The following is a 57,671-nucleotide window of genomic DNA, read 5'->3' as shown; positions in this document are numbered from 1 at the left end:
ATCAACGCTACGGTCTTTTGCAAAGGTTCTGATAATTAAACGGGTTCCTCTGTCGTAGCTGAAATAACTCCAAACCCAATTTACAAAAACAATAATCTTGTTTCTGAAACCTACCAAAGTCATTAAGTGTACAAACATCCAGGTAAACCATGCAAAAACGCCTTGAAAGCGGATTTTTCCCATATCTACAACGGCTTTGTTTCTACCTACTGTAGCCATTGAGCCTTTATCGAAGTATTTAAATTTCTCTAAAGGTTTATTTTCTTTAATGTTGATCAGGTTTTTGGCCAGATGGTGCCCTTGTTGTATGGCGGCAGGTGCAACCCCTGGGTGACCGTTTGGTGTTTCTTCATCAATAATAGCGGCCACATCACCAATGGCATAAACATTTTGATAACCTATCACTAAATTCTGCGTATCAGTTTTCAATCGGCCGCCACGAACAATTTCTGCCTTGTCTAAACCACCTAAAACTTCGCCCTTAACACCAGCACTCCAAATTACGGTAGAACTTAAAATTGGTGCTTTATCCTGCAAGGTAAGGGTATGTCCGTCGTAACCCATTACCCTCGTTTCGTTCATGATCTGAACGCCCATATCAGTAAGGAAATCTTTCGCTTTTTTCTGCGCCTGTGGCGACATTACACCTAATAATTCAGGCGAATTTTCTATAAGGTAAATGTTTACCTTGCTAAAATCCATTTCAGGATAATCGTTCGGAATAACGTGTTTTTTAAGCTCTGCAATAGCACCAGAGGTTTCAACCCCTGTAGGACCACCACCAACTACAACAAAGTTTAATAATGCGCTCTTTTTATCTAAATCTTTTTCGATCAGCGATTTTTCGAAGTTCTGTAAAATCAAACTTCTTAAATCCAGCGCCTCTGGGATGGATTTCATTGGCATAGAGTTAGCCTCAATTTCTTTATTGCCAAAGAAGTTACTGGTAGAACCTGTAGCAATAACAAGATAATCGTAATTAATTCTGCCGATATCTGTTTGTAAACAGTTTTCAGCTGCGTTAACTTCAGTAACCTTGGTTACGCGAAAAATCAGGTTTTTTTGACCTTTAAAAATCTTTCTTAGGGGGAAAGCGATCGAATCGGCTTCTAAGCCTCCTGTAGCTACCTGGTAAAGTAAGGGTTGAAAAGTATGGTAGTTATGTTTATCTAGCATGACCACCTGAAAGGGTTTGTTTTTTAAACGTTTAGCTAACTCAATTCCTCCAAATCCACCGCCAACTATAACTACTCTAGGGTATTCGCTTTTAGGAAGTTGTAAATCCATTTTGTATCGCTTTATCTATTATTAATGTAACAAAAAGATAGCCAAAAGGTTTAGAGAATAAGGTTTTGGCCGCTATTTTGTCTTAAAAATGAATATATAACGTTGATATGACGAACGAGGGTTTTTTAAGTTTTAAGCTGCGGCCCGAGGTTAAATAAACCTGATGGAAGTGAGCATCCCGATTCTTCATCGGGATAAACGAACAGCAGGGCTGTCGGAACCGAAGAAGCAGGGTTACTGCTTTTCAAAAAAGATAGAATAAGAAATATTACTCATCTCATACCTAAGCATCACAACAGGTGAAAGATGCTTCGTACTTCAGCATGACAGCAAGCCGTAAACAAAAAAAGCGCCCCGATAAATCGGAGCGCTCATATATTTTAAGAAAAATAATCTCTTATTTTTTCTCGGCTGAACTACCCAAATCGATTACGATAGGAGTAGAGATACATAATGATGAATATGTACCGATGATACGGCCGATTAACAATGCGAAGATAAATCCGCGGATGCTATCGCCACCGAAAATAAAGATTACCAATAATACGAAGAATACGGTTAATGAGGTTAAGATGGTACGACTTAATGTACTGTTCAACGCGAAATTGATTAAGTTGTTACGCGCTTCGCCATGTAAATCTTCTTTACCAGATTCTTTTAATTTCTCGCGGATACGGTCGAATACAACAACTGTCTCTGTCATGGTGTAACCCATTACCGTTAAAATTGCCGCGATAAAATCCTGACCGATTTCTAATGAGAATGGCATAATACCATCCAAAATAGTGTAGAAAGATAATACCATTAACACATCATGGAATAATGCGATTACCGCACCTAAACCATACTGCCATTTTTTGAAACGTACTACAATATAGATAAACATGAATAAACATGAGATCAATACTGCGTAGAAAGCACCATTTACGATATCGCTGGCGATAATCGGGGTTACTTTTTGCGAGCTTACGATTTCATATTTAGAACCCGCTAAACCTTTGTTTAAAGCATCTTCTACAACTTTATCAGTTTTAATGTCCTGATCTTCAATGTGGAAAGTAGTAGTGATTTTTACCTGGCTATCTTCACCTGCAGTTTTAACCTCAGGCGTTTCGTTACCGAAAACCGGGTTTAACTTAGCTTTTAAATCTTCAGTGTTAACCGCTTTATCGAAGTGAACCAAATAAGTTCTACCACCTTTAAAATCTACACCTAAGTTTAATCCGCCATTTTTGAAATACATACCAATACCAGCAATAATAATGATGGTAGAGATTACATAATAAATTTTACGACGGCCAACGAAGTCGAAACTGATATTTTTAAATGCGTTACGGGTAATGCTGTTATCGAAACTTACATCGATTTTGCGGTTTAATAACGATTCGAAAACTACTCTTGAAATGGCTACAGCTGCAAATAATGAAGAAAGGATACCGATACATAATGTAGTTGCGAAACCTTGAACCGGGCCGCTACCGAAAACGTAAAGGATAGCACCTAAAATAAATAAGGTAACGTTTGAGTCGATAATTGATGGCATTGCATGTTTAAAACCTTCTTTAATTGCTGTAGCGGTGTTCTTGCCATGCGCAAGCTCTTCACGTACACGCTCAAAAATAAGGATGTTTGCATCTACCGATAAACCAATGGTTAATACGATACCAGCAATACCAGGTAAGGTTAATACTGCACCAAGTGATACCAGGATACCAATGATGAAGAATAAGTTGATCAACAATGCAAAGTTAGCAACCCAACCTGCACGGTGATAATACAACGCCATGAAGATTAAAATTACGATAAAGGCAATTACGAATGAGATTAAGCCATCGTGAATAGCTTGTGCGCCTAAAGTTGGACCAACTACGTAGCTACCTGCAATACGCGCGGGAGCAGGCAATTTACCAGCTTTTAAGATGTTAGATAAATCTTTAGTATCTGCTTGAGTAAAGTTACCAGTGATTGATGAAACACCACCAGCAATTTCGTTCTGTACGGTAGGAGCAGAATAAACCTGGTTATCTAATACAATGGCAATAGATTTTTTGTTGTTTGGATCAGCAGCAGCTTCAGCAGTAATTTTTTTCCATTTAGCAGAACCTTCGCTGGTCATGTACATGGTTACTTCTGGTTTACCTTTTTGATCAAAATCTGCACGCGAATCGCTGATTGCCTCACCACCTAAATCTGGTTTGCCATCAGCACTAATCACTTTAATAGCATATAGTTCGAAAATTTTCGAACCTTCTCTAGGTTTAACACTCCACATAAATTTCATCGTAGATGGAATAGATGCAGCAACTTCTGGAAGTTTTAAATAAGCATTAACCTTTGCAGTATCTTTTTGTAACGACATGCCAACAACTGCACCAGGCATTAATTGTTGTTGTCCGTTTTCGCCTTGGTAAATAGGAAGGTTAAGAACAGCATATAATGGGTTAGATTTAATCAATTCAGCTTTAACTGCGCTCGAATCTTTTTTACCTAAACCAGCAAGTTTGCCTCCTTTAGCAGTAGTGTCTTTAGCAGCAGCTTTTTCTAACCCAGCTAATTTACCACCAGCAGCCGGAGCAGTAGTTGTATCTTTAGTTGCAGGCACATCAGCTTTTAATGTTGCCGCTAAAATTTTATTGATGTTTTCTAATAATGGCGCAACTTCTTGTACCTGGTATACCTGCCAGAACTGTAATTCTGCGGAACCCTGTAAAAGTTTAGCAATACGCTCTTTGTCTTGTACACCTGGCATTTCGATTAAGATACGGTTGCTACCTTCTTGTTTTTGCATGTTCGGACTAACTACACCGAAACCATCAATACGTGAACGTAAAACTGTAAATGAACGATCGATAGCACTAGTAGCTTCTTTTTCCAAGAAAGATTCAACATCGCCATTGCTTGCGCTAGGTTTTAACTGAGATGCGTTATCCTGGTTAGAAAAATAATCTGCAAGTTTTACTCCAGGGCTTAATTTTTCGAATTCATCAACAAAAATTTTGATGTAATCTTTACCACCGGCATTTAACTGGATCTGTGCGTTCTGAACTGCTTTGTTAAAGTTAGCATCAGTAGGGTTGCCCGCTAATGATTTTACCAACTCTGCTAACGATATCTCCATCGTTACGTTCATTCCGCCTTTTAAGTCTAAACCCAAATTAATCTCTTTCGCTTTTACCTCTTGATAAGTAAATCCAACTACAGGATAAACTTTCACGGCACTCATCGAATCTAAGTAAGCCTTTTCTTTGGCCAAATCACCCTTCGCAGCGTTTTTTGCGTCTTTTTCTACCTTGGATGCTACCAAAGTAAAAGAAAGTGCGTACGCACAAACGATAGCCAATACTATCGCTATAAACTTAATAAAACCTTTTCCTTGCATTGTTTGTTTAAAATAATTTGTCTTTCGCTGTTTTTTAACAAGTCGGCAAATCTAATTAAATTTTTAAATTATAGAACCCCTTAATTGATAATTTATTAACATTAATTTTTATCAGGCAATAATCCTTCGCGATTCATCAGGCAGAATTCATTTCGGAGAACTAAATTTAGAATGAAATTGATTTGGAAAGCAATTGTAGCAGCTTTTGGGCTTGGTTCCGTCCTATTAATGTTTTATTCTTTTTTCTGTTGTCATGCTGAGGTACGAAGCATCTTTCCATATGTGGGTTCTTAGATACAAAGATGCATTGTAGCTCTATTTTATTGAAAAGGAATACCTGGGTTTCTTCGGCTCCGATAGTCCCGATGGCAGGGAAGAAGCGGAATAGCTTATAAGAAAACTTTGAGCTCTTTGCGAAGTTCTCAACGTTCTTTGCGGTTAATTGAGTTAAATTCGCTCTAAAACCTCAAAAGTATAATCGTATTTGTTCTTTTCGTTTGCTTTGTGGGCTTCAATGCTGATTACTTTCCATTCGTTGCGGTCAATTTCAGGGAAAAAAGTATCTGCATCAAAATTTTGGTGGATGGTAGTTAAATAAAGTGTGGTAGTTTTAGGCAATGCTTGTCTGTAAATTTCAGCCCCGCCGACAATAAATACGGGTTTTTCTTCTGCTTGAGTAATTTCCAAAGCTTCATCTAAGCTGTTTACTACTTCAACACCGTTTATTTTCAAACTGGGATCTCTGGTAATTACAATATTCCTGCGGTTAGGTAATGGTCTACCCACAGAATCGAAGGTTTTGCGGCCCATCACAACCGTGTGTCCCGAAGTTGTTTGTTTAAAAAACTTTAAATCGGCTGGCATATGCCATAAAAGCTGGTTGTTTTTGCCTATTGCAAAGTTTTCGCCTACAGCTACGGCAATGGATAACCCCAACCCCTGAAGGGGCTTTTCCGTTCTATCGTTTAACTCCTCCGCCCCTAAAGGAGAACTTGAATTTCCATCGTTCATTTGTAGTGCTTAATCTCTATATTATTTTATTTTTATTGCTATCTTTCCCCTCATGTCTTTAGCTCCCCCTCCAGGGGGCGGGGGGTTACACCGCCACTATCCCCTTAATATGCGGATGCGCTTCGTAATTCTCCAGGCTAAAATCCTCAAACTTAAAATCAAAAATGCTTTTCACATCTGGGTTGATTTTCATGGTTGGTAATGCTTTAGGCTCGCGGCTTAATTGTAGGTTAGCCTGTTCGATATGGTTGTTGTATAAATGTGCATCGCCAAGGGTATGGATAAAATCTCCGGCTTCTAAGCCGCACACCTGCGCTACCATCATGGTTAATAAAGCGTAAGATGCAATATTAAAAGGTACGCCCAAGAAAATATCCGCACTGCGCTGATATAACTGGCAGCTTAACTTTCCATCGGCCACATAGAATTGAAAAAATGCATGACAAGGAGGCAAAGCCATATTCTCGATTTCAGCAACGTTCCATGCAGAAACAATAATCCTGCGCGAATCGGGGTTGTTCTTTATCGTATTGATGATATTGGTAATCTGATCGATGTGCTGCCCATCTGGTGTTGGCCAGTTTCTCCATTGCGAACCATAAACCGGTCCCAGGTTGCCGTTTTCGTCGGCCCATTCGTCCCAAATACGTACACCATTATCTTTTAAATATTTAATATTGGTATCGCCGGTTAAAAACCAGATTAACTCATGTATAATAGATTTTAAATGCAGTTTCTTTGTCGTCACCATCGGAAAACCTTCCTGAAGGTTAAAACGCATCTGATAACCAAAAACACTTATTGTTCCGGTGCCGGTACGGTCGTGCTTTTGAGCGCCATGACCAAGCACATGTTGCATTAAATCTAAATATTGTTTCATACACCCCAAACCCCTTAAGGGGCTTCTAAATTGTAAATAATTAATTAACTACAAATATCTAAAATTTATCAGGTGTTCGGAATCATTTTTATGCACACTGAGCATTTACTAACATTGTACTGATAATTGTTTTTTGGAAATGAATGTGCTATGCTAATGGCAGCCACCTGTCCTGCTTTTCGTTTCAAGTCCTCGCTGTGGGCTTTCCACTGCAACCAGGTTTAAAATTTACGGTTTTGCTTTTCAACTCATTAATAGCAGTAGCAACTGGCCCCTTAGCCCCAGGTGCAGCGTTATCCTGCAGCGAGGTACGAGGAAGCGAAGCGTAAAAGTGGAACACGGGAACAAAGTAACCCATGATCACTGCAATTGCGCTCCAAAAAGCCTGAAGATATAAAATGAAAAGAAACCCAACCCAGTAAAAAACACTTTTGTATGTTTGCACAATGAGTCCCCGCTGGTTTCGGCACCATGGACTTACGACTTACGACTCAGGACTAACATGCTATCTTTTCCCAACGCAAAAATAAACCTAGGTTTAAATATCACCGAAAAACGTGCTGATGGTTACCACAACCTCGAAACCGTTTTTTATCCGATCAATATTAAAGATTCGGTCGAAATTACCGATGCAGTGGTAACTTCGTGCAAGATTCATGGGATTGATATTCCTGGCGATCCGAACGATAACCTGTGTTTTAAAGCCTACCAATTGGTAAAGAAGGATTATGATATCCCTGCACAGCGGATAAATTTATTGAAAAATATCCCTGTTGGTGCAGGTTTGGGTGGGGGATCGGCAGATTGTGCTTTTTTGATCAAATTATTAAATGAGAAATTCAGTTTGGGGATGTCTGTTGATCAGATGGAAGGTTACGCCCGTCAGCTAGGGGCAGACTGTGCTTTTTTTATCGAGAACAAACCCGTTTATGCATTTAATAAAGGTGATGAATTTGAAAAGTGTGAAATAGATTTGTCAGCCTGGTTTAAAGTTTTGGTAAAACCGCCTGTACATGTGAGTACAGCTGATGCTTACGCACATGTAAAACCTCAAAAACCTTTGCAATCATTAAAAGAAATTATACATTTGCATCCAACAACATGGAAAAATAAGGTTATCAACGATTTCGAACTATCGGTATTCGCAAAGTATCCCCAAATTCGTCAAATAAAAACCAGTTTATACGATGCAGGCGCAACATTCGCTTTAATGAGTGGTAGCGGCTCGTCGGTTTTTGCACTTTTTAACCATCCGGTTAAATTGCCTGAACTGGAAGAAAATAACTTAGTATTTTATGGTATTTAAGCTGGGCGCATGGCGTTCGAATAGCAAAAATGCTAGGGGATTAAATAATAAATTTAAATTAAGGTAGAAGGTTGGAAGGTAAGGCTTAGGGGCTTGATACCAGATACTCAATACTTGATACTATACAAAATGAACATAAATCTAATCCGCAAAAGCGGTAAATTTAATTTTGAAGCAGAAAACGAGAGCGGTTTTACTGTAGAGTTGGATGCAAAAGCTGCTATTGGTGGTGAAGGAAAAGGTTTCAGACCGATGGAGATGTTATTGATTGGATTGGGTGGCTGCAGCGGTATTGATATGGTAAATGTATTAACCAAGCAGAAGGAACCACTTGATGATATTAAAATCGCCATAAACGCCACCAGAAAAGAGGAAGAAATGCCACCGATTTTTGATGTAATCGATATTCACTTCGAGTTATTCGGCGATTTAAGCGTTCAAAAAGTTGAGCGTGCATTAGCCATGACTTTCGATAAATATTGCTCTGTATCGAATATTTTAGGCCGCTCTGCGACTATTAATTTTACTTACAAAATAAACAAAAGAGAAGTATAAAGTACCAAGTAGCAAGTATCGAGAAGCACATCTTAAAATTTATGATGACGACTTTATGCTCACACCACATCTTGATACTTGATACTTAAATCTTGATAACCATCTCTTGATACTCAAATCTTGATACTTAAAAATGAAATCCGAAAATTTTGAAACCATAGCTATACGCACTCAAACCGAACGTAGTTTACATAAAGAGCATTCATCACCAATTTACCTTACTTCGAGTTATAAATTTGAAGATGCGGAAGAAATGCGTGCTTTGTTTGCTAACGAAAAGGAAGGGAATGTATATAGCCGTTATTCAAATCCAAATACATCAGAGTTTATAGAGAAAATGTGCCTGCTAGAAGGTGCCGAAGATGGTTTTGCCACTGCAACAGGTATGGCCGCGATTTTTACCACATTTGGTGCATTTTTAAAAAATGGCGACCACTTGGTTTCGAGCAGATCGGTTTTTGGTTCTACCCATCAATTATTAACCAATGTTTTTTCTAACTGGGGCGTAACTTTCGATTATGCCGATCTGGATAAACCCCAGGATTGGGAAGCTTTGATTAAACCGAATACCAAAATGATTTTTGTAGAAACGCCATCTAATCCTGGTATCGACATTATCGATCTGGAATTTTTGGGCAATCTGGCTAAAAAACACAATGTATTACTGGTTGTTGATAATTGTTTTGCCACACCATATCTGCAACAGCCGATTAAGTATGGTGCGCACATTTCGATCCACTCGGCTACCAAATATATTGATGGACAAGGAAGAGTATTGGGTGGTGTTATTTTAGGTGCCAAAGGTTTAATTGCAGATGTGATTGCTTTTGCCCGTCACAGCGGACCGGCGTTATCGCCTTTTAACGCATGGATTTTATCTAAAAGTTTAGAAACTTTGGCCATCCGTATGGACCGCCATTGTGAAAATGCCTTGAAAGTTGCAGAATATTTAGAAAAACACCCGAAAGTTAAACTCGTAAAGTATCCGTTTTTACCATCGCACCCTCAGTACGATATTGCCAAAAAGCAAATGAAACAGGGTGGTGGCATTGTAACCATTGTGGTTGAAGGCGGTATTGATGCTGCACGTAAGTTTATGGACGGTCTGGAAATGTTCTCTATCTCAGCAAATTTGGCCGATACCCGTTCTATTGCAACACACCCTGCTACCAGTACGCACAGCAAACTTACTGAAGAACAACGTAACGAAGTTGGTATTGAGCAAGGTTCAATCCGTTTATCAATTGGTTTGGAGCATATCAACGATATTTTAGCTGATATTGAGCAGGCATTAGCTTAAGGCATGATATCGTCATTTCGACCGAAGGAGTTCCTTTGGAACACTTCGCTGCACTTCAGTCGAAATGACGAATTTTCTCACGAGATAGATTTAAAATTATGATATAGCCTCTTTTTATTTGATTAAGGTTTCTATTCGTATTTTGAAAAATCTACAGCAAATATACAACGGTTAACCTGACTGCCGTTTTGAGCTCCGGCATTGGGTTCAAATTCTGTTAAGCTCCATAAATATCCATATTGTGCTTCAAGATATAACGATTCAGCGCCGTATGGCCATCTGTATCTAACGGTATTGGTATCACCATCTGTATATCTTGCTAAGCGGGCTGTAGATCCGTACGATTCGCTAGGCGATCCGGTGCAAGAAAGCCAGGTTCTGTTTCCTTTTCTAAAAACGCCTTGTATGCCATGCGCATGATCTGAAGTAAACAGACTGTTTTTGGGAATCACTGTTTGTATACCTGAATTCTGCAGTTCTCCAGATGTGTTTATAGGAAACCCAAATATTTTAGGAACAATTGATGCATCTGCACTTCCGGCATAATATTGCCCTGTCCATAATTGATTGTTCTCGTAATTTACCTGTACGGTTGAAAAAGGACTTGCATCGTTGATTTTATAATAACCTATTTGTGGAAGTATGTATCGGTAATTAAAAGCGTAAAGATTTCCACTGGCATCTTTGCCACATTTATTTTCGGTACCGGTTCCTGAAGTTACCTCAATAATTTTGTCTAAATCGAAAGCCCTTAAGCCCAAACTTGTACTGCTTAAATAAACTTTACCATTAAAATAAGCTATCCCGCCAGCATGTACATTTAAGGGGGCATAAGTGCCATATTGCGTATAATCAAGTGTGCCAGTTGGAAGAGTTGGCTGTACCAGTAAAATGTGCCTGTAAGTTAAATAAGTGCTCGAACTTGGGCTGATGTCGATAAGGGTAATTCTCGATCCTTTGCTCTCTGCAGCATCTTTGGCATACCAACTTACCAATAAGTAACGTACACCATTTCTAGAAAAACCAGCTATTCCCTGGGGGCGCCATATCGATGTAGTTTCATCATCTTCATTCCATCTGATACCCCTTACCCTGTTTTCTTCAGGAACATTAAAGCCATATACCTCGGTGTAAGCACTGCCGCCAATAGCCTGGCGGTTTTTATCCAGCTGTGTTGGGTTTAAAAATGAAAAACCTGTACTGATATAGCTTGATGTATTTGTGTAGGTATTTACACTTGCAGCGGCACTGGTTTCTGCCGAAGTGGTCAACAGTGTGTTTTTTTTCAGATTTGCTGTGTTGAGATTCTCTTCAGATAATTTGTTCTTTTTGCAGGAAAATGCGAAGAGGCAAGACGCTAATAGCATCCAGATGATGTTTTTTTGCATAGATTTTATAAGGCTGATTGTTATGGTTAAATTGAAACAAGTTTAAAAGATAGATGTAAACTTAAGACCGAAACAGTGTTAAGGATTGGTTATGTTAAAATAATTCTAATTGTTTTGTCTAGAGACTTCGAAAGTTTTGTCTAGGCGCAGGCCTTTGAAACTTCCGAAGTCTTTCAAAAAGACTAAATTCGTATGATGAACGATATCGACTTTGTCCTTTCTGAATTAAAATCCATTAGTGAGCCTGATTACCTGAAGAAAATGGCTCATTTTGGGATCGATACTGTCAAGGCTTTCGGTACTCGGGTGCCAAATATTAGAAAACTGGCCAAACAGATCGGCAAAAATCAGGAACTGTCTTTATTGCTTTGGGAAACTGGGTTTCATGAAGCCCAGCTTTTAGCAACCATTGTTGGCGATTATAAACAGGTGTCAGAAACGCAAATAAATGCTTGGACGAATGATTTTAGCTCCTGGGATATATGTGATCAGGCTTGCGGAAATCTTTTCGTTAAAACGCCTTATTTTAAGTCGAAAGCCTTTGAGTTTGCCCAGGCCCAAGCCGAATTTGTAAAAAGAACAGGCTTTGTGCTGATGGCCGAGGCAGCCGTACACCTCAAGAAAGAACCCAACGAAACTTTTCTGGGTTTTCTTCCAATCATTGAAAGAGAAGCCTGCGATAACCGGAATTTTGTTAAAAAGGCAATCAACTGGGCATTAAGGCAAATTGGCAAGCGAAATGTTTTCCTGCATGAGCATGCCATTGAAACCGCAAACAATATCCTTGCTCAAAACAATAAAAAAGCAAATTGGGTAGCACTAGATGCACTAAGGGAGCTTAATAGTGATGCTGTACTAGCAAGGCACGATCGGTGATTGACTCAAGACTTAGGACTCTGGACTCCCGACTACTTTCTTACCCTACATCAATGTTTGGTAAACATCGCTGCTGTAAATTTGTATCATAAACAAGAAAGGAAATTTATGTCACAGTTTATTTTGCACAAAGAAAACACCCGCGGTCATGCTAATCATGGCTGGTTAGATGCACACCATTCATTCAGTTTTGCTAATTACTACAATCCAGAAAGGATGCACTTCGGAGTTTTAAGGGTTTTAAATGACGACAGTATTGATGGTGGAATGGGCTTTGGCTCTCATCCACACGATAACATGGAAATTATTACCATTCCATTGGCTGGTGCAATTGCGCACAAAGATAGTATGGGTAATTCGGCTGTAATTAAAAATGGAGAAATCCAGGTAATGAGTGCCGGAACAGGTGTTAGTCATAGCGAGTTTAATGCTAATGCAGACGAGCAATTAAATTTATTGCAGATCTGGTTGTTTCCGAACAAGAAAAACATTACGCCACGTTACGATCAGCAAACATTAGATGTTGCAGCAAGGCACAATAACTTCCAGCAGATTTTATCGCCAAACGCTGATGATGCTGGAGTTTGGATTCATCAGGATGCCTGGTTTTCGTTAGGTAAGTTTGATGAAGGTTTTGAAACAGAATATAAAATCAAAAAAGCTGGAAACGGTGTTTATGCTTTCGTAATCAATGGCGAAGTAACCATAAACGGACAAGTGTTGAGCAAAAGGGATGGATTAGGCGTTTGGGATACTGACAGCATTAGTTTTAAAGCTAATACTGCAGGTGCAGAGGTTTTATTGATGGATGTTCCGATGGAATTGAATTAAAAAATAATTTTGAATAAACCTCGCAGGTTTTCAAAACCTGCGAGGTTTATTGGTTTTGAAAATATGCAAACAACTATACTTTATATTGGCCGGGATACAGAAATTACTGCAGTAATGAACCGATTGTTGAATGCCAGGCCCGAATGGAAAGGTTTGTGTGTTTGCACAGATGAAGAAGCCATTTCCATTTGTAAAGAACAACACATTGATCTGGTTTTACTCGGCAATGGCATCGATCCGGAATCAGAAACCGAACTGAAAAATAAACTTCTCGCCGTAAGGCCATCGCTGAAAATTATCCAGCATTATGGCGGGGGTAGTGGTTTACTTTACGGAGAAATTATGTCGGCACTCAATTAGCGAAAGAAAGATTTTTATACTCTTTGCTATGGATGCTTAAATAGTAGCAATTGCCCAAGCCACCTAAACGGGATTGCAGCGGTATCCTTTTAAAATCAGCACCTACTTCCGTTTCACTGTCATGCTGAAGTACGAAGCATCTGTAAGCGATGAAAGAGATGCTTCGTGCCTCAGCATGACAGCAGTATTTTAAAAGATTTAGCGGAAAGCCCGACTAACAATTAAACGAACTGCAGGCTTTGCTTTTCTGAATATTTGTAAGAAATTATATCAAGAAAAAACTTGATGGTCTGTGAAACACAAATCATAGGATTCGGCTCTAGCTAATATAATCCCGATCCTCATCACTCAATTCTTTTTTATTCGAAACAGGTTGATTCCTTTCGATCTCATCATCATAACTGCTAATCGTTTTCCTTGGTCGGCCCACAACAAAGCCAATGATAAAACCGATGATGATGCAAATGCCGATAACCAGAAGTTTAGATACTGGAAGTGTGGTAACCAGGAAGTCGAAATCAACGGGTTCGGTATTCACCATTAAAAATATGGTAAGTAATGCAGTCAGGATAATGATGGAGATTGTTTTTGCGCTCATGATTTTAAAAGCTATAATTAAATGAAAACTCTAATATCGGATTTTGATTGTAAATCTGATTAACAAAAACCAATCTCGCTCCTAAATCTACAACAGGTTGATAGCGCAAAAGGTTTACACTGGTGTTCAATTCTACCCCGTAAGTTTTCGGATCGTTAAAGGTTGTGCCCTTGCCAATGTTCTCGTAATGGCAAAATAAACCTGCCCTAAAATTTCTCACGTAAGCGAAAGGACCCAATTCCCAATCGGGAAAAGCAAAGGGGAAACGATAGTTAAAAAGCAGACTGTTTTGCAGTTTACTTTTTGCTAAGATGTTGTTATATCCATACACGGTTGCAATCTCAGTGGCGTATTGGTTTACACCACTTGCTTTCTGGTAATTGAAGCTTGCCAAAAAGGAATGGTTTTTAGCAAAGCCAGGAAAGTAAAGGAAACTTTCGAGTGCTAAGATTTCTCCTTTTAAGTTTTTATCGAAGGGTTGGTGATTATAAGTTGCCCTAAACACTTGTGCCCACTTGGGGGCAATATCTCTTTCGGTAGTGCGCACACTGTGGTTGAAAGTAAAGTTGTATTCCATCGGAAATTTAAGCTCGCGTATAAAACCAGTTGGCATATTTTCTGGCATGTATCTTTGCGTAAAACTAGTTGCCGCATTTAAGGTAAAAGTATAGTTCTCATTGCGCGTGTTGAACGATAGCGGAACCGATGCATTAAACTTGATGTAGTTCTCTCTCCAGTCGCCTTGTTGTACTGCGTTTTTAGCTCTGTAGAACGTTCTTTTCGGGCGGTTGCGGTACAACACACTAAATACAGGATAAAGCGCCTTATAGCTAATATCTGCTGTGTACTCAAAACGTTTTAAATCGCGGTGGTATTTTGCACCCGTATAAAAGTCCATCGTGTTGAGCAGATTGTTTGATTGTAACTCCAGACCGAAAACGTATTCATTGTCGATTACTGGAATAATACTGTGAAAACTGAAAAGATTTAAGGCCTGATGATAGCGCTTGGTTTGGTAGGTACTGTCGGGAATGTTGTCGAAAACATTTCCTACGTTTTCCTGCTTTTCTGCAGCTTCCGAGAAATCCACAAAGTTATTTTCTCCAACTGGTTTTTCGGTTAATACCGTCTCTGCAATTTCGTAGCCATTGATTTTATAATTGTTAAAAATGATTTTTCCATCGGTGGTTTCGCTAGGGTTAAAGGCTCCATACTTGGAGGTGCTGAGTGCACTTATTTTTTTCGAATCAGGATCTATACTGTAGATATTATCGATCCCATTAAAGTGCGCATTGAAAACAATTTTGTCGTTGATAAAGATCGGTCGACTTAGCTGTTGTCGGCTGTTAGAAATCAATTGCGTTTTTTTTTCTCCATCAACCAACCATAAACTTTTTCCTTTTTCATTTACGCTGATATAAGCAATCTTATTTCCTAACTGATCGAAGGAAGGCGTCTGCAAGATTTCGTTTTTGAGGTTAGGATAGATCTTTAAAATTTTTCCCGAGACTGCATCTAACTCAACCAGATTGAACTGATTGTTAAGCTCTACTTTTGAAGCGATGATTTTCTTTCCATCGTTAGAAAGGCTGGGAGAGAAGAGCCTGCTTTTGCTGCTTAATTTGTTGAATTTTTTGGTTTTCAAATTATATGAACAGATTACGCTGTAACTCCGTTGTTTGTAGCGCGGATCGTAGCGTATTTCATCCCAAACTAAAAGATCATTTTTTAAGCTAAACCAAGGCTGTTCCTGATAACCAATTCCGAATAATTTTCGCTCTGATTTATCCTCGTTAATAATCACGAAATATCGCGCATCTGTCTTGCTTTCTTTTAGGGCTAAAACCTGGTTTTTATTTAGCCGAACAGGAAGGAAATAATCGGTTGCCAGATCAGCTTTTTTATTTAAGCTTTCATAGCTTTCTGTAATAGATTTTTCCTGCTGTAATTTCCATTTTTCAGCAAGCTTATTTTGGGTAGAAACAAAGTAGGTTCTGGAATTTCGTTTCGTGAATTTTTTTAAGCTCTGCGAAAAGGGGTACAGCCTTACTGGTCTTTTTCTAATGTCACTAAGTATGCTGTCTGAAATGAACTGCCCAAATTTTTCTTTCATATCCGATACCATCAGATATCCGGTTTGGTAGTAGCCGGGAGTTGCGTCTTTGTTCGAACCGAAATAGGCTTTACTGTATGAGATTTTTTTGCCTTCTAAAATTGAAGCCCGGTAAGGCATGATCCAATTGGGCTGCCGGCCTCTGCCCGAATTAGTCAAAGCAGTTTCGTTAACCACCGCGTCGCCCTCGAAAAACCAGGTGGGGATGCCCGCGCCAAAGTAAGCGAAGTAAACCAGTTCAGGAAAGGGATGTACTTGCGTTCCTGTCAATTTGTCAAACTGGGCAATGTGTCTAAGTTCGTGAACTGCTAGGTTGTTTAGCCAATCCTGACTGTCGAAAAACTGAGGTGGGGTTGCATAGAATTCAGACTTCTTGGGTGCGAGCTGAACAAAGCCGTTTGCCGCGGTTCCGCGGTTCTGAAGTAAGAGTGGGATAGCAGTTTTTTGCTGCCTCAAACCCAGACCTATTTTGGGATAGATAAAGGGTAGGGTATTGGCCATTCTTTGGGCTTCTTTCTCCAGTTCTTGCGGATAGATGATTTTAAAGCCATCTGAATAAATATAGTTCCATTTTACACTAAGTGGGTTTTGTGCAGTGCTGAAAATCTGCCCAAAAACCGATAGTGATGTGAAACTTAAAGTAATGGTGCTTAAATACTTGATAATTAGTTTCTTGTTTGGTAAGTTTAAATTCATCTAAATTCTTTGCTAAAATATTTAGTTTTTTAAAATTTGTAAGTATTGAATTTTGTAAATATTTAATTTATGTAAAATTATTTAAGTTGTTGATTTTTAAATATTAATGAATTTTATGTAAATCCTTAATTTGTTGATTTTTCCTTTGTTTTTTAATGAATTTTATTGTCGATTTAGGCTTCACTCAACATTTTTAATCGCATTAACTTTATTGATTTAATTTACACTTATTAATCGATTTTCTTCAAAAATTTTATCGCCTTTTTTAATTTTTGTATAGTTTTTAGAATTTGATTGGGCTCAGGCAATAGCTTAAAATGCAGCTGGATTTTGTAATGCTCATCGATGCTTTTTGGGCTTTAATGCTGGAAGAATTGCTAGGACTTTGATTAGGGTTTAGTTGTTCTGAAATTTACTTTCAGCGTGCGAAAACCTGCTTATAAATTGAGTTCCATCTGTAATGTTTTGAAGCAAAATGTATGGTGTGAATTGCTTATTGGAAATCCCTTTAAATATTTGAGATTAGATTTATGTGACAAAATGTCTTTGTTTTTTAGCAATTACTTGAGGAGTGTTTTGGTGATATTTCTTCCCGCTCTTCGTGTTTGTTACTCAGTTCTGATGAATATGATGCAGTTGAAATGCAGGTAATGTCACCGTAAATTGTAGGTTTACTCCAGCTTTAAGTCTGGTTTTTAACCTCGATTTCTTGCTCCGAATTTGATCTCATCGGTGAAAATTGTATGTTTTTTCGCGGTTTTGAACCCCTAATTTTGTAATAATTCGACCTTATAATGCAATTTCCTGACGATATTCGTGAATAATGGTGTTTTCGGAATGTTTTAAAGTGATTTTTGTTTTTGCGCTAAAAAGCGTGTTTATTGATGTCTAAATTAGGTTTTTTATTCTTTTAGCTCTTATCTTCTCGAAATTCAAAATTGGTGAATTTTTCTCGTTTGCATGAGAAAAAGCTTGTTTAATTTAGATTTGTAACCGTAATTTTTGCTGATATTTTGGTGTTGATTAGCTGTAAATGCTTTAGATTTTTGCACTTCTTTTGAAGGCTTTTATAGCGATTGAAAACTGTCCAGAACTGAAGCCTGATAAGTTTTAGATAAGCAATCTTACTTTCTATGTGACTTGACAACTCAGAATTGTATTGAATTTATATGGAAAATACCTCATGTTTGGTGCGGATTTAAAACGAGAATTTTGGTCTTTTATTTGTTATTTTATCTCTGTTTTCTGCCCCTTTAGATCGGCTTTTTTGGTTAGGGTTTTAGCCGCTTTAACTATCCGTTTTTGTAGGATTTTAATTGTGAATTTTTGCTAATTGGTGTCTTCGATCTCTGCACTTTTTATTGATATATTTTTTGCTAAAATAAAATAATATTAAGCCTGGATAATGTTTGCAGTTTGGCTGCTATTTCTGATTTAAAATAAAGAATATTTTGATCAATTTTATATTCAGAATCTTTGTTTTGTTAGCTCCAAATCTGGTCTTTAATTAAGGGTTTTAGTTGGCGACTGCTTAAACGTTTTCTATACGAAATTCTTTGTTCACCAAGTTTAAGGATTGAGTTTTGAACTTGTATTGAAGCATCCGATTTGAGCTGTTTATACAAGCCTTGTTCGCGTCTGTCTGATCTTATTGCTGGAAGATCGATCTTTATCATTTGCTGAAATACACAATGGATAGTGATGAAATTCCGCCTGGTAATTCGCGAATTTTGCTCCAAAATATTAATTCAGCTCAACGATTTTGAACGGTGATTCATCTTGCTTTTGGTATACTTTTGTATATGCACTTTCTATCTTCAGGGAGATGTGCATGCTTGTGGTCAATGTCTGTTTTTGATCTTTCACTTCACGATAGATTGCATTTTTTAGCTGTAATTCTCCGCATTTAGAGCTGTCGTTTTTGTTCTGATGGTTTGATTAAGCTTGGCTATCTTGCATGTGTGAAGCATTAGATTTTTGATGTCTTGGATGTTCGTTCGCTGCTTTTAATTATTTAACTTTTGCATCTCTATGTAAGGCGATCTGGTGGCTTTATGATGCTAAGTAAGCGCAGCTTTGATAAGCTTCCTCATTACGCTTTTACTAATCTATGTCAGTAAATTTAATGGAGAGAATTTGAGTGTTAAGCTGTTCTGAAAAAAATAAGCGTCGGCAATAGGTACGGCTGAAACAGTCCGTTCAGCTGGTATGATTTCTAAAGAAAATTTAAATTTCTATAGTTTGTATTTATAGTTGATTCTTTCTCTTTTTGTAGATCGGATAGAGAAAAATAGAGGCCAGGATAATGGTTGCACCAATATAAAATCCACCTGTCATCTGCTCTTTGCTTTGAAAGAAAACGAAGGCTAAAACTATTCCATATACAGGTTCCAGATTGGTAATTAATGCAACTCTAAAAGCCGATAAAGTTCTCATAACTGCAACACCAGCTACATAAGCAACGGATGTGCAAAGTGTGCCGAGAAGAATAAGATAGAACCAGTTTTTGGTACTTAAATTGAATGCTGTGTGTAACAGTGTTCCATCATATAAACGGTACAAAGTGATCCAGAAAAGCGCACCAACAAGCTCGTAAAAACTAATGATGGAAGGCTCACTTTTTTGTACCAAAGTAGAATTTATAGTTGAAAAAAGACTTGATGCGACTGCAGCCAGCAAACCAAAAATAATTCCTAAAGTATACTGGCCTTCGAATTTAAAGATCATATATATACCTAAAATAATCAATAAACCGATCAGAATATCGCCCATTTGTATCGGCTGTTTTTTAATCAGCGGTTCTAAAATTGCGGTAAATAAAGTAAAAGACGAGAGGCAAACCAAGGTTACCGAAACAGTAGAAACTTTAATGGCATGAAAGAAAAATATCCAGTGAATAGCTACAATTCCTCCCGTTAAAAAGAATTGGATGAACTGTTTTTTAGTGATCTTAATATTCTTTTTAGTGATTAAGAACCACGCAAAAAGTGTAGCTGCGGCAATCAATACCCGGTACCAAACCATGGGCACTGCATCAATAGAAATTAATTTGCCAAGTACGCCCGTAAAGCCCCAAACAAATACAGTAAGATGAAGGATAAGTAAATTTTTTTTGGTAACGTCCATCGCTATTTTGGTGCTTTTCTTAATAGGTAAAAACCTAATAAGCCAAAGAATAATGTAGGCATAATAACAGCCGCAAAAGGCGGTAACCCACCTTTGGTAGAAAACATCTGTGTGAACTGATTAAATACGATATAAGCGAAGCTAATGAAGATTCCGATACCTAACGATACACCGACGCCTCCGCGTACTTTACGCGAAGATAGCGCTACGCCGATCAGCGTTAATACAAAAGCTGAGAGTGGGTGTAGATAACGTTTGTATTTTTCAAACTGTAGATCATTCATTACGCCTGTTCCGCGGATTTTTTCTTTCCTAATCTTGTCAGAGAGCTCCTTCGTAGTTAAATTTTGCACCACATTGTCATACGCCGAAAAATCATCGGGACGCATATCCAGAATGGTATCTTTTAACTTCCCGTTGCCATAAATCATGGTTTCTTTCAAGCCATCGATCTTACGGATGGAGTAGTTGTTCAACTGCCATTTGCGTTTAAGCGAATCCCATTTTATATTTTCTGCAACGATCTTTTTGGTGAGTACATCTCCACTAAAATTATCCAAAGAAAACCGGTATCCTGAATTCGTTTTGTTGTCGAAATTATCAATGTAAATATAGGTTTTGTCATCCAGTTTCATATGGATGTTTGATTTTGTGGAAGGATCATTACGTTTTACATACGTATTCTCGAAGCTATTTTTTAAGGTATTGGTATATGGGAGGATGTATAGATTTGAAAGTAAGTTGGCTGAGAAAATAATCGTAGCCGACACTAGGTAAGGAAATAAAAAGCGGTTAAAACTCACGCCACCGCTTAAAATGGGTACAATTTCAGTCTGATCGGCCATTTTAGCCGTAAAGAAAATTACCGCAATAAAATTGATCAGTGGTGAAAGCATATTCACATAAAAAGGAATAGAGCCTGCGTAATATTTGGAAAGGATTCCCCAAAAACTCAGGCCGCTTTTCATAAAATCATCCATCTTTTCCGACAGGTCGAACACTACAATAATGATCACAAAAATGGCTAGGGTATAAATAAATGTACCCAGGTATTTTCCGATAATATACTGATCGATGATTTTTATCCTTCCTTTTAACAGATTCATTTTATAGCTTATTGCCTAATATTCTAACCATTTTGTTTTTCCACTCGTAAAATTCACCAGCAATTATCTTTTCTCTGGCCTGTTTTACCAGCCAAAGATAAAAATGCAGATTATGCAAGGTAGCAATTTGAGCGCCAAGCATCTCCTTACTATGTACCAAATGTCTTAAATATGCTTTACTGGTTACTAAATCAGCATGAAGATCGCTCTCCGCATCCAATGGAGAGAAATCGTTCTCCCATTTTTTATTCCTGATGTTGATAATACCATTTCTGGTAAAAAGCATGCCATTTCTGGCATTTCTGGTTGGCATTACGCAATCGAACATGTCGATCCCCAGCGCAATATTCTCCAAAATATTGATCGGCGTACCCACGCCCATTAAATAACGTGGTTTTTCTTCTGGTAATATATTACATACCACTTCTGTCATGGCATACATTTCTTCCGCTGGCTCACCAACGGATAAACCACCAATGGCATTGCCTTCACGGTTCATGCTGGCAATAAATTCTGCCGATTTTATACGCAAATCTTTATATACCGAACCCTGAACAATAGGGAAAAGGGTCTGGTCGAAACCATATTTAGGTTCTGTACTATCAAAACGGGTACAACAGCGTTTTAACCAACGGTGTGTCATTTTAATTGATTGCGCTGCATAAGTATAATCGCATGGGTATGGCGTGCACTCATCAAAGGCCATAATAATATCGGCACCAATGGTCCGCTGAATATCCATTGCGTATTCTGGCGTAAAAAGGTGTTTCGATCCATCAATATGGGAGTGGAAAGTAACGCCTTCTTCTTTAATTTTACGGACTTTACTTAAAGAATACACCTGGTAGCCGCCACTATCTGTTAAAATCGGACGGTCCCAGCCAATAAATTGATGTAATCCACCAGCTTTTTCAAGGATATCTAAGCCGGGTCTTAAATATAAGTGGTAAGTATTGCCTAAAATGATTTTTGCGTCAATATCCTCTTTCAGTTCGCGCTGATGTACGGCTTTTACCGTTCCAGCAGTGCCCACAGGCATAAAAATAGGGGTTTGTATTTCGCCATGAGCAGTTGTTACCGTTCCGGCCCTGGCTTTAGATAGTGGATCGTTAGCCTGTAAACTAAATTTCATCTGTTTCTATTTATTTTTCTCCAATTGTTAGGTGGAGCTTACCACCATCAAAATACATTTTATTAAAACTAATTGTTATTTTAACGGTTGGCGGTTTATATGTGTTTTTTCTCGTCGAAAATCTGCCAAAAATAGCAAAAATTGAGGGCATATTTTTGTTTAATTTTTTATCCACATAAAAGTGATTTACAGATTAAAAATGAGAAATTTGCGCCTGTTTATTTTACCATCGTGATATTAACCCTGCTTGAAATTATTCTGCTCTCGATATTGGCCTTTTGCCTTTTGGTTCAGCTTTACTATGTACTTTTTGTTCATTTGAAATTGGCCAATGTAGCTATCGAGGAGATTCCACTCTCTGCTCAAAAACCATTAAGTGTAATTGTTTGTGCCCGAAACGAAATTGTAAATTTAGAGCAGTATCTGCCTGCATTATTAAGCCAGGATTATCCGGAGTTCGAAGTTGTGGTGGTTAACGATCGCTCTTGGGATGGTACAGAGGAGTTTTTAGAACAATTAGAGAAGAAACACCGTAACCTGAAAGTAGTTAAGATTTTAGATAACGATAAATTTATAGCAGGTAAGAAATTTGCGGTAACCATGGGAATAAAGGCCGCTAAGTACGATTGGTTGGTTTTTACTGATGCAGATTGTACACCAGCTTCTGCGCATTGGTTAATGGATATGCAGCAGCCTGCTGATGAAAATACTGAAATCGTTTTGGGCTACTCGCCCTATATGAAAAAAAGAAGTCTGCTAAATGCATTAATCCGGTTCGAAACCTTTTTTACTGCTGTAAATTACCTGGCTTTCGCCTTAAAAGGTATGCCGTATATGGGGGTTGGACGTAATATGGCCTATAAAAAATCGCTTTTTTTCAAAAATAAAGGCTTTGCAGCGCACATGCATATCCCATCAGGCGATGATGATTTATTTGTAAACGCACACGCCAATAAATACAATACAGAGATCCGTTTACACCGCGATAGCCATGTTTGGAGCGAACCTAATAATACCTGGGCAGGTTACCTGAGGCAGAAAAAGCGTCATTTTGGCGCTGGAAAGTTCTATAAATCAAAGCACAAGTTTATTTTGAGCCTTCAGATTGTTTTTCAGTTTTTGTTTTATGCATCCTTTGCCGCATGTATGTTTTTCAGTCGTGAGGCGCAATATGTAGCCTTGGGCATCCTCGGATTAAGCATCATCATCAGGTGTTTTATCTACCCGAAGGTGCTGAAACGCTTAAACTATAGCGATTTGCGTTGGTGGTTCCCGATTTTAGACATACTTTTGTTTCTGTTTTTAACCATGAACGGATTTTTAGCCATGTTTGGCAAGAAAAAAGTAAACTGGAAATAATTCAATAATCCTTTAGCAATTACAATATGCTTGATGTAAAGCCCAATATCGTTTTAAAATATTTTCCTAACCTAAGTGATAAACAGATTGCTCAATTTTCGCAATTGTTCGATTTATATAGCTTTTGGAATGCACAGATTAATGTAATTTCGAGAAAGGATATCGAAGAGTTATATGAGCGCCACGTACTGCACTCGTTGGGGATAGCTAAAGTATGCAATTTTAAAGCTGGCGAATCGGTTTTAGATGTAGGTACAGGTGGTGGGTTTCCGGGCATACCATTGGCCATTTTGTTTCCTGAAACAGATTTTTATCTGGTCGATTCTATCGGAAAAAAGATTAAAGTGGTAAAAGAAGTGGCTTCGGCATTAGGTTTGGAGAATTTAAGGGGCGACCATTTAAGAGCCGAGCAGATTAAGGAGAAATTTAATTTTGTGGTATCGAGAGCGGTTACGCGTTTGGGCGAATTTTATCCATGGATACAGGGCAAATTTAAAAAAGACTCCTTAAACGCCATTCCGAATGGAATTTTGTATTTAAAAGGAGGTGATTTGGCAGAAGAGATCAAAGAATCAAAACTGAAAGCAGAGTTATACCCGCTTTCAGCTTATTTTGAAGAAGATTTTTTTGAGACTAAATATGTGGTTTATGTACCGCAGTAGTTATTGCTTTTTTGGATAACCTGTAATTGTGATTTCTTTAACGGGTGTTACCCTGATTGTGTTTACATCACCTTTCTTTTTTGCATTTATAGTAGTAGCATATCCCTTCACCGCTACCTCTTTAATATCTTTTTGATCTGAGGATAACGTGTGATCCCGCTTGATTACCTTAGTCTCTGTAGCTTGAACAAGATTAACCGTAGTTGGCTCATTGTCATTCCCTTTTTTTTCTGGTTTTGGCTCAATCGGCGGCGGTGGTGGTGGCAATGCCGATTTATCTTTCCTCACAACAGGTGGGGGCAACTTTTTTCCACCTTTTTTAACAATAGGAGGAGCAAAACGAACTTGGTCTACTTTTGGTACACTAAGCTTTTTCGCTTTTAAGGAGCCGGGTTCTACGGGTGGAGGCGGTGGTATCCTTTTGTCGCCTTTTTTAATAATGGGTTCATTTATCGTTATTTCCGTAACTTTTTTGGCTTTGGCTGTATATGGTTCCTTTGGTGGTGGAGGTAATCTCCTATTATCAGACTTTTTCTTAGTAGTGTCCTGAAGGACAATGGTTAAACTTTCCTTTTTTTGCCCTAATTGGATAGTATTATAGTCTTTTGTAAATGCTGTCGTAGATAAGAACAGCATAGATCCAATTAGTGGAATGATAAATAACAATTTGAGCCTGGCCCATTTTGCCGATTTTTTTTGGTTTAACATACTTATTCTATTTTTTAGTAGTGACGAATTGAAAAAGTGATTACTAATTGTAGCTTCTTGATTGCCATAAGAATTTTGGATCAGGAATAAAGCATAATCATATTTGGTAATGTCTTTTTTAGTGGTGGCCTCATCGGCAAGGTATTCGTGGACGAGCCTGATATCGTTCTTAATTAAATAGATAATTGGATTGAACCAACTGGAGATTTGTATCATTTCGAATAATAGAATGTCGAGACTATGCCTTTGTTTGATATGAACCATTTCGTGTTTTAATACTGTAGCTTTTTGATTCATTTCGGGATCAATAAACAGTAGATTGAAAAATGAAAATGCCATTTTTGAATTTTCGATCTCTATAAATGTGATACCATTTTGTTTATTTTTTCGGACGTTCCGCATTAACTTTGCGATGTGCCTTAATCCCCACAAAACTTTTAATGTTAATACGATAGAAATCGTGAGATAGAATAGTAAAAGAGCATTTACTATATTCAAAGCAGATACCGGCACTTCAATTTGAGTATATCCAGAATAATCGACTACCATTTCTTCTTTTAAAAATCCCAACTGAAAAAATGGAAGTACAAATGCCGATATCGAGCTGAAAATCAGATAGTATCTGTTTAACCTGTAAAAGGTTTCCCTGTGGAGGAATAATCTATAAAATCCATAAAATAGGATAAGATATAGATTTGCTTCGAGTAAATAATATAACCAGCTCATTACTTATCTTTTTTAAGTTTCTCTGCCAATTGGATAATTTCATTGAGTTCTTCAGTACCCATACTTTTTTCTTTTACCAAGAAAGAAACCAGGCTCTCGTAGGAGTTTTCGAAATAGTTGCTCATTACCTTATCTAATGCAAAGCGTTTATAATCAGTTTCTTTTATAATGGGGAAGTAGATATGCGTATTGCCTATAGCTTTATGGTCAACAAAGCCTTTAGTTTCTAAAACCCTTATTACGGTCGAAACCGTGTTATAAGCGGGTTTGGGTTCGTTCATTTTTTCGATAACGTCTTTTACTAAGGCTTCGCCCATTTCCCAAAGGATGAGCATAATCTGTTCTTCTGCTTTTGTTAGTTCTTTTATCATAGCAACTATTTTTATAGTTTGGTTAATTGAAGTTACTACTACAAAAATAGTTTACAAACTATTTTTGTAGTTTTATTTGTAATTATTTGATATACAGATAAATAATTTTTACTTATAAAATTTATAAAGCATAAAAAAACCTGCCGTATAGGGCAGGTTTGGATTTATATCAATCAGTTTGTTAAAATCTTTCCGATTTTCTTGGATTGTCCATCATGATCATTTTATCCTTTAACAACTGTTGTAAGCCGGTTTGTTTGTCGATACTTTTTACAACATCTAATACAGCACTTGCTGCATTGCTGAAAAATTGCTTGGTAATGGTAGAATATTCGTCGCTGGCTTTGTGGTAATCTTTGTGATCTTCTACGCCAAAATATAAGAATGGGATATTTTTAGCATTAAATGCGCCTTGGTCGCTTTGGTTTGTCCAATTATCGTGACCTTGTTTTGGATCGTCGTGGCCGAAAAGCAATTTGATATTGGTTTTAGTCGTATCTACATACTTCTTTAAATCAGGATATTTGAAAGTCCCGCAGACATAAAGTTCACCTTTATCACTATGGCTGATCATATCCATGTTTAAATCAATGGCGATAGTATTAATTGGCACTGGTGGATTGCCTACAAATGCCTTTGCACCCTGTAAGCCCATTTCTTCCGCATCGAAAGCCGCGAAAATGATCGTGTTATTTGGTTTGTTTTTAGCAAAGTAGGCGGCAATTTTTAATAATCCTGCAGTTCCCGATGCATTATCATCAGCACCATTAAAAACTTCGCCTTTTACTACACCTAAATGGTCGTAATGGGCAGATACCACAATAACATTGGTTCCTTTGCCCGGAACGTAGCCGATGATGTTGGTGCCATTTATTTTCGTATTGCCTCTTCCGTTAAAAGTGAACTCCTGGGCATAGTTTACATGCTGAGGGTAAGATTTTAATCCTAATTTTTGAAATCTTTCTATAATGTATGCCCTGGCCATTTCAGCGCCTTTTGTTCCGGTTTTTCTACCTTGATAAGCATCTGATGATAATACCTCAACATCTTTTAATAATTGGGTATCCAATTTGCCAGAAGTTGGATTATTTTGATTTTTTACTGATGAACAGCAGCTTAGCATCATGGCTAAGGGAAGAATATATAGGATTTTCATGGTTATTTTGTAATAAGTTAGGATCGTCATCCCGACTGGAGCATTGCGGAATGGAGAGGTCTATTGGAGTAGATTTCTCGACTTCGTTGCAATCCGCTCGAAAGGACGACCATCGCGTTAAATTTTCTTAAAGATATTAATTATTAGATTATAGAAGGGAAAACGTTGTTTTTAGTACTGTAGTGGCTTTCATTTTCTAATTGAAAAAATGCAAATAAAAGATTGCTTCGTCGGCTGAAAAGCCTTCTCGCAAAGACGAAAATACGGAGCTAAGCTGCGACTTCTCTTAAATCTACCGCTACAACCCTCGAAACGCCCTGCTCTACCATAGTAACCCCATAAATAATATCGGTGCTGGCAATGGTACGTTTGTTGTGCGATACGATGATAAACTGCGATTGATCGGAGAATTTACGGATAATATTATTGAATTTATCAATGTTGGTATCATCCAAAGGTGCATCAACCTCATCGAAAATACAGAAAGGAGCAGGTTTTAGCAGATAAAGTGAAAACAATAGTGCAGTAGCCGTTAAAGTCTTTTCCCCACCAGATAACTGATTGATGGATAAAGGTCTTTTCCCTTTCGGACGGGCAATAATATCAATATCGGCCTCCAAAGGATTATTGATATCTGATAAAATCAGGTCGCAGCTATCTTCTTCGTTAAATAAAGAACGGAAAACTACGATAAAATGCTCACGGGCCTGGGTAAAGGCCTGCATAAATTTATCTTTAGCCGTATCGTCTATCTCCTTAATCGTTTGTAAAAGATCGGTTTTTGCAGCATTAAGGTCTTTTTTCTGGTTCTGAATAAAAGTATAACGCTCTTCCATTTCTTTAAAGGCCTCCATTGCCATAGAGTTAATGGCGCCAAATTCGTCAAGTTGACGTTTCATCCGCTCTACCTTTTGGCGGAGATCGAACTCACTTTCTAAAGCTTCAATTTCGGTATTTGATTCTAATAGATCGTTGATGTCGATGTTGAATTCGACGGCTAAACGTTCTTTTAATGCATTCAGATCGATTTTTAATGCATTCTTTTTATCCTTAATCTCCGTTAATAAGAAATCGGTTTCTTCGCGGGTTTTACGGATATTGGTCAGGTCGTTTTCAACCTCGTTAATGCTTCCTTTGCTTGTGAAATAAGCTTGCTCAGCTTCTGCAAGCCCTTTTTCCATCTCTTCACGTTGTTGATACATCTCTAAAAGTGTATCATCATTCAGGTCAGTGTGCTGCAACGTTGTTGTAATTTGGGTCAGTGCTTCCTGTAATTCTTTATCGTTTTGGGCTATGCGCTTATTTAAAGCTTCTTCCTGTACAAAACGATAATCTAAATCTTTTTCTAAGCCTGATAACTTATTTTGTTGTTGATGGAAACGGATGTTATCCTGGTTATATTTGCCTGCGCTTTCGTTTACATGATCGGCAATTTCCTGATAATTAAGTTGTTGTTCCTGCAAATTTACATGCGCTTCTTGCTGATCTTTTTGCAATTGAACCAATGCAGGCAATTTTTCCGATAAGGCTTTTTCTATGGATACTATCTTTTGTGCAATATCTGTTTTACGGTTTTCGCTGGTGGTAATAAACTCTTGGTACTGATCGCGACGGGTTTGCACAGAAATATGTTCGTTGTTTAAACGGTTCATTTCTTGCTGCAAAGCATTGATCTGATTGATTTTTGAAGCTTCTTTCAGGTTAAATATGTTATTAGTTTCAGCTTTAATTGCAGCATCATACTGATTAATCAATGATTCTGAAGCTTTAATTTCTTTGGCCAGGTTTTCTAAATTCTTAGCACGACCAATCCTTTTTCCTTCGAATAAACCCACAGAGCCACCTGCCAGAGTAAATTTGGTTTGGGCATATTTCCCGTTTTTAGCCAAAATGGTTAAACTATCTGTTGGTGTGGCTTTAAACAAATTTTCTTGCTCAGCTACTGCGATGTACACATTTTGCAAAAGCAGATTGCAGAGGTGTTGGTATTTTTTATCAACTTCAATGACTGATAAAGCCGAAATAAGTCCTTCATGCGTGCCAATAACTGAGTTTTTATCGGGTACATTTTCTAAAATAAAAAAGTTTGCCCGTCCGCGGCTGGCATCGGTTAAAAGGTTAATGGCCTGTACAGCATCTGCATACTGATCAACCACATAATGGTTCATTACCGGTTCGAGGTAATTCTCAATGGCTATGCGATAATCTTCATTACAGAATAAAATATCAGAAAGGAGCAGGGCACTTTTAGCAAAAGCATTATTTTTCTTCAAAAAACGGATCGATTCAGGAAAACCCTCCAAACTATCAACCAGCGATTTGGTCAGGTTATATTCGTTCTGTTTGGCATCTTTTTTACGGTTTTCAGCCGTCAATTTTTCCTTGTTCGAACTTAGATTGATTTCTGCAGTAGCCAGTTTTTCTTTTAAAAGTTCTTCAGCTTCCGTTAGGTTTTTAATATTGGCTTGCTTTTCCCTAACCTGAATATCGAGTTCGGCCAAAGCATGATCGAAAGCCTTTAATTCTAATGTTTTGGTTTCGGTATCATCCACATTCCGGTTGGTTTCCTGCACCAGCGCATCTTTTTGAATATTTAGGATATCAATTTCTTTTTGCGACTGGTATACTTGGTTTTGCAACTCGTTAACAGATTTGATCAGGTTATCAATCCTGTTTTTCTCGGTCTGCTGTTGCTCGCGTAAAGTGTCGAGCGTAGATTTTAAACTTTTTAAATCAGATTCCAGGCGGTTAAAAACTTCAGTTTCTGTTAAAACCTCTTCGTTTAAACGCTTAATGTTGTATTTAATGTGGTTAACCTGATTTTTATCTTTTTCGAGCTCCCCTGATAAACGGCTTTCTTTTTCCTGTAAAAAACGCATCTGTTCGTTCTTTACTTTTTTCTCACTTTCATAAGCACGGATTTTGGAAACAAACTCGTTTGTGGCCTTTTGTTGTACAGAAAGGTTCTTTTCCTGACTGATACTACCTAGCTTCAGTTTTTGCAGTTCGGCTTCACCCGTATCTATTTTGGTACTGAGTTCCGTACGGTTTACCAGCTGATTTTGTTCCTGAGTTTCTAAAGCATTTAAGTCGGTACGGAAGAAGGCAATGCGGTGTGTAGCCAACTGAACACTCAATTCGCGGTATTGCTCTTTCAACTTGTAATAACGTTCAGCTTTACGTGCCTGATTTTCTAGGGTTTTAAGGTTTTTTTCGATTTCGAAAAGTAAATCTTCAACCCGCTCTAAATCGGTTTCTGTATCTTTTAACTTACTGAAAGTCTGTTTTTTACGTAGTTTGTATTTCGAGATACCCGATGCTTCTTCAAATAAAGAACGGCGGCTATGTTCTTTATTGGTAATAATTTCATCAACCATTTTCAGCTCAATGATCGAATAACTATCAGAGCCGATTCCGGTATCCAGAAAAAGGTCGGTAATGTCTTTTAACCTACATTGAACATCATTTAAACGGTACTCACTATCGCCATTTCTATAGAGTTTACGGGTTACGGTAACCTGTGAATAGGCTGTTGGCAAGATGTTCTTGGTATTATCAAAGCTTAAGGAAACCTCCGCAAGCTGGGCTTGCTTACGGTTTTTTGTTCCGTTGAAAATGATGTTCTCCATCTTTTCTGAACGAAGTGCTTTGGTACTCTGTTCGCCCAAAACCCAGCGCATAGCGTCTATTACATTTGATTTTCCACAACCATTAGGACCAACAATAGCGGTAACACCCTCATTAAAATTGATGGTCACTTTATCGCCAAAGCTCTTAAAACCTTTAATTTCTAACCTAGTAAGTTGCATGGTTTGTAATCGGGAGAACCGAGTTCAATAATAAGGATAATTTTGTGGTTTTTCAATAAGAATCCTAAAAGTTTAAGCCATATTTGGTGTTTAAAATGGAAATCAGATCTTATCAGTCAATTTATGGATATAGAATCTTTTTATACAGGCTACCTTACGGCGCAAGGCGAGAAAATTTATCTGGGAGACAAAATAAGGGGTAAATTTTTCTATAAAATGCAGGTTCAATATGAAATGGAGACCCAGTCTTTTGTATTGGTTTCACAAAATCTGCAATCACCTTATCGAAAATATCTTTTATCAGATTTGGAAAAAATTGAAGGACTGAGTATAGTCGGAAATCAATTATTCTTTAAAGAGCCAAAAGTAGGGGAAAAAGTGAAAATTACTGTTGATAATAAAGGCGAATTTTTCCCCTTTGGGAGTATGGTGGAAATTATTGAGGTAACAGATGAATGGAACGTACAAGCTAAATCTTTGGATAGTGAACAATTAATTATACTCAAAATCGGAGAATTTCTCGAAGATCGATCTAGTTATTAAAAGTTGAGAACACAACCTTAGGTATAATTTCATCGCATTCGTCATGCTGAACTTGATTCAGCATCTATTTGTTTTATTTATTAAAGATCCTGATCCCGATGGAAAATCGGAATCAGGATGACGAATTTTCGTTATTTTTCCGTGCCTCTGAGTTTCCGTGGCTAAATGGAAATCTGCGTTTATTTTACAATCATCAGTTTCGCAAACTTAAGCAGTAGCTGTTTATTGCCTAAGCCCTGGAAAAATACAGTAGCCTTAACATCAGGCAAGGTTCCCTCCAAGCTGATAATTTTTCCAAAACCGAATTTTTCATGCTCAACTTCCATACCGCCTTGAAATTCATGCGGTTGTGATGGGGTAAAACCAGGTGTTGGCACGTGTGCTTTTGCCAATAGCGACGTTGTTTTCGGGCGGACTGGTGGGGCAGAAGTAGTTGCACCGGCCGCTGGTTTTGGTTTGCTAAAGAAATCACGCGGCTGTGAGGTCCATGTTTTGCGGTCATCGTCGAAATTACCATCAAAACTGTTCGACTTGGCTGGTTTTACATCCAATTCTAAAAATTTCGGGCTAATTTCGTTAATGAAACGGCTTGGTTCACAGTTGGTTAAAGTTCCCCAACGGTAGCGCGAAGTAGCATAAGTAAGTGTCAGTTTTATTTCTGCACGGGTAATGGCCACATAAAATAAACGGCGTTCTTCCTCTAAATCAGTGCGGTTAGTTAACGACATTTGCGAAGGAAACAGGTTTTCTTCCAACCCTACGATAAACACGTTCTTAAACTCCAACCCTTTGGCCGAGTGGATCGTCATTAAAGAAACGGTATCCTTATTTTTATCACCATCTTTATCATCGTTGGTTAAAAGGGCAACATCCTGCATAAAGATATCCAGACCTTTTTCTTCAATGTCTTCGCGCTCTGCAAATTCCTTAATACCGTTTAATAACTCTTGGATATTTTCGTATCTCGCACGTCCTTCAACACTATCATCGGTGTATAATTCTTTTAAAATACCTGCATGTTGGGCAATAAACAAAGCCGTATCATACGCATCGAGCTTTTTTGCCTCTGCCTGAAAACTTTGCACCATCATAGCAAAATCGTTCAATTGATTGGCTAAACGCCCATCTACATATTCGTGCGCATTCGAAATTACATCCCACATGGTTTTTCCATGCTGATCTGCCGCAACAATGATTTTATCAATAGAGGTATCGCCAATACCACGCTTAGGGTAATTAATAACACGCTTTATAGCCTCTTCATCCTTCGGATTAAAAGTTAAACGGAAATAGGCAATTAAATCTTTAATCTCTTTACGTTGGTAAAAAGATTGACCGCCATATATCCGGTAAGGAATATTGAGTTTGCGTAACCCCTCCTCCATAGCCCTGCTTTGTGCATTGGTACGATACAAAATGGCAAAATCGTTGTGTTGGTAGCCTTTGGTACTTCGTTCCTGAATAATGGCTTCGGCAACCAGTTTACCCTCTTCGTTATCGGTAAAAGCCCGCGAAACCTTAATGCGGTCGCCAGGTTCGTTATCTGAGAAAACGTTTTTTTCGAGCTGGTTTTTGTTGTTGGCAATGATACTGCTTGCTGCATCAACAATATTTTGGGTAGAACGGTAATTCTGTTCTAATTTATAAACCTTTAAATCAGGGTAATCGCGTTCGAAGTTTAAAATATTCTGGATGTTTGCACCACGGAAAGCATAAATACTTTGTGCATCATCACCTACCACGCAAATGTTCTGATAAGCAGCAGCCAGTTTTTTCACAATGGTATACTGCGAAAAGTTGGTATCCTGATACTCATCCACCATCAGGTATCTGAATTTCTGCTGGTATTTATTTAAAACATCAGGATGTTCTTTCAATAAAATATTGGTTTTGAACAACAAATCGTCGAAATCCATTGCTCCAGCTCTAAAGCAGCGCTTAGCATAGGTTTCGTAAATCTGGCCAATTAATGGGCGTTTATTCTGGATATCTTCAGCCTGTATCTGGTCGTTAGCCTGATATTCACCCCAGGAAATTAAATTATTCTTGGCTGATGAAATTCTATTGAAAACAAAGTTCGCTGCATATAATTTATCATCCAGCTGCATTTCTTTCAAAATAGCACGGATTACACTTTTACTATCATCGGTATCGTAAATAGTAAAATTGCTTGGGTAACCGATTTTCTCGGCCTCTACACGTAAAATTTTTGCAAAAACAGAGTGAAAAGTACCCATCCAAATGTTCTTTGCCTCTGCACCAACCACTTTACTGATACGCTCGCGCATATCCTTACTCGCCTTGTTTGTGAAGGTTAAAACCAGGATGTTAAATGGATCGGTACCGGTTTGAATAAGGTGGGCTACACGAAAGGTAATTACCCTGGTTTTGCCCGAACCTGCACCTGCAACAATCATTACTGGTCCTTTTGTGTTCTCTACTGCTGCTCTTTGTTGTGGGTTTAATCCTGCTAAATAATCCAAATCGGCTCCTGTTTTTTTGAGGTTCAAAAATAACAATTCCTATCGCTTTTTGCCAAAGTTGTTAGTAATTAGTTAGGTGTTGTGAATTGAATTTTATTTTGATTGATTTGGAGGAAAGCTACATCTGTATTTCATCGGCTTCGGCAGTCCTTTGCTTTGCTCATACGGCTGCAGGCATTGCCCACAAGGCCGGTATCCGCTTCGCCAAGGTTTATGTAATTGGGTTTGTGCTACTATTGAGGGTTTAAAACCTATCGCTTCAATTTTATAGCTCGTCATTCTGAACTCGTTTTATTAGTTGTTCTTATTGTTTTTTAGGTCTAATAGCTACTTTGTGGTCAACATCTATCCGTTATTGGCTTCCATGTTCTTATCTACCTTATATGGTAAAGTGGACCTTGCTTTTATGGGAGACAAGGTTATGGCTAGATCTGCTCCTTTGGTTTTTAGAAAAGCCAAACCTGTATTTCATTGGGTTCTGCAGTCCTTTGCTTTGCTCATACGGCTGCAGGCATTGCCCACAAGGCCGGTATCCGCTTCGCCAAGGTTTATGTAAATTTAGTTTGTGTTGCTATTGAGGGATTAAAACCCTCAGCCTATTTATCGTTCGTCATTCTGAACTTGGTTCAGAATCCATCATGCCATTAAATTTGGTTACGAAGTCCCTTTTAGGGGATTTAGGGGTAAAGCCACAGCTGTATTTCATTAGGTTCTGTAATAATGCGTCCCTTCGATTCACTGAAATGGCGGTATTTTAATTAAAATAAACGTTTATTCTGTCAGAATTGCACCCTGTTTATTTGGGTATAGAATTTGATATGCTTTCTTTATGGATGAGAATAAAAATAATAAGGATATTGAGTTTACTGATATCCCCGATGGGACAAATACAGATATTTATGCCAATTTAAAGGAAAAACTGGAAAGTGTTGAGCAGTTTCCGGGTGTTTATAATTTTAAATTTATTCTCACTGGCGGGTTAGATAAAATACAAGAGTTACGTGCTATTTTGCCTGATGATGAGTTTATTGAGCAAGCTTCAAAAACGGGGAAATATGTTTCAATTACCGTAAAAAAGACGATGCAAAATGCGGATGAGGTGATTGCTATTTATAAGCAAGCAGGAAACATCAAGGGGATTATGACATTGTAGGCTTCTGTATATCAAATACATGATTCGATCGAAGATTTTTTAAGATTCATAAATCTCAAACAAAAGCCCTTCGACTACGCTATCAATAACAGATTCAAAAGAAAGGTCGTCATTGCGAGGAGGAACGACGAGGCAATCTTTCATGCTAGAGGTCTTGCCATAAAGATTGCTTCGTCGGCTGAAAAAGCCCTCTCGCAATGACGATAATCTGAGGGGATTTAATCTTTTAGCTCTATGCACCATGCCTCATTTAAATTCCTCACATTTCTTTTTAAGGCTGCAGTTTCCACCTACGTTGTTCGTAACCTGATGGAAGCGGCAGCCCCGAAGCATGAGGGCTACAGCAAACAGCAGGACTGCCATCTCCAATGAAAAACAACCATCTCATTTCCAGTCAATTAAAAAGTTTAATCACCTATTTACCAACTAATTTTCTTCTCGGAGTGCAATGTCGGTGCACGTAATCAAGTCGCTTCCCTTGTGTGTTTGTAAGCTTTGGTTTCGTTCCCCAGTCTGCAGGATAATGCTTCGACAAGGTTTATATCATTTTGTTAAACAGAGCCATTTTTAACAGCCCAATCTACCATCGAATCTAATACCTGAAAAAGATCCTGTCCTGATTTTGTGAGGCTATAGGTTACTACCGGAGGGACAACGGCTTGTGCATCTCTATGAACAAGGTCATCATTTTGTAATTGCTTTAAATGTTGTATAAGCATTTTTTCAGTTATCTGTGGTATTGCACGTTTTAACTCGCTGTAACGTTTAGGGCCACTCATTAAGTGAAAAATAATAATCGGTTTCCAATAACCACCAATTTTTTCCATTACAAAAGTAACAGGGCAGCTTGTTAGCGCTATGCCTTTATTAAAATTACGGGTCGAACTTTCTTTAACAGCTGTCATGGTTGCATACTTTGGGGTAAGTACTTGTATAAAAGTAAGTGCAAATATAACTTTGTATTCAATATTTAAAAACAAAAATCATGAAAATAACATTAACAGGATCAATAGGTAATATTACTAAACCGCTTGCCGAAATATTGGTAGCCAAAGGTCACGAAGTAAAAATTATTAGCAGCAACGCCGATAGAGCCGAAGAAATTAAATCGCTGGGTGCAATACCATTGATTGGTAGTGTGAGCGATACCAAATTTTTAAAAGAGGCCTTTTCTGGCGCTGATGCTATCTACACCATGGTGCCGCCGAATTTTGCAGCACCAAAATTTAGGGCATATATTAAAAGTATTGGCGAAAATTATGCTGTTGCCATTAAAGAGTCGGGGGTTAAAAAAGTGGTGAATTTAAGTAGTGTAGGTGCAGATCTGCCTGATGGAACAGGACCAATTGCTGGATTGCATGATGTAGAAAATATTTTTGCTTCATTATATGGGGTAGATGTAAAACATTTACGTGCTGGTTATTTTTACATTAACTTTTTAGCCAATATAGATATGGTTAAACATGCAAATATATTAGGATCTAATTTTGGTGCTGATTCAAAACTTGTTTTGGTGCATCCCCGTAACATTGCAGAGGTAGCCGCCGAAGTATTGGAAAGTAATTTTACAGGTAAAACCGTACAGTACGTAGCCAGTGATGATGAAAGTACGCCAGCTGATGTTGCAAAAGTATTAGGTACTGCAATTGGTAAACCAGCATTACCATGGATAGAATTTAGCGATGAAGATGCATTTAACGGGATGGTAGGAGCCGGTTTACCTGAAGAAATAGCCAAAAACTACGTAGAAATGGGCGATGCAATCAGAAGCAATAAACTTTTTGTAGATTATTATAAAAACAGACCTGTTTTAGGCAGCATTAAGCTTAAAGATTTTGCTGCTGAGTTTGCTGTGGCATACCAGAATTAATTGAATTATAGCAGCTGCCTGGATTTAAACCTGGCAGCTGTTATTTTTTATATGGCCACACAACTTCCCGCAATTACTTTCCATTCCTGATCAAACAACTTCCAGACTCTTAAATATCTGAAAATACCTTCAATAGATTGTGAATTATATACTGCCTTTAGCTCAATTTTTACACTAACAACTGCAATATCGTTAATCAGATTAATTTGCTGTTCAGTCGGTAAAATAGAATTTACAATCAAATTTCCAGATGTATATGTTTCCATATCCATAGCCTTTGTTATGGTTACACCGTTGGGCAGGTTAAAAAGTAAATCTTCATGCAAAAGCAGATCTAGATCCTCAATATCACCATGCTGTATGGCCGTTAATAATCTATCTTCATTTAAAATGATCTGTTCCCTGGTATTCATATTAATTGTTTTAGTTCTTTAAAAAAAAATTACATCCAATTCTCATTTTTACGCTCTAACTGATACAGCCAGTAATTTACCAGCTGTTTAATTTCGGTATAATTGCCATATTTAAAATGAATCTGACCTGCAGCCGTGTGTAAGGTGAGATGACCAACATCAACCCCTTTATGCCATGGATATTGAAAAGTGGTAATGGCCTGAATCTTATTTGGCATTACAATTTCATTTGAAATATCCCAGATCCCACTGGTTTTGATGATGAAATCCTGACTTACTGAAATCTGATGTCGGCGATAACTGATGTAAATCATCAAAATGCCAATTATTAAATAAGCAATTGATGCACCGATATAGGGCCTAACCTCAGGAACGTTAAACGCAATGATTAAAAATGCCACCACTGGCAAAATCAGTTTAAAGAAAATCGGTAAATTCAAAAAACGCCAGTCAGGGATAAAAGTTTTTGCTTTTAAAGGTGTTTGGCCCAATATCATTTTTAGCAATTCGTCCCTTTCGCCAGGGTTACATCCCGGAATTTCTAAGGTATTTCCCTGCATTTCGTGTCCTTTTTTACTTTGACCAAAATGAGCCTGCTTTAAACTCATGTTTAGCATATTCATCTTTTTCTGGAAGTAATTTTGGCTGTATTTGGTAATCTGGACTTTATTCGGACTAATCAAGGTATTTTTCTTAGCAATGAGCCCTGACGAGAGCAAGAGTGTGTTTTTATGTTCGCTAATTTCGAGTTCGAAATACTTATAAAAGGTTCTAACCAGGTTAATAATCAACAGTAACACTAAAAGGCTTGCAATTAAGATAAAAACCGTAACAATGGTTAACATACCTGTTACCGTGCTCTGAATTTCATCTTTATTAATTTTAAAAGCATCAAGCAGCTGCCTGCCTTCATAAATAACAGTGTAAAAAAAAGCAGCAAGTAAGGCTAAACTTTGCCCATAATTAGAGGTAAGCCCTACTTTAAACAAAGTCCAGGCACTTATTCTTAAAAATGGTGTTTCTTCTGTTTTGTGGTTTTCTTGTTCAATTTCCGATTGTGCTTCAGTTACAGTTCTTCTATTTAATAGATGTTCTTTAAGGTTATAGGCAGAAGTTTCGTCAATGGCTTTTATGCTTACTTCTTCTCCATGAGCACCAGCAGTATCGATTTTTAACCCATAAACGCCGATAATTTTCTGCAGAATATTCTGGTTAATGTTAACCTGCTGTATTTTATCAAGCTGAATGATTACCTGATCGCGGTTGAATATTCCCTTATTCACCACAAATTCCTGCTTTTCTTTATCTAAAAAGAAAGTGAATTTTAAATACCATAAATAAGCAAATACGAAACTGAATACGATTATTGCAGAAATGCCTAATATCAGATAGGTAAAATAAGTACTCGACATTTTTACGAACGCGATAACAAACAAGAAAAAACTCGCCTTGCCAATTTTCAGCATGGTATAAGCACCCATTATAATAATACCAAAGGCCGATTCCCGCTGCGGTTTACTAAAATCGTTATTCATTGGCATTCAATTCTGTTGTTGGATTTTCAAGCAGGTCTAGTTTTTTCAAAAGCAGATCCCTAATACGTTTTGCATCATCAATTGCAATACCCGAAATATGGATATGCCCGGTTTGGCCACCTGCGGTAAACAGCTGTAATGATCCCAATTTATGCATTCTGGAGAAAATCCCTTCATTTAATTCGATATGCTGAATCCTGTTTAAAGGAACAATAGTTGTAGATTCGGCAATAATTCCACTTTTGTATATTACATCATGCGTGCGGATAGCATAACCCCGTTTGTTAAAACTAGCCCGAAAGAGTAGCGAAAAGATGGCAAATAAAGCTAAATAAAGGGGGATAATCCATTTGGCATTTGGTTTTACTTCATCAACAAAGAACAGGAGTATACCAATAGCTATTCCCAGTAATCCAAAAAAGATCAGTAGATTAATACAGATGATTTTCCAATAATCGCGGTGCGGCCGGCTTAACTGAATGTCTTCGTATTTTGGAAGAAGATCGAGATCAATAACTTCATTTGTGAAAAATGTCTCAGTAGTCATGGTTAAAGGTATAAAACATATTAATCTATAAATAGACTAATGTTTAAATCTTTTGTTACCTCGCTACAATAAACTTTTTTGCAGAACTGTATTGCCCTGAATCGGAAGAGATTTTAAAGAAGTAAATGCCTGGAACAAAAGTAGAAGTATTGATCTCTAAAGTGTGTTTTCCCGTATTAAGGTATTCGTTTACTACTGTTTTAACCAATCGGCCCATTAAATCGTAAATCTGGATGTTAATTTTATCCGCTTCCGGTAAAACTACATCGATAAAGGTTTGCATGGCTGCAGGATTTGGGTAATTCTGAGTAACGGTGAATTTTAAGAATTTATCAAAAATTGCTTTATTAATAGCGTCGAAAATAACATAGCTCACCAATCTGTAACCGCGTGCATTTGGATGAAATGGATCCTGATAAAGCGAAAAATCACGTCTCATAGCCGCATTTACATCTGCTAAATATATTTTATACTCAGCAGCTAATTTTCTGTATGCCGTATTGAGGTTCCTGATATTGGTATTTACAGCCGCATAACTTTTAATGGTCCTATCATCCACAAACTGTAGTGTACATAAAATTGGGACTAATTTCTGTTTAAGGCTTACCGTAATTAATGCCCGCATATTAGCAATGGTTTCGGCTACACTTCCCTTGCCGGTAGTCATTGCAACAGCATCATTAATGCCCATATCAATTACAATAAAGCCCGTTCTATTGGCTATCGCATTATCAATTCTGAGCAAACCCTGAAAAGTAGTCTGGCCACCAATACCATGATTGGTAATATCTACTATCTTATTGGTATAACAGTTCAAAAAGTTGTTCTGCAGCATGGTTTGAAAACCAAGGCCATTTATACCTTCTACAGTGCTGGCTCCAAAGGTTACAATATTTATACTGTCTTTCGAATAATATTGGGCTGCTTCCGGGCAACTTACGCGGGTAGGGGGCGGCCCTTGAGCTAAGGAAGAAAAGCGGACAACAAGAAGCAGCAGCAGAGATAGAAATACTTTCGCGCTAAACTTCATTGTTAAAATTCTTTCGTACAGGATTTAAGGATATCTGTTATTGGCGCAATTTACAAAAAAGTAAATATAATTAATGCTGTGCTATATTTTTTTACAAACATTAAATCATTTTTTTGTATTTATTAAAAGACGCATTTTATGTTTAAAAAATAGAGGTATGATTTTGGGCCTTATAAAAAATAATTAAACCCATTACCATGTTGGCTATAAGCAAAATTTTACCCTGGTATGGGGATAATTTATTAACCGCTTGCTGTGCCTTTTATTTGGTAAAGCCTATATTTGTCCAAATTCATTTTGTTATGCAAGAGATTAAAAATTATGTAGAAACGCACAAACAACGTTTTTTAGATGAGTTGTTTGAGTTATTGCGTTTTCCATCGGTAAGTGCTGATCCGAAATACAAAGGCGATGTTTTAAAAACAGCTGATTATGTTGCGCAGAAATTAAAAGATGCAGGTGCAGATCAGGTAGAAATTTGCCCAACTGCAGGATATCCTATTGTTTATGGCGAAAAAATTATAGATGCTTCTTTACCCACTGTTTTAATATATGGTCATTACGATGTTCAACCGGCAGATCCATTAGAACTTTGGCATACCCCACCTTTTGAGCCCACAGTACGCGATGGTAAAATTTATGCCCGCGGTGCCTGTGATGATAAAGGACAGTTTTATATGCACGTAAAAGCATTCGAACTGATGATGCAAACCAATACTTTGGCCTGCAACGTTAAATTTATGATCGAAGGTGAAGAGGAGGTAGGTTCTGCAAATCTGGGTATTTTTGTAAAAGCGAATGCCGAGCGTTTAAAAGCCGATGTAGTTTTAATTTCTGATACTTCGATGATCAGCATGGAACATCCGTCAATCGAAACCGGTTTGCGTGGTTTAGCTTACATGGAAGTTGAAGTAGTTGGTCCGAACCGCGATTTGCACTCTGGAGTTTACGGTGGTGCAGTAGCTAATCCTGCAACTATCCTTTGTAAAATGATTGCTTCATTACACGATGAAAATAACCACATCACTATCCCTGCCTTTTATGATAAAGTGCTTGAGTTAACAAATGAGGAGAAAAAAGCATTAAATTCTGCACCTTACAACGAAGCTGAATACAAAAAGGATTTAGATATAGAAGAAGTTTGGGGCGAGAAAGGTTATTCAACCCTGGAGCGTACAGGTACCCGTCCGACTTTAGAAGTTAATGGAATTTGGAGCGGTTATATTGGCGAAGGCGCAAAAACCGTATTACCGAGTAAAGCCAATGCAAAAATTTCTATGCGTTTGGTTCCACACCAGAGCTCGGAAGAAATTGCCGAGATTTTTACCAAACATTTCGAAAGCATTGCGCCTAAAAATGTAAAGGTAAAAGTTACGCCTCACCATGGCGGCGAGCCCGTGGTAACCCCAACTGATAGTATTGCTTACCAGGCAGCAGAAAAAGCAATTGAAGATAGTTTTGGTAAAAAAGCTATTCCAACTCGTGGTGGTGGTAGTATTCCTATCGTGGCCTTGTTTGAAGATGCACTGGGTATTAAATCGGTACTTTTTGGCTTCGGTTTAGATAGCGATGCTTTACACTCACCAAATGAGAAATATGATATTTACAATTATTATAAAGGAATAGAGACTTTGCCATTATTTCATAAATATTTCGCAGAGCTGAGCAAATAAGGATAAGCTTTTTTGTCAGTCTGAGCATAGTCAAAGTTGTCCGTCTGAGCGGAGTCGAAGACCATCCCTGCCTATTTATATAAGCAGGGATTTTTTTTGAAAGCGAATCTTGATTCTTCGTAAATGAACGGTTGGTTTTTCATAGGTGCTGTAATCCCGCCATCGCTTATATTCCTCATTTCGCTATGCTCCATTCCGGGCTATTTAGCTTTGTCGGGTTTATAAACGTAGGTCTGTTCTTATACGGTGCTGATTACCCACCTTGCAGCCCCAAATAGTAATGGAAGCCTTGCAACCTAAACCTGACCGTAGTGTAAAGCCCACAGGCCGAAGCATGAGGCCGAGGATTTGAAACGGAGGGCAGGACCGGCTTAACCAACTGGCTTGGGGTTTTGCTTTCCAAAACAACTAAATAAATTTAACTTTTATTGTCCGTCTGAGCGGAGTCGAAGACCTGCCTAATTTATTAAGCGGGGATTTTTTTTGAAAACGAGCATTCTGTTTTTCATAGGTGCTGTAGTCCCGCCATCGCTTATAGTCCTCATTTCGTTGCACTTTATTCCGGGCTATTTAGCTTTGTCGGGTTTATTTAACAAAAGACAGTTCCAATATCATTAAGTTAAGCATAAGCGTTGTCAGTCTGAGCGTAGTCGAAGACCATCCCCATTTTTTTAAACCTCTTAGCGCTTTTACTTTCTGCAATTGCGGTTAAACCAATGGACTAATTTTTTTACCACAGATTTTTTTCTAAATTGCTGCCATGAAATATCTATTCTCATCTCTTTTACTTTTATCTGGACTTACTTCTTTAGCTCAAGATACTAAAACGATTAAGCAATCTGGAAATCCAATATTTCAAGGTTGGTATGCAGACCCTGATGCGGCTATTTTTAACAATAAATATTGGGTTTACCCCACTTATTCTGCTAAATACAAAGAGCAGGTTTTTTTAGACGCCTTTTCATCTGATGATTTAGTAAAATGGAAAAAACACCCACATATTTTAGATACTGCTGCTGTAAAATGGGTCAACAAAGCCATGTGGGCGCCTGCAATTGTTCAAAAAGATAAAAAATATTACCTGTTTTTTGGTGCTAACGATATTCAAAGCGATAAAGAAATCGGCGGAATTGGTGTAGCCGTTGCCGATAAACCAGAGGGACCGTATAAAGACCACCTCGGAAAACCTTTGGTAGATAAATTTCATAACGGTGCGCAACCTATTGATCAGTTTGTGTTTAAAGATAAAGACGGCCAGTATTATTTAATTTATGGTGGCTGGAAACACTGCAATATTGCAAAGTTGAATAAAAATTTTACGGGCTTTCTGCCTTTTGAAGATGGTACAACCTTTAAAGAAATTACGCCTGATAATTATGTAGAAGGCCCGTATATGTTCATCAGAAATGGTAAATATTATTTCATGTGGAGCGAAGGCGGCTGGACTGGTCCCGATTACTCAGTAGCTTATGCCGTTAGCGATTCGCCATTCGGTCCGTTTAAAAGGGTTGGCAAAATATTAAAGCAAGATGCCTCAATTGCTACCGGCGCAGGCCACCATTCTGTAATTATTAACGAGAAAAAAGGACAATATTACATTGTTTACCACCGTAGGCCCTTAACCGAAACTGACGGCAATCATCGTGTTACCTGTATTGATGAAATGAAGTTTGATGCAAATGGTAACATTCTTCCCGTAAAGATTACAAACGAAGGTGTAAAAGCCCAAAGAGTAAAATAAATGCTGTTCGGCTGGAAGTTTTATTCAATTTCCAGCTGAGCTTCAGTTTTTTGTAAAACAGTTTTTGCCTGCTTTTTATTAAGTGTATTAAACCCCCAGGTGCATAATAAAAGCATACAGGCCAAGCCGAACCAAAGCCAGTTATAACCTAAGTTTTTGGCAATGAAGAAGCCAAATAATGGACCAACAACCTGTGCGCACGACCAGCTTAACGTATAACCTGCTGCATATAAGCCCCTGTTATGTTCGTTACTTCTGCTAATTACGATGGTATTTATAAAAGGTAAGGTGAGCATTTCGCCGCAGGTAAAAACTACAATGGCAAGCACTGCAGCAGCAATATGAAAACTAACCGGAGCACTTAGTATGATATACGAAACTGCAAATAGAACCGCACCCACGATAATGAAAAACATGGGTGATCTTTTTGCTTCAATCTTGTTGATCATGATCATTTCAAACAAAGCAATTACAGCCCCATTAAGGCCTATAATAATTCCAATCTGAAACTCATCAATATGCCATTGTTCCTTAAAAAATACCGGAACAACCCTAAACATTAAAAAAGCGCAGGTAATAAAAACAGTTGTAAGCAGAATGAACTTTACATAGAAAATATCTTCCCATGGTTTCAGAATGATCATGTTGCTGGCATTTTCTTTAGCCTTTTTAATAAAATCTTTCACTTGCGGCAAAAACGACAGAATTAATAAACCAACAATAATGCTTACCCCACCTTCAACAATAAACAAAAGCTTATAATTAATTGAAGCAATAATTCCTGCCAAACTAATGCCTACAGACCAACCGATGTTTACCGCGAGTCTGTTTAAAGAGTACGATCTTGTTATAGTGCCTTCTGCAGCGTAGTGTGCAACGGCCGTAAAATTTGCCGGGCGGAAGGCCTCAGAAAAAAAGCTGATGACAACAGTTAAAATGCATAGGCTATAAAAGTGGGTAATGGTAGAAAAGAGGATGAAAAGTAAACCGCCAACTATCGACGAAAGAATCTGTACTGGGCGGAAACCAATCATATCGGTTAATTTTCCTCCCATTGCCGAACCCAGAATAGAGCCTATGCCAAATAAGGTGATGATTAACCCAGCGTCCATTTCCGAGCGATGTAAACTTTGGGTAACGTATAAGCCCATAAATGGAACAGCCATGCTTCCACATCTGTTAAACATCATTACAATGCTTAAGAGCCAGGTTTCTCTGCTTAATCCGCTGAATGATGTTTTATAGGTGTTGAAAATAAGTTTGAACATGCTGTATTTAGATGCAGTAAAAATAGCAAAAGCCAGATATTAATTAATCATCTGAATTTAATATCTGTATGTTAGATTTTATTTCTAATACAGTAGTCATCCGATAGCTATCGGATCTCGCGCAGGTGGGAACCTTAAAGCGGTCGCTATTTTTTACTTAAGGCTCGGGCTTGCCTCGGCTCACCGCCGCCGAAGGGCTCTTTCTTTTGGCTTGGGTGGCTGTTGCACAACGTAAATATCAAATCAGGTTGTTAATTGTTCTTATTTTAGTTTGCTGTGTGTATGAGTAATTCTCTGATTGACTGGCTGAAATGAAAATGATTTTTGACGGCAACTATGACGCTTGATACATTTAAGCAGGTTGTTTTGAAACTGTTTTTGACTATTCGTTCTAAATTTGCTTTTGCCATAACGTTAACCTGAACTTTACGTATTGTAAACCTTAATAGCTTTTTCAGATTGTAGGCAACTGCCGCCATAGTCATGCACTTATTTGCTTGAACTAGCCCCTTTGTATTTATCCTTTTCATCCCATTGTTGTTAACTAGCGAGCCAATTACCGGTTCCACAGTGCTTTGCCTCTTTTTCATCAGTATTTTTGCCTTTTTGGTAAGCATCCGATAATGCATCCGCTCGTAGTAGGGGCTATCCTCGGTTTGTTTTATAAGCGGGCCTTGAGTTTTCAATGCACTACAGTTATTTCTAAATGGGCATGAATGACAGTTCTTTATACTAGTTCTATAATGCTTATTGATGTAATTGCCATCTTTTTGGCTTCCCCTGTAGGTCAATTTCTTGTTATTAGGACAGGTATAAAAGTCACCATCAGCACTGTAGGGAAAGTCGGGACGTTCATGTATATACTGGCCACGGTTGGGTATATATCCCTGAATTTTATTTTTTTCGAGTGCCCTAAGCGCCTCTCCACTGCTGTAACCAGCATCCGCTATAACCTCTTCCAGCATAATGCCATGTGAGCTGAGGGTATGTTTTACTTTTTGTACTACTTCTTCAAGACATTGGCAATCTCTTTTATCTGCACTAAAAGCTTCTATATGTGTAATCATATGCGACGCAGTATCAACACAGACCTGGCTCAAAAAGTTAAGTGCTGTTGCTTTACCGGGCTTAACCGACATCTTTGCATCTGGGTCTGATGGGCTGTAATGTGTCTTATTACCAGGGTTCTTTTTAAGGGGAAGGTCGTTGTAATCTTTATGTTTAAGTTTGTCTATAGCAATTACCTTAGCTACATCTTCTTGCTGATTTGCATCCAGCTCCTCTCCAAAGGCCACTGCATCATCTAGTATCTCCCTTTCAATCATACTATCTAACGAAGCATTTGCCTTTACATAAACTCCGTCAACAGCCTGCCTCCGCCCAGAAACCATCCCATTATCAATACATTGCTTAAGTACTAACTTGAATATTTCGGAAAATACCTCCTGCCCATAGAGTTGTCGGGTATGGCTCAGGGTACTGTGCCAAGGCAGCTCCTCATCCAGGTCATAGCCAAGAAAGAAAAGGATATCCATACGCATTTTGGAGATGGAAATAATGCGTCGGTCACTGTTCAGGTTTTCCAGATAACCCACTAACATCAATTTCATAAATACTACAGGGTCGATGCTTTTCTGACCCTCTCCGCCATAATACTCAGCAGTAGATTTATACATAAAGCTAAAATCAATAAGATCTTTTAGCCTCCGGTAAATATTGTCGGCAGGAACGGCATTTGACAGCTGGAAACTTACAAATAGCTTTTCCTGAAAGTGCTTTTTTCCTTGCATGACTTAAAATACATAGAAAAAACATCAAGATTATACTAAGTTATTAACAGCTGTGAGTTGTGCAACAGCCACCCAAGCCAAAAGAAACAAAAACCCAAGGCTTGCATCCTTTCTTGTAAAAACCTACGAAAATCTTTATCGCGACAGTATCTAGGCTCTTACCCTTGCTTATTCCCAACGCTCTCGCTTGATCCTGCCTTGGGCTGTGGGGTAATGATGGGGAGTGCACAGATTTCCGGGCTTTTTCCGGCGAAAATCTGCTAGGCCGGATAGCAGGGTGCATTTAGCATGGGGGGTATTGCAGGGTGCGGTAATTTGTTTTTTAGCCCTTTCCCTTTCAGGGGAAAGGTGCCGATAGGCGGATAGGGGGTTAAGGTGCTAAAAAGTAACGTTTGTAATCGCGTTCTTTGCGATCTACTTTGTGCCCTCTGCGGTTAAATAAAAAACAATAACATCTTTTTTACCACAAAGGTCACAAAGAAAGGGCACGAAGCACACAGAGCTGGGTGCCTAAGGCTATATTGCGCTCTGTGTTCCTCTGTGTAAAACTCAATGCACTCGGTGGTAAAAAATTAGGGTTCTTCGCGGTGAAGGAAAAAACAAAGACATCTTTTTCTACCACAAAGTTAGCAGAGAAAGGGCGCGAAGTACACAGAGCCGGGTGCCTAAAGGCTATATTGATCTCTGTGTTTTTCTGTGTAAAACTCAATGCACTCCATGGTAAAAAAAATGGCGCTCTTCGCGGTTAAATATTCGCTTTATCCTCTTTACAACGAATCTAAAAAATCTAAATACAAAGGAACGCTTGCTTCTATCCATTTTTTAGAAGTGTTATACTCCATTCCATAATAAGCAAATGGGGGTTGGTAATCGGCTTTTACATATTCAAAAGAAAGTTCGAACGGACGGGTTAATTCTGCTAATGTGTATTTATACTTTTCTGATGGATGCAGTTCGTGTTCTTCAACGCCCAATGAAATGGCCAGGGCAATTTTCTTGTCTGCAAATTTGAAACCGCTTTTGCTCCCATAGGCCCATCCATGGGTGAGTACTTCATCCATCCATTTTTTTAACAGTGAGGGACAATTGAACCAATAATAGGGAAATTGGAATACAATTTTATTATATCGTTCAACCAGCTTTTGTTCTGCCAATACATCAATCTTTTCATCAGGATTTGCCTCATACAGTTGGTGGACTACATATTTATCAGGGTATTTATTTAATTCTTCAATCCACCGTTTGTTGATTACGGAACTTTTAATATCGGGATGGGTTACGACGATCAATGTTTTCATTTTTACAAATTTTGATAATTATAAAGTACAAAAATAGGTGCATAACCGCTTGTTTTGTACATTAGCGACCAATTGTAAGGTACTATAAAAAATGTAAGTATGTCTAAAATCAAGGAAACCTCAACCAACTATGCTAACAAACAAGCTTTAGCTGATGAGTGTTTAGAAGTTTATACAACCAACATTATCGGGGGGCAATGGGCTTTAGTGATCTGTTCGTGGTTAATGAACGGTAAACTCAGATTTGGGGAGTTAAAAAAACATTTGCCAAATATTACCGAGCGAATGTTAACCTTACAGCTACGCAAATTAGAAACAGATAAAATTGTTAAGCGGACCATCTACGCCGAAGTTCCGCCACGTGTGGAATACGAACTAACCGCAATTGGCCTCGAATTGAGACCGATCATTAATGCACTCGAAAGTTGGGGCGTAAAACATAAAAATCTGTTAGGGGAGTTTTGATCTGGTTTATTTAAGCTCAGCATACAAAACTCAATGGTTATCTCTTTATTCGAAGAGCATACCTCGAGGGGGTAAAGCGGAAGGTTTGAAAACGACGGGCGGATAGGGGTTTAATGCGCTCGCTATAATACGGTCGTCATTCTACTATAACAATAAATCCGTCATTGCGATGAGGCTTTTTCAGCCGAGGAAGCAATCTTACTACTATGGGTTATCTGCGATTGATGCGGCAGTGACTCCATCGGTTTTGCTTCTAACAATTTTCTGTCATCCTGAGGCACGAAGGATCTTTTACTGAGATTCTTCACTGCGTTGAGAATGAAAATTGCAGGTTTTGCCCCAGGCTCGGTCTTGCCTCGGCTACCGATGAAAAATCGGTACAGGTCCACCGCCGCCGAGGGGCTCTTACTAAGGCGGAGCAACTCACCTTTTTTATTTCACCCATTTTCCTCAACTTAGCAGCATTAATAACTATGCCGCCAGAGAAAAGAACCCCAATAAATAAAAGTACAGTTGCACGAAAACCTGCCGTTAGGAAACCCGCAACCAGAAAACCCACAACAGGCAGAAAAAAGAAAGGTGGCATTTCGGTTCAGCTTAAATTGGTTATTGCAGGTTTATTGTTGATTTTGCTCTCTCCATTTTATTATGGCTATGTTTTAAGAAGTTTTGTGGCTACCTGGCGGTGGGTTAAAGACTGGGGGCAAGACCCTAATTACAGAACTTACGAAAGTTTTAACATCAAAATCCCCAAAAAATATACCGTTCACGGTATCGACGTTTCCTATTATCAGGGTAAAATAAACTGGCAAAAGGTAAAGGAAATGAAGGAAGATGAGGTGAGCATCCGTTTTGCCTTTATCAAAGCCACAGAAGGGCAGATGCTTGTTGACCCGTATTTTCAACGCAATTGGCGTGAAGCACCAAAAGCAGGGATTATATGCGGTGCTTATCACTTTTTCAGACCGAAAAAAGACGGTAAAACGCAGGCTAAATTTTTCCTGCAAGTGGTAAATATTGAGAAAGGTGATTTACCACCCGTTGTGGATATTGAATCTCTAGATGGCGTTTCTCCTTTGAAAATGAGGGCAGAACTGTCTGATTTTCTCAATTATGTAGAAATGAAAACCAAAGTTAGGCCGATTGTTTATACCGGACTTAAATTTTATGAAGATTATTTAGGCGATCATTTTAACGATTATCCCTTATGGATTGCACATTATTATCAACCAAAGTTAAGGATGGACAAAAGCCGCTGGAAATTTTGGCAGCATTCTGATAAAGCTAAAATTAATGGTATTGGCCATGTAGTCGATTTTAACGCTTTTAATGGTGATAGTTTGGCGTTGGATAGGTTATTGGTTCATTAGTGGTTGGTTCACTTGCCGTGGGTTAACTGGTTAATTGTTTAAATCGGTTAATCGACTCCAAACGCCAAACCCCAACTCCAAACTCGTTAAACTAAACCGTCCAACTTTCACATTTCTCTAAGAAAAATTCATCAGCCTCTGCGCCGATACCGATTTCTTCGGGAACATCAAGAAAATAACCGTTATAAGTTAAGCCACCTACAACTGGGTCAACCAGGTGCCCCAATAGCGCTGTATCTAGGTCAAAAAACTCAACATTTGGGCTGGCCAATGCAAAATGTAGGTTGGCGCTTAAAGCAATCCTGGTTTCGAGCATGCTGCCAATCATACATTTTACGCCACGTTGTAAAGCTTCCTCATGGATTTTTTGCGCTTCTAAAATGCCTCCGGATTTAGAAAATTTAATGTTTAAATAAGTTGTAGACTGGCTGTTGATCAGTTTACGGGCGTCGTGATGGTTATAACAGCTTTCATCAGCCATTAATTTAATTGGCGAATTTACATTCAGCTCAGGTAATTTATCATCATACCAGGTACGCATGGGTTGTTCGCAGAACTCAATATTGTATTTTTCTAGCTCACCTAAAGCAAATAAAGCATCATCAAAACTCCAACCCTGATTGGCATCCAGGCGTAAAACCAAATCTTCACCTACTGCCTCGCGGATATGTTTAACCCTGTCTATATCATCGTGCACTTTTTTGCCCAGTTTAATCTTTAAGATGCGGCAACCCTGGCTTTTATATTTCAATGCTGTTGTGGCCATTCCCTCCGGTGTATCGATACCAATGGTCATATCGGTTTCTATGGTGCGTTTGGTTCCACCAAGAAATTTATATAGGGGTAATTTGGCATTTTTAGCGGCGATATCGAATAATGCCATATCGAAAGCACTTTTAATGGTATAGTTATGATCGGCATAACCCAATAAGTCGTTCATCCGCTCTGGAATTTCCAGTGGATCTTTGCCCTTTAAAATAGCGGCGAAGTCTTTAGCCATGGCAATACAGGTTTCCTGTGTTTCACCTACAATCATCGGGAAAGCAGAACATTCTCCAATGCCGTGAATACCAGCATCGGTATAAATCCTGATGAGTACATTTTGTGCAAAATGCATGGTACCTGTTGCAATTACAAAAGGTTCCATTGGTATGCTAAAGCGGTATATTTCGGTATGAGTGATTTTCATTTTTTAGGGTTGAAGGTAAAAGGTTGAAGGTTTGTTATCAAGGGTAGTAAAGTTATCCGGCTCAATTCGTGACGCAATGCGTCACATTTCGGTTAAATAACCCATTTGTGGTTAATTCCATTCATTACACAGATTTCCAACTAAAGTATAAAAACAAAAACTAAATCGAAACAGGTTTGTAGAATATTAATAGATTTACGCCTCGAAATAAAAATTCCATTTCCCGCTTACATTTTACATTAACTGTCATGTCTGATACCAATAACCTAATCCACGCCTCATCCCCATATTTGTTGCAGCATGCCCATAATCCTGTTAATTGGTACGAGTGGGGGGCTGAAGCATTAGAAAAGGCAAAAGCGGAAAATAAACTCATTTTGGTGAGCATTGGCTATTCGGCCTGCCATTGGTGCCATGTAATGGAACGCGAAAGTTTCGAGAACCATGAAGTGGCTGAGGTAATGAACCGTCATTTTATCTGCATTAAGGTTGATCGTGAGGAGCGGCCGGATATTGATCAGATTTATATGTTCGCCATCCAGCTCATGACAGGCAGTGGAGGCTGGCCTTTAAACTGTATCTGTTTGCCCGATCAGCGTCCAATTTATGGCGGAACCTATTTCAGGAAAAATGATTGGATCAATATTCTGGAAAATGTTGCCGCGCTTTGGGCGAATGAACCTGATAAAGCTATCCAATATGCGGAGCGGTTAACTTCGGGCATTAAAGACAGCGAAAAGATAATCCTTGCAGTTGCAACAGCAGAAGAGTATACCCATGAACATTTAAATGAAATTATCGATCCATGGAAACGTCATTTCGATATTGGTTACGGAGGTTATAACCGCGCTCCAAAATTTCCTTTACCCAATAATTGGGTATTTTTATTGCGTTATGGCTTTTTAAAGGATGATGAATCTGTTTTTACAGCCGTTTGTCATACACTCGAAGAAATGAGCAGAGGTGGTATTTACGATCAGATTGGTGGAGGTTTTGCCCGTTATTCGGTTGATGATAAATGGCATGTGCCACATTTTGAGAAGATGTTGTATGATAATGCTCAGCTCATCAGTTTATATACCGAAGCATATCAGTGCACCAAGTTCTATTCGTTTAAACAAACAGTAGTTGAAACCATAAATTGGGTTTTTGAGGAGATGACTTCAGCCGATGGATTGTTTTATTCGGCACTGGATGCAGATAGTGAAGGGGTAGAGGGCAAGTTTTACATCTGGGATAAAACAGAATTCGATCAGGTTTTGGGAGAAGATGCCCAATTAATCGGCGCTTATTACAACATTACCGAAGAAGGTAATTGGGAAGAGGAACAAACTAATATCCTGCGTAAAACCCTAAGTGATGATGATTTACTTGCGAAATTTGATATCACGGCAGAGGAGCTTTACGATAAGGTAAACTCAGCTAAAGAAAAATTAATGGCTGTGCGTAGCAAAAGAGTTAGGCCAGGCTTGGATGATAAATGTTTAACTGCCTGGAATGGTATGATGATTAAAGCTTTGGCTTATGCTGGACAGGTTTTAAATCACGATTTATACTATCAAAAGGCATCAACTGCGGCCAGTTTTATTTTAAGTCACTTAAAATCAGAAAATGGTGGCTTATACCGTAATTATAAAAACGGAAAGGCTTCTATTACCGGCTTCTTAGATGATTATGCCTTTTTTATTGAAGCACTTATTGCCTTGTACGAGGCTGATTTTGATGAAAAATGGTTAGAAGAGGCAAAATTATTGACCGATTATGTAATCGCTAATTTTACGGATGCAGATTCGCCGATGTTTTTCTATACCTCTGCCGAAAGTGAAGATTTAATTGCCCGGAAACATGAAGTAATGGATAATGTAATTCCGGCTTCAAATTCTACCATGGCGCAAAATTTGCAGCAACTCGGTTTGCTTTTCGATATTGAACAATATACCGAAAAAGCTTCAGAAATGCTTGCGGCGGTTCAGCCGAAGATCAAAAGTTATGGCTCTGCTTACTCAAACTGGGCTATTCAACTGTTAAACGAAATTTACGGCATAAACGAAATCGCCATTATCGGCTTAGAAACCGATCGTATTAAATTAGCATTAAGCGGACATTATATTCCGAACAAAATTACATTGGGCGGAACAAAAAGTAGCCTACCGCTGTTAAAAGGTAAGCAAAGCAATGAAACAAAAGTTTATATTTGCCGAAATAAAGTATGCCAGTTGCCGGTTAACACTGTTGAGGACGCATTAGAGTATTTACAATAAATTAATTTAAATGAATATTTCACCAAACTCTGTAGTAGCGTTAACTTACGAATTGCATACTACTAACGAAGAAGGACAACAAGTTTTTGTAGAAAAAGCTGATGAACAAAATCCTTTAGTATTTTTATATGGCGTTGGCATGATGTTGCCTAAATTTGAAGAACATTTAACTGGTTTGAAAACTGGTGATGAATATGGCTTCGAGCTATCTGCAGCAGATGGTTACGGTGATATCGATCCAGGTGCTTTTGCCGACCTTCCAAAAACCATGTTTACTGAAGCTGGTGGCGAATTGCCAAATGTTGGTGATGTGATTCCTTTACAAGATAACAACGGTAACCAGTTTAGAGCAGGCGTTACTGCTGTTCACGATGAAACTATTTCAGTAGATTTAAACCACCCAATGGCTGGTAAAAACTTGGTGTTTAGTGGTGTGATTTTAAATGTACGTGAAGCTACTCAAGATGAATTGGCTCATGGTCATGCTCACGGAGCTGATGGTCATTCAGGTCACTAATTATATATAAGCGATTTTAAAGAAGTTAAGTTTTAATAGCAAATTGCCATTTAAAACTTGACTTCTTTCGTTAATATCCACGTTTTAATCCTGAAAAACCTCATCTAAAATGAGTTTAAAGCCTGGTATAATCGTTGTGGTTACCTCTTCACCTTCGGTGAGCAGTTTTGTTGGTTGAAACTTGCCATTATCATTGAGGATATACCTGAAAAATGTTTTTTCAGAAGGGCTTACAATCCAGTATTCTTTAACGCCTGCTTCTTCGTAAACCTCATATTTGTTGATCAATTCTTTTTTATTGTTGCCAGGCGATAAAATTTCGACAACGATATCCGGAGCACCAATACATCCAGTTTAGTCTGATCGCAGATCACTGCAATATCAGGTTGCACTACGGTGAAAACTTCCTTGTCATCTCGAGTTTTCTTAGCTAAGCGGACATCAAAAGGTGCTGCATACACTTCACATTTATGGCCGTTCAGTGCGTTATAAATTGGTGCGTAAATTCTTCCCGATATTTTTTGATGAATCCTGGAAGGAGCAGGGCCCATCTTGAAAATGTACCCTTTGATAATTTCTAAGCGCTCTTCAAATTCGAAGCGCATATAATCTGCATAACTGTAAGTTGCAGAAAAATCGACCTCGTTAAGGGTTTTAATTGGAGGTTGCTCCTCTTCAGTAGGGTATGGTTTGATATTCTTCATATTAGGCATTTAACCAAATATACTAAATATCTTAGTTTTTTCTAGAAGTCAATCTTCAAACGCAGTCCGCCGTTGGTGAGATTAAGGTTTTCTTTAGAGAAAGTTTTCATTGGCAGCCTTAAAAAAGGCTCGATGGCAATATTGTTCTTTTTGGATATTTTTTGTTTATAACCCAAAGAAAAATTGTAAAATCCGATGTATCTATCAGGATTTATATTGGCTTCGGGCTGTGGTTCAGTAGTTTTTTCTTTCACAATCAATGTCTTCGAATCTGCATAGCCATTTGCTGTTGTGGAAGAAAAATTCTGCACCTGATTTACAATATAGTTATTCTGCTGTGAGTTTTTTATAACCGCCAATGCAGAAACTCCAATATTGGTATATAGTTTGTCACTTATTTTATATTGCAACTCTAAAGGAACATTAATTCCACGTACTTTAGCATCAACCGACTCTAGGTTTTTACCTGATAAAGTTTGTGGAGCAGAAGCATTTAGCGATTCGGTAGTGCTAATAGAAGCATAAGAAACACCAGAGCTTATCGATAACCTATTGGCGATGGCATACGATAAAGAAAGCCCATAGTTCATGGTTACTTTATTGTCATTACCCATCGCTGGGGCAACATACACATCAGGTTGCCATTTAGAGTTTTCATTTGTTTTAGATGGTGGTTTTTGCTGATTTGCATAACTATCCTGGGCAAGCAGTTGCTCAAAACTCGTTTGCGCAATGGGTTGAGGTTTCTTTTTGTCCGTTAAAATATCAAACCGGTTTGTTTTTAAGTTTGAAAGATTTGCACCTGCAAGCTTATTATCTAAAAGGTTATTATTTACAGGAGCCAATTGCGCTGATGTATTAATAAACGGATAACTGGTCTGCTCTGTTAATAATGGTTTTGTGCTTTCCGTAATTTTGGCTGGGCGATTCGCCGCTAGGTTATTTATAGGGATTGTATCGTTATTTAACGAAGTAGAATTGATTTTAGTTTCAATGTTGGTATTTGAATTCCCATTGGCTGTTGCATTTTGCTGAGCTTTAGGTTTAGTTATAGCAATATCTTTTTGCTGATCTATATTGTTTTGCGCAAAAAATACACCTCCGAAGATCAAAATTAAGGAAGCAGCAGCCCATAAAGGCCAGTAAGCAATGCCCCGTCTGTTATTTCCTTTTTCCGAAAAGCGCTCCCAGGCACCATCAGGGTATGTTTCCTCATGGTTTTGGAGTTGCGCGGTGATATGCTCAATTAATTCCTTATCCATTTTTTTCGTATGAATTAACCATGGTATTTAGGTAAAGGGTACGTAACTTATTTTTAGAACGTGTAAGGTAAACACGACTGGAACTTTCAGGAATGTTTAACATCTTCGAAATTTCATCGTGGGCAAAGCCCTCAATTTCATATAAGTTAAATACCAGTCTCTGCGTATCTGGTAAGTGATTTAGTAAATTCAAAATATCATTAACGTGTAATTCCGAAGCAACCGAAACCTGGGTAACCGGATGCTCGCTTTCTGCTAAATCATCAACATAAAACTGAACTTTCGAACTCCGTATTTTGTCTATTGCCGTCCGCGAAGCAATCTGGGCAATCCAACCTTTAAACGATCGTTGTAATTCTTCTGGATTTTTTGGCGCTTTGAAGCCGCTAACATGTTTAAAAATCTTGATAAAACTGTCATTTACAAGCTCTTCACTATCTGAAGGGTTCTTGGTATACCTTAAAATAATGCCCATTAAATAGCCATAAAATGATTTATACATCATTTCTTTACAGCTATTGTCGTTTTTTACACAGCCTTTTAAAATTTCCTCAAAACTGAGTATTTTTTTTATCACCCCTGTAAAGGACTATTTATTAAAGGTTTATCATGATTAATTATTGCAAATTTAAGAAAAATAACACCACCCAATTTTTTGAGTGGTGTCAATTTTTGTTTTCACAGGTAGCGTGAAATATTTTTTATTTGTTTGTCATCACTGATAAGCCAACTCCGGTACTATCGGTTTTGCTCGATAGGCCTTTAGCCCAGATGGTATAAATTTTACCTTTTTCAATTTTAACGGCTGGTAAGCTAACTTTAACTGTTCCGCTTTGCTTTAATTCGAAAGTATAGCTGTCATTCGGTGCAATATTGCTAAAAGTGGTGAACTCTTTAAATGCTTTTGCGGTAAATAAAGGTGCATCTGTACCCGCAATTGCTAAATCAAATGGAGCAGAACCCGGACTTAAGTTTACAAAACGAACTTTAGCCTTATCAGTTTCAGGTGCTTTTAAATCATCTTCAAGGACTAAAAGTTTTGTTGATTTTAAAGTATCTACTACGAAAACCGAATAAAATGATCCTTCTTTTAATGTAGCTTGAGCTGTGGTTAAATATTTTAAAGAGTCTTTTTTAGCAACCCCCACCAACCTTGTTCCTGGATAAGCGGCATAGTAGCCTAAATCTTTAGTGTAGGTAAAGCTATTTATTTTTTGGTTATCCAGGATAAAATCCAACGCGCCTGTTCCAGGTGATGCATGAACAAAGCCAATACCAGCCGCTTCTATCGGATCGTTGTTAAAATCCTTTTTGCAGGCAGTTATGGTTAAAGTTATAGCAAGGAGAGAGAGTATAATTTTTGTTGTAGTGCTAAAATTTTTCAAATTCGTTTTCATTTTAATGTTTTAAATCAATTTTATGAACAAAATTGGTTAATGGCCATTAACGCTTTTTTCTTGTAAAACGATTAACGGAATGAAAACGCTACAGCAGATGTGTTTTTTATAGAGAAAAAGCCACATGGAATTGGACTGACCCCCAAAGGTTGGACAAGTTAAAAATTAATTACATTGGTGAGCTCGATATTTTATCGGGCTCATTCCATTTAGATTTAGTTTGATCCTGTCGTTATTATAGTAATAGATATACTCTTCGATATCTTGTTTTAACTGGTTGATATCATTATACTTTTTAAGATAGAAAAGTTCAGATTTTAACGTTCCAAAAAAGTTTTCAATGACCGCGTTGTCCAAACAGTTCCCCTTCCTTGACATACTTTGTCTTATTCCTTTTTTCTTAAGCAGATATTGGTATTCTTTCATT

47 protein-coding genes (1 of these 47 running past the window's edge) are annotated in these 57,671 nt (G+C 38.1%); 17 read left to right on the top strand and 30 right to left on the bottom strand.

Translation table 11 applies throughout. From position 1 onward, the window contains the following. From EYS08_RS20010 to EYS08_RS19995, 4 genes are all read right to left on the bottom strand, one after another. A protein-coding gene (locus tag EYS08_RS20010; RefSeq protein ID WP_131031774.1) for an NAD(P)/FAD-dependent oxidoreductase crosses the window boundary here: on the bottom strand, positions 1-1,287 show its 5' portion. Its footprint begins 48 nt before the window's first position; 1,287 of the gene's 1,335 nt are visible here — the first part of the coding sequence; it begins with the start codon at positions 1,285-1,287; its stop codon lies off the left edge, out of view. Positions 1,288-1,684: 397 nt separating this feature from the next. Continuing rightward, positions 1,685-4,666, bottom strand: a complete 2,982-nt coding sequence (secDF, locus tag EYS08_RS20005) for a protein translocase subunit SecDF (protein WP_131031773.1) — start codon at positions 4,664-4,666, stop codon at positions 1,685-1,687. 447 nt (positions 4,667-5,113) lie between these two features. Beyond that, positions 5,114-5,677 (bottom strand): dihydrofolate reductase, encoded by a 564-nt coding sequence (locus EYS08_RS20000; RefSeq protein ID WP_131031772.1) that lies wholly within the window; start codon positions 5,675-5,677, stop codon positions 5,114-5,116. A gap of 85 nt (positions 5,678-5,762) precedes the next feature. Continuing rightward, positions 5,763-6,557, bottom strand: a complete 795-nt coding sequence (locus EYS08_RS19995) for a thymidylate synthase (RefSeq protein ID WP_131031771.1) — start codon at positions 6,555-6,557, stop codon at positions 5,763-5,765. A gap of 502 nt (positions 6,558-7,059) precedes the next feature. Between EYS08_RS19995 and ispE the strand changes: the two genes are divergently transcribed. The 3 genes from ispE (at position 7,060) to EYS08_RS19980 (ending at position 9,718) form a co-directional block, all read left to right on the top strand. Continuing rightward, positions 7,060-7,863, top strand: a complete 804-nt coding sequence (ispE, locus tag EYS08_RS19990; protein ID WP_131031770.1) for a 4-(cytidine 5'-diphospho)-2-C-methyl-D-erythritol kinase — start codon at positions 7,060-7,062, stop codon at positions 7,861-7,863. Positions 7,864-7,992: 129 nt separating this feature from the next. After that, positions 7,993-8,418 carry an OsmC family protein gene (locus EYS08_RS19985; RefSeq protein ID WP_131031769.1) on the top strand — a complete coding sequence of 142 codons (426 nt, stop codon included), beginning with the start codon at positions 7,993-7,995 and terminating at the stop codon, positions 8,416-8,418. 133 nt (positions 8,419-8,551) lie between these two features. Next, positions 8,552-9,718 (top strand): trans-sulfuration enzyme family protein, encoded by a 1,167-nt coding sequence (locus tag EYS08_RS19980; RefSeq protein WP_131031768.1) that lies wholly within the window; start codon positions 8,552-8,554, stop codon positions 9,716-9,718. A 131-nt stretch (positions 9,719-9,849) separates the two neighbouring features. Here EYS08_RS19980 and EYS08_RS19975 read toward each other — a convergent pair whose 3' ends face one another. Continuing rightward, positions 9,850-11,106, bottom strand: a complete 1,257-nt coding sequence (locus tag EYS08_RS19975) for a hypothetical protein (RefSeq protein WP_131031767.1) — start codon at positions 11,104-11,106, stop codon at positions 9,850-9,852. A 192-nt stretch (positions 11,107-11,298) separates the two neighbouring features. On the opposite strand from EYS08_RS19975, the gene EYS08_RS19970 reads away from it, so the two are divergent. The 3 genes from EYS08_RS19970 to EYS08_RS19960 all read left to right on the top strand — a co-directional run bounded on the left by EYS08_RS19970 (position 11,299) and on the right by EYS08_RS19960 (position 13,173). After that, positions 11,299-11,982, top strand: a complete 684-nt coding sequence (locus tag EYS08_RS19970) for a DNA alkylation repair protein (protein WP_244216003.1) — start codon at positions 11,299-11,301, stop codon at positions 11,980-11,982. Positions 11,983-12,090: 108 nt separating this feature from the next. Next, positions 12,091-12,813, top strand: a complete 723-nt coding sequence (locus EYS08_RS19965) for a pirin family protein (protein WP_131031766.1) — start codon at positions 12,091-12,093, stop codon at positions 12,811-12,813. A gap of 63 nt (positions 12,814-12,876) precedes the next feature. Continuing rightward, entirely contained in the window at positions 12,877-13,173 is a 297-nt protein-coding gene (locus EYS08_RS19960) for a hypothetical protein (RefSeq protein WP_131031765.1), read from the top strand. A 319-nt stretch (positions 13,174-13,492) separates the two neighbouring features. Here the strand turns inward: EYS08_RS19960 and EYS08_RS19955 are convergent, their stop codons facing one another. From EYS08_RS19955 to tgt, 5 genes are all read right to left on the bottom strand, one after another. Further along, complete coding sequence (locus EYS08_RS19955; RefSeq protein ID WP_131031764.1) at positions 13,493-13,771, bottom strand: lipopolysaccharide assembly protein LapA domain-containing protein; 279 nt, start codon at positions 13,769-13,771, stop codon at positions 13,493-13,495. A 4-nt stretch (positions 13,772-13,775) separates the two neighbouring features. Beyond that, positions 13,776-16,580: a TolB family protein gene (locus EYS08_RS19950; protein WP_131031763.1), complete on the bottom strand. Its 2,805-nt coding sequence runs from the start codon at positions 16,578-16,580 to the stop codon at positions 13,776-13,778. 2,247 nt (positions 16,581-18,827) lie between these two features. Continuing rightward, positions 18,828-19,706, bottom strand: coding sequence for a DMT family transporter (locus EYS08_RS19945; protein ID WP_131031762.1), 879 nt, complete (start codon positions 19,704-19,706; stop codon positions 18,828-18,830). Positions 19,707-19,708: 2 nt separating this feature from the next. Beyond that, positions 19,709-20,812, bottom strand: coding sequence for an LptF/LptG family permease (locus tag EYS08_RS19940; RefSeq protein ID WP_029276231.1), 1,104 nt, complete (start codon positions 20,810-20,812; stop codon positions 19,709-19,711). Between the two features lies 1 nt (position 20,813). Then, the gene (gene tgt, locus EYS08_RS19935) at positions 20,814-21,944 is read right to left on the bottom strand and encodes a tRNA guanosine(34) transglycosylase Tgt (RefSeq protein ID WP_131031761.1); all 1,131 of its coding nucleotides are present in this window, start codon (positions 21,942-21,944) and stop codon (positions 20,814-20,816) included. A 141-nt stretch (positions 21,945-22,085) separates the two neighbouring features. On the opposite strand from tgt, the gene EYS08_RS19930 reads away from it, so the two are divergent. Both EYS08_RS19930 and rsmG read left to right on the top strand, forming a co-directional pair. Beyond that, on the top strand, positions 22,086-23,303 hold the full coding sequence (locus EYS08_RS19930) for a glycosyltransferase (protein ID WP_317130087.1): 1,218 nt from the start codon (positions 22,086-22,088) through the stop codon (positions 23,301-23,303). Between the two features lie 26 nt (positions 23,304-23,329). After that, positions 23,330-23,965 carry a 16S rRNA (guanine(527)-N(7))-methyltransferase RsmG gene (gene rsmG, locus EYS08_RS19925; protein WP_131031760.1) on the top strand — a complete coding sequence of 212 codons (636 nt, stop codon included), beginning with the start codon at positions 23,330-23,332 and terminating at the stop codon, positions 23,963-23,965. Here rsmG and EYS08_RS19920 read toward each other — a convergent pair whose 3' ends face one another. The 4 genes from EYS08_RS19920 to smc form a co-directional block, all read right to left on the bottom strand. Beyond that, positions 23,966-25,243 carry a M56 family metallopeptidase gene (locus tag EYS08_RS19920; RefSeq protein WP_165456523.1) on the bottom strand — a complete coding sequence of 426 codons (1,278 nt, stop codon included), beginning with the start codon at positions 25,241-25,243 and terminating at the stop codon, positions 23,966-23,968. Between the two features lie 155 nt (positions 25,244-25,398). Then, on the bottom strand, positions 25,399-25,770 hold the full coding sequence (locus tag EYS08_RS19915; protein ID WP_131031758.1) for a BlaI/MecI/CopY family transcriptional regulator: 372 nt from the start codon (positions 25,768-25,770) through the stop codon (positions 25,399-25,401). Between the two features lie 181 nt (positions 25,771-25,951). Next, positions 25,952-26,926 (bottom strand): M28 family peptidase, encoded by a 975-nt coding sequence (locus EYS08_RS19910; RefSeq protein ID WP_131031757.1) that lies wholly within the window; start codon positions 26,924-26,926, stop codon positions 25,952-25,954. A 269-nt stretch (positions 26,927-27,195) separates the two neighbouring features. Continuing rightward, a complete protein-coding gene (smc, locus tag EYS08_RS19905) occupies positions 27,196-30,735 on the bottom strand; it encodes a chromosome segregation protein SMC (RefSeq protein ID WP_131031756.1) in 3,540 nt (1,179 codons plus the stop codon). 123 nt (positions 30,736-30,858) lie between these two features. Here smc and EYS08_RS19900 point away from each other — a divergent pair, with 123 nt between their 5' ends. Next, positions 30,859-31,278 (top strand): hypothetical protein, encoded by a 420-nt coding sequence (locus EYS08_RS19900; protein WP_131031755.1) that lies wholly within the window; start codon positions 30,859-30,861, stop codon positions 31,276-31,278. 179 nt (positions 31,279-31,457) lie between these two features. Here EYS08_RS19900 and EYS08_RS19895 read toward each other — a convergent pair whose 3' ends face one another. Further along, positions 31,458-33,761 (bottom strand): ATP-dependent helicase, encoded by a 2,304-nt coding sequence (locus EYS08_RS19895; protein WP_131031792.1) that lies wholly within the window; start codon positions 33,759-33,761, stop codon positions 31,458-31,460. 829 nt (positions 33,762-34,590) lie between these two features. On the opposite strand from EYS08_RS19895, the gene EYS08_RS19890 reads away from it, so the two are divergent. Continuing rightward, positions 34,591-34,914 (top strand): DUF493 family protein, encoded by a 324-nt coding sequence (locus EYS08_RS19890; protein WP_131031754.1) that lies wholly within the window; start codon positions 34,591-34,593, stop codon positions 34,912-34,914. Between the two features lie 551 nt (positions 34,915-35,465). Here EYS08_RS19890 and EYS08_RS19885 read toward each other — a convergent pair. Further along, positions 35,466-35,819 (bottom strand): winged helix-turn-helix transcriptional regulator, encoded by a 354-nt coding sequence (locus tag EYS08_RS19885; RefSeq protein ID WP_131031753.1) that lies wholly within the window; start codon positions 35,817-35,819, stop codon positions 35,466-35,468. An 80-nt stretch (positions 35,820-35,899) separates the two neighbouring features. Between EYS08_RS19885 and EYS08_RS19880 the strand changes: the two genes are divergently transcribed. Then, entirely contained in the window at positions 35,900-36,784 is an 885-nt protein-coding gene (locus EYS08_RS19880) for an NmrA family NAD(P)-binding protein (protein ID WP_131031752.1), read from the top strand. A gap of 47 nt (positions 36,785-36,831) precedes the next feature. On the opposite strand, the gene EYS08_RS19875 is transcribed toward EYS08_RS19880, so the two are convergent. From EYS08_RS19875 to EYS08_RS19860, 4 genes are read right to left on the bottom strand one after another with little or no spacing between them, the layout of a single operon-like run. Then, positions 36,832-37,197 (bottom strand): nuclear transport factor 2 family protein, encoded by a 366-nt coding sequence (locus tag EYS08_RS19875; RefSeq protein WP_131031751.1) that lies wholly within the window; start codon positions 37,195-37,197, stop codon positions 36,832-36,834. A 29-nt stretch (positions 37,198-37,226) separates the two neighbouring features. Beyond that, on the bottom strand, positions 37,227-38,732 hold the full coding sequence (locus tag EYS08_RS19870; protein ID WP_165456522.1) for a PH domain-containing protein: 1,506 nt from the start codon (positions 38,730-38,732) through the stop codon (positions 37,227-37,229). Next, the gene (locus EYS08_RS19865) at positions 38,725-39,279 is read right to left on the bottom strand and encodes a PH domain-containing protein (protein ID WP_131031749.1); all 555 of its coding nucleotides are present in this window, start codon (positions 39,277-39,279) and stop codon (positions 38,725-38,727) included. The genes EYS08_RS19870 and EYS08_RS19865 overlap by 8 nt, the downstream gene beginning before the upstream one ends. 55 nt (positions 39,280-39,334) lie before the next feature. Continuing rightward, the gene (locus EYS08_RS19860; protein WP_131031748.1) at positions 39,335-40,309 is read right to left on the bottom strand and encodes an SGNH/GDSL hydrolase family protein; all 975 of its coding nucleotides are present in this window, start codon (positions 40,307-40,309) and stop codon (positions 39,335-39,337) included. 302 nt (positions 40,310-40,611) lie between these two features. On the opposite strand from EYS08_RS19860, the gene EYS08_RS19855 reads away from it, so the two are divergent. Together EYS08_RS19855 and EYS08_RS19850 are read left to right on the top strand one after the other, a co-directional pair. Further along, on the top strand, positions 40,612-41,982 hold the full coding sequence (locus EYS08_RS19855; RefSeq protein WP_131031747.1) for a dipeptidase: 1,371 nt from the start codon (positions 40,612-40,614) through the stop codon (positions 41,980-41,982). A gap of 760 nt (positions 41,983-42,742) precedes the next feature. Then, positions 42,743-43,723: a glycoside hydrolase family 43 protein gene (locus EYS08_RS19850; RefSeq protein ID WP_131031746.1), complete on the top strand. Its 981-nt coding sequence runs from the start codon at positions 42,743-42,745 to the stop codon at positions 43,721-43,723. 20 nt (positions 43,724-43,743) lie between these two features. On the opposite strand, the gene EYS08_RS19845 is transcribed toward EYS08_RS19850, so the two are convergent. From EYS08_RS19845 to EYS08_RS19835, 3 genes are all read right to left on the bottom strand, one after another. After that, complete coding sequence (locus tag EYS08_RS19845; RefSeq protein WP_131031745.1) at positions 43,744-44,991, bottom strand: MFS transporter; 1,248 nt, start codon at positions 44,989-44,991, stop codon at positions 43,744-43,746. 266 nt (positions 44,992-45,257) lie between these two features. Next, positions 45,258-46,781, bottom strand: a complete 1,524-nt coding sequence (locus tag EYS08_RS19840; RefSeq protein WP_131031744.1) for an IS1182 family transposase — start codon at positions 46,779-46,781, stop codon at positions 45,258-45,260. A 767-nt stretch (positions 46,782-47,548) separates the two neighbouring features. Beyond that, on the bottom strand, positions 47,549-48,079 hold the full coding sequence (locus tag EYS08_RS19835) for an NAD(P)H-dependent oxidoreductase (RefSeq protein ID WP_131031743.1): 531 nt from the start codon (positions 48,077-48,079) through the stop codon (positions 47,549-47,551). Between the two features lie 99 nt (positions 48,080-48,178). Between EYS08_RS19835 and EYS08_RS19830 the strand changes: the two genes are divergently transcribed. Together EYS08_RS19830 and EYS08_RS19825 are read left to right on the top strand one after the other, a co-directional pair. Beyond that, positions 48,179-48,544 (top strand): winged helix-turn-helix transcriptional regulator, encoded by a 366-nt coding sequence (locus EYS08_RS19830; protein WP_131031742.1) that lies wholly within the window; start codon positions 48,179-48,181, stop codon positions 48,542-48,544. 473 nt (positions 48,545-49,017) lie between these two features. Further along, a complete protein-coding gene (locus EYS08_RS19825) occupies positions 49,018-49,914 on the top strand; it encodes a glycoside hydrolase family 25 protein (RefSeq protein ID WP_131031741.1) in 897 nt (298 codons plus the stop codon). 91 nt (positions 49,915-50,005) lie between these two features. Here EYS08_RS19825 and EYS08_RS19820 read toward each other — a convergent pair whose 3' ends face one another. After that, complete coding sequence (locus EYS08_RS19820; RefSeq protein ID WP_131031740.1) at positions 50,006-51,103, bottom strand: mandelate racemase/muconate lactonizing enzyme family protein; 1,098 nt, start codon at positions 51,101-51,103, stop codon at positions 50,006-50,008. 248 nt (positions 51,104-51,351) lie between these two features. Here EYS08_RS19820 and EYS08_RS19815 point away from each other — a divergent pair, with 248 nt between their 5' ends. After that, a complete protein-coding gene (locus tag EYS08_RS19815; protein WP_131031739.1) occupies positions 51,352-53,364 on the top strand; it encodes a thioredoxin domain-containing protein in 2,013 nt (670 codons plus the stop codon). A 10-nt stretch (positions 53,365-53,374) separates the two neighbouring features. Further along, a complete protein-coding gene (locus EYS08_RS19810) occupies positions 53,375-53,881 on the top strand; it encodes an FKBP-type peptidyl-prolyl cis-trans isomerase (RefSeq protein ID WP_057933416.1) in 507 nt (168 codons plus the stop codon). An 84-nt stretch (positions 53,882-53,965) separates the two neighbouring features. On the opposite strand, the gene EYS08_RS26490 is transcribed toward EYS08_RS19810, so the two are convergent. From EYS08_RS26490 to EYS08_RS19785, 6 genes are all read right to left on the bottom strand, one after another. Further along, complete coding sequence (locus EYS08_RS26490) at positions 53,966-54,169, bottom strand: Uma2 family endonuclease (RefSeq protein WP_262711739.1); 204 nt, start codon at positions 54,167-54,169, stop codon at positions 53,966-53,968. Continuing rightward, on the bottom strand, positions 54,166-54,585 hold the full coding sequence (locus EYS08_RS26485) for a Uma2 family endonuclease (protein WP_262711738.1): 420 nt from the start codon (positions 54,583-54,585) through the stop codon (positions 54,166-54,168). Before EYS08_RS26485 ends, EYS08_RS26490 begins: the two co-directional genes overlap by 4 nt. Before the next feature lie 41 nt (positions 54,586-54,626). After that, positions 54,627-55,847, bottom strand: coding sequence for a hypothetical protein (locus tag EYS08_RS19800; RefSeq protein WP_131031738.1), 1,221 nt, complete (start codon positions 55,845-55,847; stop codon positions 54,627-54,629). Next, positions 55,840-56,424: an RNA polymerase sigma factor gene (locus tag EYS08_RS19795; protein WP_131031737.1), complete on the bottom strand. Its 585-nt coding sequence runs from the start codon at positions 56,422-56,424 to the stop codon at positions 55,840-55,842. Before EYS08_RS19795 ends, EYS08_RS19800 begins: the two co-directional genes overlap by 8 nt. Before the next feature lie 124 nt (positions 56,425-56,548). After that, positions 56,549-57,244, bottom strand: coding sequence for a DUF4397 domain-containing protein (locus EYS08_RS19790; protein WP_131031736.1), 696 nt, complete (start codon positions 57,242-57,244; stop codon positions 56,549-56,551). Between the two features lie 165 nt (positions 57,245-57,409). After that, positions 57,410-57,671 (bottom strand): IS3 family transposase (locus EYS08_RS19785; protein WP_131029031.1); only part of this gene is annotated, 262 nt, incomplete at its 5' end.

It is taken from the genome of Pedobacter kyonggii, from assembly GCF_004310665.1.
Lineage (GTDB): Bacteria > Bacteroidota > Bacteroidia > Sphingobacteriales > Sphingobacteriaceae > Pedobacter > Pedobacter kyonggii.
This window is presented reverse-complemented; position numbering and strand designations above follow the sequence as displayed.

Coding starts and splice junctions, on each gene's coding strand:
- secDF (WP_131031773.1), bottom strand. CDS start 4,666: ATGCAAGGAAAAGGTTTTATTAAGTTTATAGCGATAGTATTGGCTATC.
- EYS08_RS20000 (WP_131031772.1), bottom strand. CDS start 5,677: ATGAACGATGGAAATTCAAGTTCTCCTTTAGGGGCGGAGGAGTTAAAC.
- EYS08_RS19995 (WP_131031771.1), bottom strand. CDS start 6,557: ATGAAACAATATTTAGATTTAATGCAACATGTGCTTGGTCATGGCGCT.
- ispE (WP_131031770.1), top strand. CDS start 7,060: ATGCTATCTTTTCCCAACGCAAAAATAAACCTAGGTTTAAATATCACC.
- EYS08_RS19985 (WP_131031769.1), top strand. CDS start 7,993: ATGAACATAAATCTAATCCGCAAAAGCGGTAAATTTAATTTTGAAGCA.
- EYS08_RS19980 (WP_131031768.1), top strand. CDS start 8,552: ATGAAATCCGAAAATTTTGAAACCATAGCTATACGCACTCAAACCGAA.
- EYS08_RS19975 (WP_131031767.1), bottom strand. CDS start 11,106: ATGCAAAAAAACATCATCTGGATGCTATTAGCGTCTTGCCTCTTCGCA.
- EYS08_RS19970 (WP_244216003.1), top strand. CDS start 11,299: ATGATGAACGATATCGACTTTGTCCTTTCTGAATTAAAATCCATTAGT.
- EYS08_RS19965 (WP_131031766.1), top strand. CDS start 12,091: ATGTCACAGTTTATTTTGCACAAAGAAAACACCCGCGGTCATGCTAAT.
- EYS08_RS19960 (WP_131031765.1), top strand. CDS start 12,877: ATGCAAACAACTATACTTTATATTGGCCGGGATACAGAAATTACTGCA.
- EYS08_RS19955 (WP_131031764.1), bottom strand. CDS start 13,771: ATGAGCGCAAAAACAATCTCCATCATTATCCTGACTGCATTACTTACC.
- EYS08_RS19950 (WP_131031763.1), bottom strand. CDS start 16,580: ATGAATTTAAACTTACCAAACAAGAAACTAATTATCAAGTATTTAAGC.
- EYS08_RS19945 (WP_131031762.1), bottom strand. CDS start 19,706: ATGGACGTTACCAAAAAAAATTTACTTATCCTTCATCTTACTGTATTT.
- EYS08_RS19940 (WP_029276231.1), bottom strand. CDS start 20,812: ATGAATCTGTTAAAAGGAAGGATAAAAATCATCGATCAGTATATTATC.
- tgt (WP_131031761.1), bottom strand. CDS start 21,944: ATGAAATTTAGTTTACAGGCTAACGATCCACTATCTAAAGCCAGGGCC.
- rsmG (WP_131031760.1), top strand. CDS start 23,330: ATGCTTGATGTAAAGCCCAATATCGTTTTAAAATATTTTCCTAACCTA.
- EYS08_RS19915 (WP_131031758.1), bottom strand. CDS start 25,770: ATGATAAAAGAACTAACAAAAGCAGAAGAACAGATTATGCTCATCCTT.
- EYS08_RS19910 (WP_131031757.1), bottom strand. CDS start 26,926: ATGAAAATCCTATATATTCTTCCCTTAGCCATGATGCTAAGCTGCTGT.
- smc (WP_131031756.1), bottom strand. CDS start 30,735: ATGCAACTTACTAGGTTAGAAATTAAAGGTTTTAAGAGCTTTGGCGAT.
- EYS08_RS19900 (WP_131031755.1), top strand. CDS start 30,859: ATGGATATAGAATCTTTTTATACAGGCTACCTTACGGCGCAAGGCGAG.
- EYS08_RS19890 (WP_131031754.1), top strand. CDS start 34,591: ATGGATGAGAATAAAAATAATAAGGATATTGAGTTTACTGATATCCCC.
- EYS08_RS19885 (WP_131031753.1), bottom strand. CDS start 35,819: ATGACAGCTGTTAAAGAAAGTTCGACCCGTAATTTTAATAAAGGCATA.
- EYS08_RS19880 (WP_131031752.1), top strand. CDS start 35,900: ATGAAAATAACATTAACAGGATCAATAGGTAATATTACTAAACCGCTT.
- EYS08_RS19875 (WP_131031751.1), bottom strand. CDS start 37,197: ATGAATACCAGGGAACAGATCATTTTAAATGAAGATAGATTATTAACG.
- EYS08_RS19870 (WP_165456522.1), bottom strand. CDS start 38,732: ATGAATAACGATTTTAGTAAACCGCAGCGGGAATCGGCCTTTGGTATT.
- EYS08_RS19865 (WP_131031749.1), bottom strand. CDS start 39,279: ATGACTACTGAGACATTTTTCACAAATGAAGTTATTGATCTCGATCTT.
- EYS08_RS19860 (WP_131031748.1), bottom strand. CDS start 40,309: ATGAAGTTTAGCGCGAAAGTATTTCTATCTCTGCTGCTGCTTCTTGTT.
- EYS08_RS19855 (WP_131031747.1), top strand. CDS start 40,612: ATGCAAGAGATTAAAAATTATGTAGAAACGCACAAACAACGTTTTTTA.
- EYS08_RS19850 (WP_131031746.1), top strand. CDS start 42,743: ATGAAATATCTATTCTCATCTCTTTTACTTTTATCTGGACTTACTTCT.
- EYS08_RS19845 (WP_131031745.1), bottom strand. CDS start 44,991: ATGTTCAAACTTATTTTCAACACCTATAAAACATCATTCAGCGGATTA.
- EYS08_RS19840 (WP_131031744.1), bottom strand. CDS start 46,781: ATGCAAGGAAAAAAGCACTTTCAGGAAAAGCTATTTGTAAGTTTCCAG.
- EYS08_RS19835 (WP_131031743.1), bottom strand. CDS start 48,079: ATGAAAACATTGATCGTCGTAACCCATCCCGATATTAAAAGTTCCGTA.
- EYS08_RS19830 (WP_131031742.1), top strand. CDS start 48,179: ATGTCTAAAATCAAGGAAACCTCAACCAACTATGCTAACAAACAAGCT.
- EYS08_RS19825 (WP_131031741.1), top strand. CDS start 49,018: ATGCCGCCAGAGAAAAGAACCCCAATAAATAAAAGTACAGTTGCACGA.
- EYS08_RS19820 (WP_131031740.1), bottom strand. CDS start 51,103: ATGAAAATCACTCATACCGAAATATACCGCTTTAGCATACCAATGGAA.
- EYS08_RS19815 (WP_131031739.1), top strand. CDS start 51,352: ATGTCTGATACCAATAACCTAATCCACGCCTCATCCCCATATTTGTTG.
- EYS08_RS19810 (WP_057933416.1), top strand. CDS start 53,375: ATGAATATTTCACCAAACTCTGTAGTAGCGTTAACTTACGAATTGCAT.
- EYS08_RS26485 (WP_262711738.1), bottom strand. CDS start 54,585: ATGAAGAATATCAAACCATACCCTACTGAAGAGGAGCAACCTCCAATT.
- EYS08_RS19800 (WP_131031738.1), bottom strand. CDS start 55,847: ATGGATAAGGAATTAATTGAGCATATCACCGCGCAACTCCAAAACCAT.
- EYS08_RS19790 (WP_131031736.1), bottom strand. CDS start 57,244: ATGAAAACGAATTTGAAAAATTTTAGCACTACAACAAAAATTATACTC.